52 protein-coding genes (1 of these 52 running past the window's edge) are annotated in these 56,714 nt (G+C 69.9%); 39 read left to right on the top strand and 13 right to left on the bottom strand.

Going from position 1 to position 56,714, the window contains the following annotated elements:
• From WH85_RS29625 to WH85_RS29610, 4 genes are all read left to right on the top strand, one after another.
• Positions 1-1,008: the 3' portion of an extracellular solute-binding protein gene (locus WH85_RS29625; protein WP_211275483.1), read on the top strand. It extends 57 nt beyond the left edge of the window; only the last 1,008 of its 1,065 coding nucleotides appear in the window; its start codon lies beyond the left edge, outside the window; the stop codon is at positions 1,006-1,008.
• Positions 1,009-1,067: 59 nt separating this feature from the next.
• Positions 1,068-2,141, top strand: coding sequence for an adenosine deaminase family protein (locus WH85_RS29620; RefSeq protein ID WP_211275482.1), 1,074 nt, complete (start codon positions 1,068-1,070; stop codon positions 2,139-2,141).
• A gap of 166 nt (positions 2,142-2,307) precedes the next feature.
• Entirely contained in the window at positions 2,308-3,480 is a 1,173-nt protein-coding gene (locus WH85_RS29615; protein ID WP_045745314.1) for an extracellular solute-binding protein, read from the top strand.
• A gap of 2 nt (positions 3,481-3,482) precedes the next feature.
• Positions 3,483-4,655, top strand: a complete 1,173-nt coding sequence (locus tag WH85_RS29610) for a TRAFAC clade GTPase domain-containing protein (protein ID WP_045745313.1) — start codon at positions 3,483-3,485, stop codon at positions 4,653-4,655.
• A 1,111-nt stretch (positions 4,656-5,766) separates the two neighbouring features.
• On the opposite strand, the gene WH85_RS29605 is transcribed toward WH85_RS29610, so the two are convergent.
• The 3 genes from WH85_RS29605 to WH85_RS29595 all read right to left on the bottom strand — a co-directional run bounded on the left by WH85_RS29605 (position 5,767) and on the right by WH85_RS29595 (position 7,976).
• On the bottom strand, positions 5,767-6,147 hold the full coding sequence (locus WH85_RS29605) for a nuclear transport factor 2 family protein (RefSeq protein ID WP_045745312.1): 381 nt from the start codon (positions 6,145-6,147) through the stop codon (positions 5,767-5,769).
• A gap of 153 nt (positions 6,148-6,300) precedes the next feature.
• The gene (locus tag WH85_RS29600) at positions 6,301-7,299 is read right to left on the bottom strand and encodes a metallophosphoesterase (RefSeq protein WP_052720888.1); all 999 of its coding nucleotides are present in this window, start codon (positions 7,297-7,299) and stop codon (positions 6,301-6,303) included.
• A 245-nt stretch (positions 7,300-7,544) separates the two neighbouring features.
• On the bottom strand, positions 7,545-7,976 hold the full coding sequence (locus WH85_RS29595; RefSeq protein WP_045745311.1) for a hypothetical protein: 432 nt from the start codon (positions 7,974-7,976) through the stop codon (positions 7,545-7,547).
• Between the two features lie 87 nt (positions 7,977-8,063).
• On the opposite strand from WH85_RS29595, the gene WH85_RS29590 reads away from it, so the two are divergent.
• The 3 genes from WH85_RS29590 (at position 8,064) to WH85_RS29580 (ending at position 10,052) form a co-directional block, all read left to right on the top strand.
• Positions 8,064-8,897 carry an alpha/beta fold hydrolase gene (locus WH85_RS29590; RefSeq protein WP_045745310.1) on the top strand — a complete coding sequence of 278 codons (834 nt, stop codon included), beginning with the start codon at positions 8,064-8,066 and terminating at the stop codon, positions 8,895-8,897.
• A complete protein-coding gene (locus WH85_RS51760; protein WP_045745309.1) occupies positions 8,890-9,624 on the top strand; it encodes a TetR/AcrR family transcriptional regulator in 735 nt (244 codons plus the stop codon). Before WH85_RS29590 ends, WH85_RS51760 begins: the two co-directional genes overlap by 8 nt.
• A gap of 62 nt (positions 9,625-9,686) precedes the next feature.
• Complete coding sequence (locus WH85_RS29580) at positions 9,687-10,052, top strand: hypothetical protein (protein ID WP_157411284.1); 366 nt, start codon at positions 9,687-9,689, stop codon at positions 10,050-10,052.
• 466 nt (positions 10,053-10,518) lie between these two features.
• Here the strand turns inward: WH85_RS29580 and WH85_RS29575 are convergent, their stop codons facing one another.
• Positions 10,519-11,886 carry a sulfatase family protein gene (locus tag WH85_RS29575; RefSeq protein WP_245674144.1) on the bottom strand — a complete coding sequence of 456 codons (1,368 nt, stop codon included), beginning with the start codon at positions 11,884-11,886 and terminating at the stop codon, positions 10,519-10,521.
• A 407-nt stretch (positions 11,887-12,293) separates the two neighbouring features.
• Here WH85_RS29575 and WH85_RS29570 point away from each other — a divergent pair, with 407 nt between their 5' ends.
• The 10 genes from WH85_RS29570 (at position 12,294) to WH85_RS29525 (ending at position 20,641) form a co-directional block, all read left to right on the top strand.
• Entirely contained in the window at positions 12,294-13,106 is an 813-nt protein-coding gene (locus WH85_RS29570) for an ABC transporter ATP-binding protein (protein ID WP_045745307.1), read from the top strand.
• A complete protein-coding gene (locus WH85_RS29565; RefSeq protein WP_045745306.1) occupies positions 13,103-13,885 on the top strand; it encodes an ABC transporter permease in 783 nt (260 codons plus the stop codon). Before WH85_RS29570 ends, WH85_RS29565 begins: the two co-directional genes overlap by 4 nt.
• Before the next feature lie 47 nt (positions 13,886-13,932).
• Positions 13,933-15,006 carry an ABC transporter substrate-binding protein gene (locus WH85_RS29560; protein WP_045745305.1) on the top strand — a complete coding sequence of 358 codons (1,074 nt, stop codon included), beginning with the start codon at positions 13,933-13,935 and terminating at the stop codon, positions 15,004-15,006.
• A gap of 29 nt (positions 15,007-15,035) precedes the next feature.
• A complete protein-coding gene (locus tag WH85_RS29555) occupies positions 15,036-16,085 on the top strand; it encodes an LLM class flavin-dependent oxidoreductase (RefSeq protein ID WP_045745304.1) in 1,050 nt (349 codons plus the stop codon).
• Entirely contained in the window at positions 16,082-16,714 is a 633-nt protein-coding gene (locus WH85_RS29550; protein ID WP_045745303.1) for a cysteine hydrolase family protein, read from the top strand. Before WH85_RS29555 ends, WH85_RS29550 begins: the two co-directional genes overlap by 4 nt.
• Entirely contained in the window at positions 16,711-18,045 is a 1,335-nt protein-coding gene (locus tag WH85_RS29545; protein WP_045745302.1) for an NtaA/DmoA family FMN-dependent monooxygenase, read from the top strand. The genes WH85_RS29550 and WH85_RS29545 overlap by 4 nt, the downstream gene beginning before the upstream one ends.
• Positions 18,045-19,223, top strand: a complete 1,179-nt coding sequence (locus WH85_RS29540) for an MFS transporter (RefSeq protein WP_045745301.1) — start codon at positions 18,045-18,047, stop codon at positions 19,221-19,223. Before WH85_RS29545 ends, WH85_RS29540 begins: the two co-directional genes overlap by 1 nt.
• Positions 19,220-19,615, top strand: a complete 396-nt coding sequence (locus WH85_RS29535) for a riboflavin kinase (protein ID WP_052720887.1) — start codon at positions 19,220-19,222, stop codon at positions 19,613-19,615. Before WH85_RS29540 ends, WH85_RS29535 begins: the two co-directional genes overlap by 4 nt.
• The gene (locus WH85_RS29530) at positions 19,612-20,034 is read left to right on the top strand and encodes a hypothetical protein (RefSeq protein WP_045745335.1); all 423 of its coding nucleotides are present in this window, start codon (positions 19,612-19,614) and stop codon (positions 20,032-20,034) included. Before WH85_RS29535 ends, WH85_RS29530 begins: the two co-directional genes overlap by 4 nt.
• Before the next feature lie 106 nt (positions 20,035-20,140).
• Positions 20,141-20,641: a flavin reductase family protein gene (locus tag WH85_RS29525; RefSeq protein WP_045745300.1), complete on the top strand. Its 501-nt coding sequence runs from the start codon at positions 20,141-20,143 to the stop codon at positions 20,639-20,641.
• A gap of 97 nt (positions 20,642-20,738) precedes the next feature.
• Here WH85_RS29525 and WH85_RS52410 read toward each other — a convergent pair whose 3' ends face one another.
• Positions 20,739-22,739 (bottom strand): serine/threonine protein kinase, encoded by a 2,001-nt coding sequence (locus tag WH85_RS52410; protein ID WP_052720886.1) that lies wholly within the window; start codon positions 22,737-22,739, stop codon positions 20,739-20,741.
• 131 nt (positions 22,740-22,870) lie between these two features.
• On the opposite strand from WH85_RS52410, the gene WH85_RS29515 reads away from it, so the two are divergent.
• Together WH85_RS29515 and WH85_RS29510 are read left to right on the top strand one after the other, a co-directional pair.
• Positions 22,871-23,077, top strand: coding sequence for a hypothetical protein (locus WH85_RS29515; protein ID WP_157411283.1), 207 nt, complete (start codon positions 22,871-22,873; stop codon positions 23,075-23,077).
• A 96-nt stretch (positions 23,078-23,173) separates the two neighbouring features.
• Complete coding sequence (locus tag WH85_RS29510; RefSeq protein WP_045745298.1) at positions 23,174-24,148, top strand: glycerophosphodiester phosphodiesterase family protein; 975 nt, start codon at positions 23,174-23,176, stop codon at positions 24,146-24,148.
• Positions 24,149-24,193: 45 nt separating this feature from the next.
• Here the strand turns inward: WH85_RS29510 and WH85_RS29505 are convergent, their stop codons facing one another.
• Positions 24,194-24,415: a hypothetical protein gene (locus WH85_RS29505; protein ID WP_045745297.1), complete on the bottom strand. Its 222-nt coding sequence runs from the start codon at positions 24,413-24,415 to the stop codon at positions 24,194-24,196.
• 125 nt (positions 24,416-24,540) lie between these two features.
• Complete coding sequence (locus WH85_RS29500; protein WP_045745296.1) at positions 24,541-25,758, bottom strand: RNA-guided endonuclease InsQ/TnpB family protein; 1,218 nt, start codon at positions 25,756-25,758, stop codon at positions 24,541-24,543.
• Between the two features lie 210 nt (positions 25,759-25,968).
• Here WH85_RS29500 and WH85_RS29495 point away from each other — a divergent pair, with 210 nt between their 5' ends.
• The 5 genes from WH85_RS29495 to WH85_RS29475 all read left to right on the top strand — a co-directional run bounded on the left by WH85_RS29495 (position 25,969) and on the right by WH85_RS29475 (position 31,082).
• The gene (locus tag WH85_RS29495) at positions 25,969-27,006 is read left to right on the top strand and encodes an NAD(P)-dependent alcohol dehydrogenase (protein WP_045745295.1); all 1,038 of its coding nucleotides are present in this window, start codon (positions 25,969-25,971) and stop codon (positions 27,004-27,006) included.
• 163 nt (positions 27,007-27,169) lie between these two features.
• The gene (locus WH85_RS29490) at positions 27,170-27,442 is read left to right on the top strand and encodes a hypothetical protein (protein ID WP_157411282.1); all 273 of its coding nucleotides are present in this window, start codon (positions 27,170-27,172) and stop codon (positions 27,440-27,442) included.
• The gene (locus tag WH85_RS29485) at positions 27,439-29,097 is read left to right on the top strand and encodes an alpha/beta hydrolase (RefSeq protein ID WP_045745293.1); all 1,659 of its coding nucleotides are present in this window, start codon (positions 27,439-27,441) and stop codon (positions 29,095-29,097) included. Before WH85_RS29490 ends, WH85_RS29485 begins: the two co-directional genes overlap by 4 nt.
• Positions 29,094-29,573, top strand: coding sequence for a hypothetical protein (locus WH85_RS29480; protein ID WP_083449347.1), 480 nt, complete (start codon positions 29,094-29,096; stop codon positions 29,571-29,573). Before WH85_RS29485 ends, WH85_RS29480 begins: the two co-directional genes overlap by 4 nt.
• 63 nt (positions 29,574-29,636) lie before the next feature.
• Positions 29,637-31,082: an ATP-binding protein gene (locus WH85_RS29475; RefSeq protein ID WP_045745291.1), complete on the top strand. Its 1,446-nt coding sequence runs from the start codon at positions 29,637-29,639 to the stop codon at positions 31,080-31,082.
• A gap of 3 nt (positions 31,083-31,085) precedes the next feature.
• On the opposite strand, the gene WH85_RS29470 is transcribed toward WH85_RS29475, so the two are convergent.
• Complete coding sequence (locus WH85_RS29470; RefSeq protein ID WP_157411281.1) at positions 31,086-32,891, bottom strand: glycoside hydrolase family 35 protein; 1,806 nt, start codon at positions 32,889-32,891, stop codon at positions 31,086-31,088.
• Positions 32,892-32,972: 81 nt separating this feature from the next.
• Here WH85_RS29470 and WH85_RS29465 point away from each other — a divergent pair, with 81 nt between their 5' ends.
• From WH85_RS29465 to WH85_RS29435, 8 genes are all read left to right on the top strand, one after another.
• Positions 32,973-33,992, top strand: coding sequence for a LacI family DNA-binding transcriptional regulator (locus WH85_RS29465; protein WP_045745290.1), 1,020 nt, complete (start codon positions 32,973-32,975; stop codon positions 33,990-33,992).
• A 158-nt stretch (positions 33,993-34,150) separates the two neighbouring features.
• Positions 34,151-35,470 carry a carbohydrate ABC transporter substrate-binding protein gene (locus WH85_RS29460; protein ID WP_045745289.1) on the top strand — a complete coding sequence of 440 codons (1,320 nt, stop codon included), beginning with the start codon at positions 34,151-34,153 and terminating at the stop codon, positions 35,468-35,470.
• Between the two features lie 85 nt (positions 35,471-35,555).
• The gene (locus WH85_RS29455; RefSeq protein ID WP_245674143.1) at positions 35,556-36,518 is read left to right on the top strand and encodes a carbohydrate ABC transporter permease; all 963 of its coding nucleotides are present in this window, start codon (positions 35,556-35,558) and stop codon (positions 36,516-36,518) included.
• Between the two features lie 11 nt (positions 36,519-36,529).
• Positions 36,530-37,390: a carbohydrate ABC transporter permease gene (locus WH85_RS29450; RefSeq protein ID WP_045745288.1), complete on the top strand. Its 861-nt coding sequence runs from the start codon at positions 36,530-36,532 to the stop codon at positions 37,388-37,390.
• Position 37,391: 1 nt separating this feature from the next.
• Complete coding sequence (locus tag WH85_RS50795) at positions 37,392-37,556, top strand: DUF6903 family protein (protein ID WP_157411280.1); 165 nt, start codon at positions 37,392-37,394, stop codon at positions 37,554-37,556.
• Positions 37,553-38,854: an alpha-L-fucosidase gene (locus tag WH85_RS29445; RefSeq protein ID WP_045745287.1), complete on the top strand. Its 1,302-nt coding sequence runs from the start codon at positions 37,553-37,555 to the stop codon at positions 38,852-38,854. The genes WH85_RS50795 and WH85_RS29445 overlap by 4 nt, the downstream gene beginning before the upstream one ends.
• Positions 38,851-39,804: a peptidyl-prolyl cis-trans isomerase gene (locus WH85_RS29440; RefSeq protein WP_045745286.1), complete on the top strand. Its 954-nt coding sequence runs from the start codon at positions 38,851-38,853 to the stop codon at positions 39,802-39,804. Before WH85_RS29445 ends, WH85_RS29440 begins: the two co-directional genes overlap by 4 nt.
• Positions 39,801-42,026, top strand: coding sequence for a discoidin domain-containing protein (locus WH85_RS29435; protein ID WP_052720885.1), 2,226 nt, complete (start codon positions 39,801-39,803; stop codon positions 42,024-42,026). The genes WH85_RS29440 and WH85_RS29435 overlap by 4 nt, the downstream gene beginning before the upstream one ends.
• 245 nt (positions 42,027-42,271) lie before the next feature.
• Here WH85_RS29435 and WH85_RS53830 read toward each other — a convergent pair whose 3' ends face one another.
• Both WH85_RS53830 and WH85_RS29425 read right to left on the bottom strand, forming a co-directional pair.
• Complete coding sequence (locus WH85_RS53830; protein ID WP_157411279.1) at positions 42,272-45,361, bottom strand: S8 family serine peptidase; 3,090 nt, start codon at positions 45,359-45,361, stop codon at positions 42,272-42,274.
• A 48-nt stretch (positions 45,362-45,409) separates the two neighbouring features.
• The gene (locus WH85_RS29425) at positions 45,410-46,162 is read right to left on the bottom strand and encodes a FadR/GntR family transcriptional regulator (protein WP_045745329.1); all 753 of its coding nucleotides are present in this window, start codon (positions 46,160-46,162) and stop codon (positions 45,410-45,412) included.
• Positions 46,163-46,285: 123 nt separating this feature from the next.
• On the opposite strand from WH85_RS29425, the gene WH85_RS29420 reads away from it, so the two are divergent.
• From WH85_RS29420 to WH85_RS29390, 7 genes are all read left to right on the top strand, one after another.
• A complete protein-coding gene (locus WH85_RS29420) occupies positions 46,286-47,665 on the top strand; it encodes an MFS transporter (RefSeq protein ID WP_245674142.1) in 1,380 nt (459 codons plus the stop codon).
• A gap of 29 nt (positions 47,666-47,694) precedes the next feature.
• A complete protein-coding gene (locus WH85_RS29415) occupies positions 47,695-49,434 on the top strand; it encodes a dihydroxyacetone kinase family protein (RefSeq protein WP_045745285.1) in 1,740 nt (579 codons plus the stop codon).
• An 8-nt stretch (positions 49,435-49,442) separates the two neighbouring features.
• Entirely contained in the window at positions 49,443-49,898 is a 456-nt protein-coding gene (locus WH85_RS29410) for a ribose-5-phosphate isomerase (RefSeq protein ID WP_045745284.1), read from the top strand.
• Positions 49,895-50,650, top strand: coding sequence for a triose-phosphate isomerase family protein (locus WH85_RS29405; RefSeq protein WP_045745283.1), 756 nt, complete (start codon positions 49,895-49,897; stop codon positions 50,648-50,650). Before WH85_RS29410 ends, WH85_RS29405 begins: the two co-directional genes overlap by 4 nt.
• Positions 50,647-51,441 carry a TIM barrel protein gene (locus WH85_RS29400; protein WP_045745282.1) on the top strand — a complete coding sequence of 265 codons (795 nt, stop codon included), beginning with the start codon at positions 50,647-50,649 and terminating at the stop codon, positions 51,439-51,441. Before WH85_RS29405 ends, WH85_RS29400 begins: the two co-directional genes overlap by 4 nt.
• Positions 51,438-52,286: a phosphogluconate dehydrogenase C-terminal domain-containing protein gene (locus WH85_RS29395; RefSeq protein WP_045745281.1), complete on the top strand. Its 849-nt coding sequence runs from the start codon at positions 51,438-51,440 to the stop codon at positions 52,284-52,286. Before WH85_RS29400 ends, WH85_RS29395 begins: the two co-directional genes overlap by 4 nt.
• Positions 52,287-52,534: 248 nt before the next feature.
• On the top strand, positions 52,535-53,053 hold the full coding sequence (locus WH85_RS29390) for a hypothetical protein (RefSeq protein ID WP_045745280.1): 519 nt from the start codon (positions 52,535-52,537) through the stop codon (positions 53,051-53,053).
• Positions 53,054-53,204: 151 nt separating this feature from the next.
• Here WH85_RS29390 and WH85_RS29385 read toward each other — a convergent pair whose 3' ends face one another.
• The 3 genes from WH85_RS29385 to WH85_RS29375 form a co-directional block, all read right to left on the bottom strand.
• Entirely contained in the window at positions 53,205-53,927 is a 723-nt protein-coding gene (locus tag WH85_RS29385; RefSeq protein WP_045745279.1) for an SDR family NAD(P)-dependent oxidoreductase, read from the bottom strand.
• A gap of 210 nt (positions 53,928-54,137) precedes the next feature.
• Complete coding sequence (locus WH85_RS47500; protein ID WP_052720883.1) at positions 54,138-54,977, bottom strand: helix-turn-helix domain-containing protein; 840 nt, start codon at positions 54,975-54,977, stop codon at positions 54,138-54,140.
• Positions 54,978-55,609: 632 nt separating this feature from the next.
• Positions 55,610-56,491 carry an ROK family protein gene (locus WH85_RS29375; RefSeq protein WP_052720882.1) on the bottom strand — a complete coding sequence of 294 codons (882 nt, stop codon included), beginning with the start codon at positions 56,489-56,491 and terminating at the stop codon, positions 55,610-55,612.
• Positions 56,492-56,714: the final 223 nt, after the last annotated feature.

Raw genomic sequence — 56,714 nt, 5'->3', positions numbered from 1 at the left:
GGGTGCTCCGGCTCGTCCTCCTCGTCCGACGAGGCCGGCAGCGCCGGCAAGATCGTCCTGAGCACCTTCCCGTTCGGCGTGGAGGAGTTCACCGAGGCGGTCATCGACCCGTTCACCAAGGCCACCGGCATCGAGGTCGAGGTCGAGACCGGCTCCAACTCCGACCGGCTCTCCCAACTGCAGGTCGCCGGGGACAAGGCCGGCGCCGACGTCGTACTGATCTCCGACTACTACGCCGCCCTCGGCCAGCAGGACGAACTGTTCCAGCAGATCCCCGCGGACAAGGTGCCCAACCTCGCCACCATCGCCGAGTTCGCGAAGGAGGAGGCGTACCAGGGTCCGGCGTACAGCTACCAGCTCAACGGCACGATCTACAACACCGAGAAGCTGACCGCCGACCAGGCCGCGAAGTGGGACGTCTACGCGGGCGCGTACAGCAAGAAGGTCGCGCTGCCCGACATCTCCGTCACCGCCGGCCAGCTGATGATCTCCGGGGTGGCCGCCTCCTACGGCTCCGGCCCGTACGACATCGACGCCGCCCTGAAGACCCTGGCCGGCTGGAAGCCCGGCGTGCTGCAGTTCTACAGCTCGTCCACCGAGGTCACCAACCTGATCACCCAGGGTGAGATCGTCGCCGCCGACACCCTGAACGGGTTCGCCACCACGCTGGTCGCCGACGGCGAGAAGGTCGCCTGGACCCCGCCGGCCACCGGCAAGTACATGGCCACCAACCGGGCCATGATCCCGGCGACCTCGAAGAACACCGAGAACGCCTACAAGTTCATCGACTACCTGCTCTCCGCCGACGCGCAGTCCAAGTCCGCCGAACTCGTCGGCGACCTGCCGGTCAACCCGGGCGCGTCGGTCCCGCAGAACATCACCGCGGTCGTCGGCGAGATCGCCAAGGACCCGGTCGTCGCCGGATACGCGACTCTCGACCCGGCGCAGCTGGTCCCCACCCGCAAGGACTGGGTCGACCGCTTCGCCCGCGAAGTCACCGGCAGCTGATCCACCCTCACGGCCGGGACCTCCTCCGCCAGGGAGGTCCCGGCCACCTAAGGAACCCCATGTCTGACTTTCTCCGTGACCTGCCCAAGGTGGAACTGCACTGCCACCTGATCGGTACGGTCCGCGCCACCACCTTCGCCGAACTGGCCCGCCGGGCCCGGCTCGACCTGCCGGCCGACCCCGAGCGGATCTTCGCCGACATCAACTCGCTGCCGCCGGACCCGGCGCTCTACCGGAACACCCGGATCCCGGTCCCGCAGGGACGCTCCGCCGGCGAGCCCGAAGTCTCCTACTCGCTCTTCCAGGCCTCCGCCTGGGTGATCGCCGCGCTGCGAGACGCCGACGACCTGACCCGGATCGTCTACGAGGCCTTCGAGGACGCGCACCGCAACAACGTGCGCCACCTGGAGATGTCGTTCGACGAGGTGCCCGAGCACCTGAGTTCCCTCGGCTACACCGGATCGGTGAACGCCTACGTCGAAGGCATCAGGATGGCCGAGCGGGACTTCGGCATGACCGGCCGGCTCCTCGCCGCCGTCGACCGCAGCCACTCCGGCGAGCAGGCCGTCGAGCGGGTCCGCACGGTCGTCGACAACCCGAACGACTACGTGGCCGGCATCGGGCTGGACAACCTGGAGACCGCCGGACCTCCGGAACGGTTCGTGGACGCGTACCGTCTCGCCGGCGACGCGGGCCTCAAGCGCACCGCGCACTCCTCCGAACACGCCCCGCTCGCCGAGAACACCATCACCTGCCTCGACGACCTCGGCTGCGACCGGATCGACCACGGGTACTTCGTACTCGAGGACGACGAGGTGGTGGCCCGCCTGCGCGACGAGCAGGTCGCGTTCCTGACCGCCTCCACCACGTCACGCCGCTCCTGGCGCCCGTGGCGTCGCGCCTCCATCGCCGCGATGATCGAAGCCGGACTCAACGTGATCCCCTGCTCGGACGATCCCGGCATGTTCCCGACCAGCCTCACCGAGGAATACCGCATCCTCGCCGAAGAACTCGCCGTCCCGCGCGAGCGGCTGACCGCGATGGCACTCGCCGGCGTCGAGGCCTGCTGGCTCCCCGAGACCGAGAAAGCTCAGCTCCGCGAGCGATTCCAGACCGAGATCAAAGCCCTTTAGGGGTACGCGTCAGCCGCCTCCCGGACAGCCACACCTCCCGCCCGTGCCGTGATCGGCGGGCGGTGCTGCCGGGAGGCGGCTGGGCCGTGGCCGATGTGGTTGCGATCACACTCATGATTGGGATAGACAGGGCCGTCCTACTCCTCCACTGAGGACGTCGCCCGTCATGACCAGCGATCCCGCCACGATCCGGAAATACTCCCGGCGATGGTTCCTGGCCGGAGCCGCCGGCACCGGGCTGCTCGCCGCGGCAGGTGTCGCCGCAGCCACGCCGAGCCGTGGGCAACTCGTGGTGAGCAGCGGCAACGCGTCCGCCGGAGTGCTGCGCAAACTCTCCGGCGAGTGGCGCCCCGGCGAACTGCCGGTCGTCGAGGACCTCGGCGAGGACACCGGCGACCAATACCGCGAGATGAAACGCCGGGCCACCGGCGGCTGGGGCGACGTCCTCCTGCTCGACACGATCTACGTCGCCGAGTTCGCCCAGGCCGGCCTGCTCGCCGAACTCCCCGGCGACCTGGTCCGCACCGACCTGCTGCCCGGCCCGCTGGCCACCTGCCGCCAGCCCGGCGACGACCGGCTCTTCGCCGTCCCGTTCAACACCGACGTCGGCGTGATCCTGTCCAAGAAACCGATCGCCGACGACATCGTCGACCTCGCCAAACTGGTCGCCGGCCTGCCCGATGACAGCCGCCAGTTCGTCGGCCAGCTGATCGGTGGCAACGAGGCGTTCCTCGTCAACGTGCTCGAACACGCACTCGCCGCCGACGAACGGTTCCTCGGCATGGACGGCCGGCTCAACAACCAGGTCGACATCTGGACCAGCGCGCTGCAACCACTGGCCGACGCGATCCGGGACGGCAAGATCTTCCGGGCCACCACCGAGGCCGCCACCGTCGCCGAGTTCACCCGGCCCGGCCGCGAGTTCATGCGCAACTGGCCGTACCGGCGGGACAACCGCAGCCAGGTCCAGGACCTCGCCGCCCTCAGCCGCGGCGTCCTCGGCGGACAGAACCTCGCCGTGGTGGCCGGATCGTCCCGCCACGACGAGTCGACCGACCTGATCCGGCACCTGACCAACGCCCAGAGCCAGCGGGAACTCGTCGGATCCCGGCTGCTCCCCGTCGACCGGGCCGCCTACCGCGACCCCACCCTCGTCGACGCCCACCCCGACCTGCCGGTCCTGCTGATGGGCGTGGAAAAAGCGCGGCCGCGGCCGATCGACGCCGGTTACGTGGCCCTGTCGACCCGATTCCAGGAACGGGTGGGGGCGTACCTCGACGACGCCCCGGCCAACCCGTTCAACCAGGACACCGTCAACTACGTGCTGAACGGGGGCTGACGATGGACATCCCGCTGTACCTGGTGCCCCTGGCAGCGGCCGCCGCAGTCGCCGCCGCCGGCCTGCCCGCCGCCGCCCGGCTGCACCGCGACGCCGACACCACCGACACCCCGGCCACCGAAAAGGAATCCGAAGTCGGCGTCGCCGTCCTCGGCTTCCCGAAATCCGGCAAGACCGCCCTGCTCGCCGCGATGTACCAGACCATGTCCCGGGCCGGCGGCGACGGCGTCACCGTCCGGGCCAGCCACCCCGACCACACCGACCAGCTCAACGACCTCGCCCAGCGGTTCGAGGAACTCAACGGCGTCCTGCCGTTCCCGAACACCGGCACCCAACTGCATCCCTACCCCCTGGCGTTCGACATGCCCGGCGCCCCGCTGCGCTTCACCTACCCCGACTACTCCGGTGAACTGCTGCGCGAGAGCCAGCGCGGCAGCGGCCTGCCCGAACCGCTCGCCGAATCCCTGGACAAGGCCGACATCGTGCTCGGCATCCTCGACGGCGCCAAACTCGCGGCGATGATGCGCGACGGCCCCGACGACACGGCCCTCGGCGAGATCCGGCACCTGATCGGCATCCTCGACGGCCGCGACCAGGTGATCCAACTGTGCGTCACCAAATGGGACCTGCTCGACGCCGACGGCCACACCCTCGAAGAGGTCATCACCTGGCTGCGCAAACGCACCAACCGTTTCCACAACCTGCGCCGCACCGACCGGGACAGCCCGGTCCGCGTCATCCCGGTGAGCGCCTTCGGCCTGAACAGCTTCATGGCCACCGAGGACGGCGGCAGCCGCGTCCGCCGCGACCCGGGCCTGACCTGGCAGCCGTTCCAGGCCGCCCACCCGATCAGCTGCGGCATCAACGACATCCTCACCCACAACATCAACCGTTTCCAGCGCCAACCCCAGTCGATCATCCCCGCCTCGGCGTCCCCGTTCCTGAGCCGCGCGATGAAACTCCTCGGCCTGGTGACGGTCTCCACCGACGTGGCGGGCAACGTCCAGTTCTCCCTGAACATGGACGCGCTGGCGCGCCTCCAGACGGCGGTGTCGGCGCCGCTCTCGCCGTCGAACAGTTCGGAGGAGGCCCGGGCCCTGCGCCTGATCCTGCGCCACTGCCGCGACTTGGCCGACGACCTGGATCGCACGTTCCCGCATGCCCGTCCCCGCTGAGGGGTGATCGCGGCACCCGCTGTGGTGATCGGGTGCGCTCGCCGTCCCGTTCGGGGTGGCCCCGGTCCCCGTTGTCGTGATCGGGTGCGCTCGCTGCCGGGGCCGGGGCGGTGACCGCACCCATAGCGCCCGTCGGGTGCGGTCACCGTCCGGCTGGGCGGTCGTGGTCCCCGTTGTGGTGATTGGGTGGGTTGACCGTCCGGCTGGGCGGTCGTGGCCCCCGATGTGGTGATCGGGTGCTGTCACCATCCTGGTTGGGGTGGCCCCGGTTCCCTTTGTCGTGATCGGGTGCGCTTGCCGTCTGGGTGGGCGGTGGCTGCACGCGTAGTGCCTGTTGGGTGCGGTCACCGCCCCGCTGAGCGGTCGTGGTCCCCGGTGTGGTGATCGGGTGCGGTCGCCGTCTCGGTTGGGCGGTTGCTGTCCCCGTTGTCTGGATTGGGTGCGGTCGGTGCCTTGGATGGGGTGGCGGTTGCACCCGATACCTGATCGGGTGCGCTGGCCGCCTGGGTGGGCGGTGGCCGCACCCGTAGTGCCTGTTGGGTGCGGTCACCGCCCCGCTGGGCGGTCGTGGTCCCCGCTGTGGTGATCGGGTGCGGGCGCCGTCTTGTTTGGGGTCGCCGCGGTTCCCAGTGTCGTGATCGGGTGCGTTGGCCGCCGGGGTGGGCGGTGGCCGCACCCGTAGTGCCTGTTGGGTGCGGACGCCGTTGCGGTTGGGTGGCCGCGGTTCCCGGTGTCGTGATCGGGTGCGGTTGCCTTCTCGGTTGGGGTGGTCGTCGTCCCCAGTGGCGCGATGGGGTGCGTTGGCCGTCTGGGCGGGTGGTTGCTGTACCCGTTGTCTGGATTGGGTGTGGTCGGTGCCCTGGGTGGGGTGGTGGTTGCACCCGATACCGGATCGGGTGCGGCGCGAGGGCGGTGGGTCCGGCGGGGCGCTGAGGGTGGCCGGGGATTACGCCAGGGCGCGGGGCGCTGAGGGTGGGCGGGGCGCTGAAGGCGGCGGTGATACGGCGGCGCTGATGCGGCGGCGCTGATGCGGCGGCATGCCTTCGGAGGCGGGGAAGTGGCGGGGACTACGCGAGAGCGGTGGGAGCGGTCACGGCAGCGGGGTGGAAGGTTACGGGGTTTGGAAGTAGTCGCGTAGCAGCGTTATGTGGCTTTTGTGGACGCGGAAGATCTGGGTCAGGGCGACTGTGGTGCTTGGACCGTCGGGGTGGGTCAGGACGGTGTCGATCTCGGCTATGAAGACGTCGGGGGTGAGCGTTTCGTGCAGGATGTAGCCGGAGCGTTCGGCGTCGAGGATTCCCGCGGTGGTGAGTCGGCGGTGCAGGGCTGCCACGCCGTCGCGGATCGCGGGCCGGCCGGTGAAGCGTAGGGACTGCAGCGGCGCCTCGTAGACGCCGTCCTCGGTGAACAGGGCCGCCACCGCGTCCGGATCCCTGCTGATCGCTCCGGCGTGCAGGTAGCGCAGGAAGAGTTCCTCGTGGGAAAGGGTCACTCTCTTCAGCCTACGAGACAGCGGTGACCGGTACGGGGCGTGATTCCGGCGGACCGGGTCAGCGGTGACCGGTACAGGGCGTGTATCCGGCGGACGGGATCAGCGGCAACCCGTATGGGGCGCGGAATTCGGCGAACCGCCGTGTGCCGAGGGTCAGCGGGGAGCGGGCTTGGGCGTGAATCCGGCGAACCGTTCCTCGAAGTCGATTGTCAGGGTGAAGCGGTCGGCGTCGCCGGTCAGCTCGCTGTGTTCGGTCTCCAGTGGGGTTCGGTCGGCGGCGGGGCGGGTCAGGAACCACGGGGCGAAGGTTTCCACGTCGATCCGGCCGCGGGCCAGGTCGAAGTGGTAGAGGCGGATCATCGCCGCACCGCCCTGGTAGCGGTCCTGGTAGTTGGTGACGTGGACGTGCACGTCGTGTCCGGCGGTGTTGCGCAGCACGGTGCGGCCGGGCGGCACGTGGTGCCCGTTCACGGTCAGGAAGATCTGGTCGTTCTTGGTGATCAGTTTCTGCCAGAGTCGCCGGCCGTGGTCGGAGAGCGTGGTGGTGCCCTGCTTGTCGGCGGTGGCCAGGTCGTGGGTGGTGACGATCGCGGGCAGCGTGGGGTTGGCGGCGAGGACACCCTGTGCCCAGGCCAGCCCGCCGTCGGAGATCCGCCAGTCGAGGGCCAGGACGAGCCACGCCCGTCCGCCGCCGTGGAACCGGTGGGCGCTGTTGTAGCCGTCGGGGGAGGCGCCGAGGAATCCGGTTGCGCGCCGGAACCGGTGCGGGCCGAAGACGTCGAGGTACGCCGTTCTCCCGCGCTGATCATCGCCGGTGACGTCGTGGTTGCCGGCCAGGACGCTGTACGGCAGCTTCCCGTCGACGGTTGCGAACGCCCGCCCGGCGAGCTCCAGTTCGGTGGTGGTCCCGTGTTCGGTGATGTCGCCGAGGTGGGCGAGGAAGGCGACGCGCCGGTCCAGCAGGTATCGGAGGGTGGCGTGCAACGGTTCCGGGCCCGCGCCGCCGGTGCTGAAGAGGATCTGGGTGTCCGGCAGCACGGCCACCGCGAACCGCTGGTTCACGCCGGCGGGTTCGGTCCTGGCGGCCGGCGCGGTGCCGAGAGCGGCGAACGCCGTTGCGGCGCCCGTGCGAAGAATGATCCTACGTTTCACGGTGGAACATTCTCGCGCGGGCGCCGTCGGAAGCGGCAGGGCGAGGGCCCAGCTGAGGCGGCAGGGTGAGGACCCAGCGGAAGCGGCAGGGTGAGGGCTCAGCAAAAGCAGCAGGCTGAGGACCCAGCGGAAGCGGGAGGGCGAGTCCAGCGGAAGCGGGCGAGCCGGCCGAAGTGGGAGGGAACAGCTCAACGGAACGGTTCCTTCGTTCCACGCTGGACCACCCTCGGCTGCCGAGGACGACGTCAGGCGTCCATCTGTTGACCGCCGGGGCGTTCGAGGATGGAGATCTCCTGCTGTTGACCGCTGGTGCGTTCGAGGATGGAGATCTCCTCACCGTTGCCGAGGGCGGAGGTGTACGAGTGACGGGAGGTGCCGGGGAGCGGGATCTCGGTGAGCTTGCCGCCGACGATCATCCAGAGGCCGAACAGGTCGTCCTCCTCGTCGTGGATGAGTACCTGCAGCGACTCGGGGCGTGGCCACGGCAGGGTCTCCAGGTGTTCGAGGAGGCCGGCCCAGTGCCGGAGCTGGGTGAACTCGGCGACCCAGCCGTGGGTGGTGGGGATGTGCCCGAATACCGCGTTCCACGGGCGGCTGCCGTCGTTCGGCCTGGTCAGGGGTTCCATGACGTCGTGGCCGTCGACGGCCAGCACGATGATCTCCGCGATTCTGCTCACCGCGACATTTGATCAAGATCGGAGGTTGACGCGCGCGGCTAATTCTATTAGCTTAAAGCTAACGCAATTAGCCAACTGGAGGACGACATGACCGAGTTCCTGACCGTCGACGGCGGCACCCTGGCCTACGAGGTGACCGGCGCGAGCGGGCCGCTGGTGGTCCTCGCGCACGGGATGGGGGACAGTCGCGAGGCGTACCGGTTCGTGGTGCCGCTGCTCGTCGAGGCGGGCTACCGGGTGGCCGCCGTCGACCTGCGCGGCTGCGGGGAGTCCAGCGTGGACTGGCCGGACTGGTCGCGGACCGCCATCGCCGGCGACCTGATCGCGATCATCCGGCATCTGGGTGGCCCGGCCGTACTGGTCGGACACTCGATCTCCGGCGGTGCGGCGACCATCGTGGCGGCGCAGGCCCCCGAGCTGGTCAGCGCGGTCGTCGAGTTGGCGCCGTTCACCCGCAAGCAGTCCTACGCCCTCGGCGACCTGGGTGTGGCCCGGTTCCGCAAGGGCCTGATCAGCCTGCTCGGCGCGACCGTGTTCGGCAGCGTCGCGCAGTGGCGGAGATACCTCGAGGTGGCGACCCCTGGCGTGCGCCCCGCGGACTGGGCCAGCCGGCTCGGCGAGATCGAGGCGATGCTGCGGGAGCCGGGTCGGCTGAAGGCCCTGCAGAAGATGGGCCAGGCCGCGCCGGTCGACGCGGGTGCGGCGCTTCCGCGCGTACAGTCGCCGGTTTTGATCATTGAGGGCGACCAGGATCCGGACTGGGCGTCGCCGCAGGCCGAGGGGGAGGCGATCGTGGCCGCGCTGCCGTCCGGCCGTGGGCGCCTTGAGATGATCGCCGGTGCGGGACACTATCCGCACGCCCAGTTCCCCGAGCAGGTGGTCGCCCTGATGCTGTCGTTCCTGGAAACCGCTCGTGCCTAGGGCCGGCCTCGACCCGGTCGCGGTGGTCACGGCCGGTGCCGATCTCGCCGACGAGGTGGGCCTGTCCGGGCTGACCATGGGCCTGCTCGCCGAGCGTCTCGGGGTGCGCACGCCCTCGCTCTACAAGCATGTGGTGTCGCTGGACGCACTTCATCGCGGCATCGCCCTACTGGCCGCCCGGGACGTCGGCCTGGTGCTGGCCCGGGCCGCGGTCGGCAAGGCCGGTCCGGAGGCGGTCCGCGCGCTCGCGCACGCCTACCGCCACTGGGCTCTGGAGCATCCCGGCCGCTGTGCCGCGACGGTCCGCCCGCCGGCTGCCGCTGCTGAGAAAGCTGCGGCTGCTGAGAAGGCCGCCGCTGCTGAGAAGGCCGCCGCTGCGGAGAAAACCGTGACTGCTGGGAAGGCCGCCGCTGCCGCGAAGACCGCCGCCGGTGAGAAGGCTGCCGCCGCTGAGAAGGCCGCCGGCGACGGGAAGGCCGCCGGTGATGAGGAGATCCGCACGGTCAGCGAGGAGGCACTGCAGGTGCTGCTGGACGTGCTGGCCGGCCTGGGCCTGCCGCCGGAGCGGATCATCGACGCGGCCCGCGCGCTGCGGGCGGCGATGCACGGGTTCGCCGGTCTGGAGGCGGCCGGCGGGTTCGGCTACCCGGAGGACGTGGACCGCAGCTACGACTTCCTGATCGACAGCCTGATCGCCGGGTTCACCGCGCGCCCCGCCGATCAGTGACAGGATGAGGAAAAGGCTGTACCCCCGGGCAGCACCGGAAACGATCGATCGGGGGAACGATGATGTTGAGCACTGTGCTGGCCGCGTCCAGCCTGATGATGCTGGGTGCGGCGCCCGTCCCGGCGGACACCGCGTTCGGGTGTGAGTACCCGAAGGTCTGTCTGTATCTGCACACCGCGGACTGGACCGCCCGGCAGGCGACCACCAGCTACTCCCAGGTGACCTCGCACTGGCAGAAGCTCGACGAGCAGGGCCGGCACGCGTACGCGATCTACAACACCCGCAACGACGACGTGGCCTGGCTGAAGAACGACGACGGTGTGGTCGCCTGTGTGGGGCCGCACGAGAAGTGGTTCTGGGACGAGTCCGACTACCCGTTCCGGGTGGTCAGCATCAAGATCTCGGACGGCCCCACCTGCAACGACTAGACACCTGATGAGTCAGTCAGGGTCTGCCTCTGTGGTGATTTCGGGCGCTCAGCACGCCCGTATTCACCACACCCACAACAGCGTGGTGATTTCGGGCGCTCAGCACGCCCGAATTCACCACACCCACAACAGCGTGGTGATTTCGGGCGCTCAGCACGCCCGAATTCACCACACCCACAACAGCGTGGTGATTTCGGGCGTCCAGTGCGCCCGTATTCACCACACCACCAGGGGTGTGGTGAATTGGGGCGTCCAGCGCGCCCGAAATCACCACGCGGACGGGCTTCGCACCCTGACCACGAAACGTGCCTAGACACACGCCTCGTGGTCGGCACCCGCGTGGTGATTGGGGGTGCCGAGTGCGGCCGTAGTCACCACGCCCCACGGCGGGTGTGGTGATTCGGGGTGCCCAGCGCGGCTGTAGTCACCACGCGGACGGGCTTCGCGTCCTGGCCACGAAACGTGTCTATAGGACGGCGGCCCCCGCGGCGTGACATCGCACCGCACCTTCGCACCGGGCCAGGGCCGCCAGCGCCGCACTCAGCGCGGCGACCCGCTCCGGCGGCAGCGTCCCGGCGAGGTTGTCCAGTTGCCGGGGGTCGGTGCGCCGGTCGTAGTACTCGCGGGTGCCGTCCACGTACTCGACCCAGGTGATCGCCGCGGTGCGCAGCGCCACGTAGGACGGTGGCGTGTTCTCCGACTGCCGCTGATGGTCCGGGTCGGCGGGGTCGGTGGCCGGATCGCTGTGCTCGATCAGGGCGGCCGTCCGCCATGGCCCCGGGTCGCGTCCGGCGAGCAGCGCGCGGAGGCTGCGGCCGTCCACCTCGGAGGGTGCCGGTGTGCCGGCCAGGTCGGCGAAGGTCGGGCGCAGGTCGATGTTCTCCACGGGGGCGTCGATGACCTGCCCGGCGGCGACGCCCGCACCGGCGACGACCAGCGGCACCACGACGTCGGTGTCGAAAGCGGTCTGCTTGCCGGGGTTCAGGCGGTACTCACCCATGTGGTAGCCGTTGTCCGAACTGAAGATCAGCACGGTCTCCCGCTCGACACCCGCCGCGGCCAGGGTGGTCCGCAGGTCGCCGATCATCCGGTCGATGGCCTGCACGGTCTGCACGCGTTGACGGAATCCGCTGTCCATGTGCTTGATCTGCGCCGCCGTCAGCGGGGAGTGCGGTGCCAGCCAGGCGGGGGCGTTGCGGGGGATTCTTCCGTACGCCTCCGTGCGCGGCGCCGTCAGTCCCGCGAAGGACGACGCGTCGCGCCGTGCCGGAACGTAGGGCAGATGCGGCGTGTAGACCGAGATCTCCGCCGCGAACGGCTCACCGGTGGCCGCGCTCGTGGTGATGAACGCCCGGGCCTTCGCGGACAGCACGTCGGTCAGATAGTCCTGGTCGCGGTCGCCGTAGTGGACGACGGTGCCGTTCTCGTCGAGGTCGTAGTCGAATCCGGCGTACGCGTCCCCGCCGGCCACCCATGTGTCCCAGCCCGGCGGGACGTGCCGCATCCGCGGCTGGTACTCGTTGAGGTACTTCCCGAAGAATCCGGTCCGGTATCCGGCGTGCTGCAGATCCGTGCCGAATGTCGACTTCTCCTCGCCGCGGCTGCGGAAGAGCAGAAACCCGCCGTCCGACCCGTGATTCTTCACAATGCCGGTGTTGTGCGGATAACGACCGGTGAGGATCGACGCCCGTGATGGACAGCACAGCGAGTCGGTGACTGTGTAGTTCGTGAACGTGGTGCCCTGTCTGCCCAGCTCAGCGACGTTCGGCAGGTACGGCACGAGGTTCTGGGACAGATCATCGGCCAGGACGAAGACTATGTTGGGCCGGTTCACTTCTGTCACCACGGGGCTCGTGGCCGGCGCGGTGGCGCTCGCCGACGACGACGGGGCGGGTGCCGGGCGGCCGGGTGTGCCGCATCCGGCGGTGACCGGGAGGAGAACGAGCAGGAGAAGGGTGAGAGGGACGACGAGGGGGCGAGGGGCCATGGGGGTGCGGCTGCTCCGTCTTCGGTGGGATGGGCACGACAGGCTAAGCGGCTTCGGCCACAACGGGGACGGTTTTGAGTTAACGGTGCGGAAACCTCGGCTACTTCCGGCGGACTCATGGCATCCTTAACTTCGTCTCAGCTTGAGTCTCGCGATGCATATCCTCGTATTCGCCTCGCACGCTCTCCGGCTCCATTGACGATTTCCATCTGTCTGGAGGCCGTTTTGTTCGACGTATTCCGCGAGCAAATATCATGAGCGCCGAGGCGATCCGGGTGGACCGGGTCCGGCGCGTCTACCCGGTGGGCGCCCGGGGCTCGCTCGTCGCTCTCGACGACGTCGATCTCACCGTCGCCGCCGGCACCTTCGTCAGCGTGATCGGCCCCAGCGGTTGTGGCAAGTCCACGTTGCTGCGGGTGATCGCGGGGCTGGAGGATCCGGACGCCGGTGCGGTGTCGGTCTGCGGGAACACCCCCGCGCAGGCCGCCGCCGCCAAGATGCTCGGCCTGGTCCCGCAGACCCCGGCGCTGCTGCCGTGGCTGTCGGTCCTCAAGAACGTGTCGCTGCCCGCCAAGGTCAACCGGGCCGCCGGCCGTCGCCGCCGGGAACGGTCCGGCAACGGCGGTCCCGACATGGTGGAGCTGCTGCGCAAGGCCGGTCTGCAGGACGTGATGCACAAACTCCCGTCGCAGATCTCCGGCGGCATGCAGCAGCGGGCCGCGATCGTGCGGGCCTTCGGGCTGCACCCCGACGTGCTGCTGATGGACGAGCCGTTCTCCGCCCTCGACGAGTTCACCCGCGAGGCGCTGCAGGAGCAGCTGCTCGACCTCTGGGACGAGCTGAAGGCCACCGTGCTGTTCGTGACCCACTCGGTCAGCGAGGCGGTCCGCCTCTCCGACAAGGTGGTGGTGATGGCGCCGCGGCCCGGCCGGATCACCGACGTGCTCGACATCGACCTGCCCCGCCCGCGCGGGCCGGAGCTGCTCGCGTCGGCGGAGTTCCACGCGTACGAGGACCTGGTCCGGGACCGGCTCCGGGGCGCCTTCCAGTCGACGGCGGCGTCATGACGCTGCGGGGCCGGTTGTCGTTCCTGCACCCGGCGGTGTGGTTGCCGTTGGTCCTGATGGTGATCGTGCTCGGACTGCTCTGGCAGTGGGGTGCGGACCGGATGCCCTACCTGCTCCCGCCGCTCGGCGACGTCGGCGCGACCCTGGTCGAGGACGCCGACTACTACCTGACGAACGCCCTGGTCACCCTGCAGGAGGCGGTCGGCGGGCTGGTTCTCGGCGGCCTCACCGCGTTCGTGCTGGCGGTGATCGTCAGCGAGTTCACCCTGGCCCGCCGGGCGATCATGCCGGTCGCGGTGGTCCTCAACGTCACCCCGCTGGTGGCGATCGCGCCGGCGCTGGTGGTGGCCTTCGGGTTCGGCGCCGCGCCGAAGCTGATCGTCACCGGGCTGATCTGTTTCTTCCCCATCCTGATCAACACCTCGGTGGGGCTGCGGGCGGTGCCGCTGCCGGTGCTGCAGGTCTACCGGACGGTCCACGCCTCGCGCCTGGAGACCCTCTGGTACCTGCGGGTTCCGATCGCGCTGCCGTACCTGTTCGCGGCGCTGCGGATCGTCTTCCCGCTGTCGGTGGTGGGCGCCGTGGTCGCCGAGCTGTCCGCGGCCGGCTCGTCCGAGGGCCTGGGCACCGCGATCAGCCGGGCGTCGTCGATGAACCAGCTCGCGGCGGTGTACGCCTCGATTGCGATCCTGGCCCTGCTCGGTTCGCTGCTGCTTCTGGCGGTGACCGTTCTGGAACGGCGCCTGTTGCACTGGCACGAGACCCAGACCGCCCGGTAGATAAAGACGGTCGTCTTTTGTTCGCAGGAATTCTGAGGAGCACACCCATGAGGAACCTCGCCCGTATAACCGTCGCTGCCCTCCTGCTCACCGGAGCGGCCGCGTGCTCCTCCGACGAGGGGGAGAAGTCAGCCGACACGGCCACCGCGATCTCCGCCGAGCGCTGCGAGCAGAACAAGGCGGCCGGCAAGATCACCTACCTGTCCGGCTACCAGTACCAGGCGTCCGCCTCGATCCTGGAGTACGTCGCCGCCGACAAGCTGGGTTACTTCGACGCCCTCTGCCTGGACGTCACCATGCAGCCCGGCACCGGTGACACCAGCCAGAACACCAAACTGCTCGCCAGCGGCCAGGTCACCTTCAGCCCGGTCAGCCAGCAGGACGTGCTCTCCGCGAACGCCAACGGCATCAAGGTCGAGGGCATCTCCACGTACTCCAATGTGGGTCTGGAGGTTCTGATGACGATGCCGGACGTCACCGACCTCAAGCAGCTCGACGGCACCACCCTCGGCCAGAAGGGCGCCATGCCGGTCGGCGTGCAGGCCATGCTGGTGCAGGCCGGCGCGAACTACGACTCGATCAAGCAGGTGGTGGTCGGCTACGACCCGTCGATCCTGCCGCGCGGCCAGGTCAAGTCGCTGACCGGGTTCATCTCCAACGAGCCCAACCAGCTCAAGGCGGCCGGTACCCCGGCGACGGTCTGGCGCCCGTACGACTACGAGGTGCCCGGCTCGCTCGGCGCGATGGCGGTCAACCCGGACTTCGCCGCCGAGCACCCGACCGCGGTCGAGGACTTCCTGCGGGCCGGCCTGCACGCCTTCGAGTACTGCGAGGCCAACGGCGCCGAATGTGTGAAGGCCGCGGCCGACCTGACCGGCGCGGGCTACGACGAGGCACAGAACCTGACGATCTGGCAGACCGAGGTCGGGGTGATCCGGGAGAGTCTGAAGGCCGGGACCGCGCTGGGCACGATCGACACCGGCAACGTGACCGCTCTGGTGACCCTGCTCAACACGTACGCCGGAACGAAGATCACGCCCGCCGACGCCACCGCCGCATTCGACGGTGCCTTCGTCGAATCCGTCTATTCCGGCGGAACGCTGGTCTGGCCGGCCCCGTAAACGATTTTCCCGCACTGGAAAGAGTATCGATGAGCGACAAAGAATATGGGGTCTTCCTGCCGATCGGGAACGGCGGCTGGATGCTCTCCGAAACGGCGCCGCACCCGGAGGCCACCTACGCCTACAACCGTAAGGTCGCGGTGGACGCCGAGGCGATCGGGCTCGACTTCATCATGTCGATGGCCAAGTGGAAGGGCTTCGGCGGCAGCACCGACCACTGGGGCAAGACCCTCGAGTCGATGACCATGATGTCCGCGCTGGCCGAGGCGACCTCCACGGTCAAGATCTGGGCCACCATGCACGCCAACATCCACCACCCGGCGATCGCCGCGAAGATGTTCACCACCCTGCAGGACGTCTCCGGCGGCCGGGCCGGCATGAACATCGTGAACGGCTCGTACGCCGACGAGTTCCGTCAGATGGGCCTCTGGGACGAGCAACTGTCGCACAGCGACCGGTACCGGATGACCGAGGAGTGGACCGAGGCGGTGACCCGCCTCTGGACCGAGGACAGCGTGACCGTCAAGAGCGACTTCTTCACGCTGCAGGACTGCGAGTCGCGACCACATCCGGCGGTCCGACCAACGATCATCAGTGCCGGCCGGTCCGAGCGGGGCCGTGACTTCCAGGCCCGGTACGCCGACGGCGCCTTCCTCAGCGCCGACAACCTGGACCAGATGCGCGACTTCTCCCGGTACGTGCACGACAAGTCCGCCGACCTGGGGCGCAGCTGCAAGACGTACTCGATGCTGACCGTCGTCCTGGACGAGACCGACGCGGCGGCCGAGGCGAAGGCCAAGCGCTACTCGGCCGGGCTGGACAAGCAGGCCCTGATCGGCATGCGTACGTCCTGGGGCATCCCGGCCGACGTGGCCCGTGCCTGGGCCGACGGCGTCACCGGCGCCGAGGCGTTCCAGACCCCGTACGTCACCGGCGGTCCGGAGAAGGTCCTCGAGCACATCCGGCAGATCGTCGACTCCGCCGAACTCGACGGCCTGATGCTGATCTTCCCGGACTACCACGCCGACCTGGCGCCCTTCGGCGAGACCGTCCTGCCGCAGCTGCGGGCGCTGGGATGAGGCAGGCCCAGCTCGCGGCCCTGAGCGGCGCGCCCGCGCTGGTCGTGGTGGACGTCCAGCGCTCGTTCGCCGACCCGGAGTACATCCAGGGGTACGGCGCGGACCTGCCGGCCGTCGCCGCGGCGGTCGACACGATCGCCGGGCTCGTCACCGCGGCCCGTGCCGCCGGCGTCGCGGTGGTCTGGGTCGAACTCGGCAGCGACCCCGACCGCCCCTGGCGGGCCAGCGCCTGGCTGCGCTCCGGCGACCCGGACGCGCCGTTCGGACCGGACGAGCCGTGCGTGCTCGGCACCCCCGGCGCCGACTGGTTCGGCGTCACCCCGCTGCCCGGCGAGATCCGGGTGGTCAAACGCGGATACAGCGGATTCCTCGGAACCGGCCTGCGGGAACTCCTGACCGAGGCGAGGATCGGCTGGCTGGCGGTCTGCGGCCTCACCACCGAGTGCTGTGTCGCCGCCACCGCCACCGACGCCTGCCAGCTGGACTGGCCGGTGCTCGTCCCGCGCGACGCCACCGCCGCCTACGACACCGACCTGCACCAGGCCGCGCTCCACCAGCTCGAACTCAACGTCGGCGTGCTCACCGACGCCGCCGAACTCACCCGACTCTGGAAGGAGGCCGCCGCATGACCGGCATGCACCTCGCCTTCGACCTGTCCTTCACGCACACCGAGGGACGCTGGGCCCGCCGCGGCTCCTGGGTCGGCCGGGACTTCCCCGACCCCCGGATGTACATGGAACTCGCCCAGACCGCCGAACGCGCCGGCATCGGCATGCTGTTCTTCGGTGACGGCACCGGCATCCCGGACACCTGGCGCGGCTCGATCGACGCCGCCGTCGAATGGGGCGTGCAGTGGCCCCGCCACGACATGAGCCCGATCATCGCGGCCATGTCCACGGTCACCGACCACATCGGGTTCGGCCTGACCTACTCGTCGACGTTCATGCACCCGTTCTACACGGCCCGGCTGCTCAACTCCCTCGACCACGTGACCGGCGGCCGGATCGCCTTCAACGTGGTCGCCTCCACCCGGGGCGCCGACGCCGCCAACTACGGCTTCGACAAGCTGATGGCCCACGACCAGCGCTACGAGCGGATGGAGGAGTTCATCGACGTCTGTCAGGCGCTGTGGCACTCGGTGGCGCCGGACGCGATCGTGCGCGACCGCGCTACCGGGCGCTTCGCGGACCCGGCCAAGGTGGGCCGCATCGATCATCACGGCAAGCATTTCAGCGTACGCGGACCGCTGCCGTGCGTGCCCAGCCCGCAGGTCGCCCCGATGCTGGTGCAGGCGGGCAACTCGCCGCGCGGGATCGCCGCCTCGGCCCGTTTCGCCGATCTGGTCTTCGGGTTCGGCGGCAGCGTCGCCTCCCAGCAGCGGCACCGCAGCCTTCTTGACACGGCCCTCACCGCCGAGGGACGCGATCCCGCCGCGGTGGGCATCCTCTGGGCCACCCAGGTCATCGTCGGCCGCACCGCCGACGAGGCGCGGGCCCGCCGCGACGAGGTGCTCGGCTTCTGGAGCGAGGAGGCGGTCGGCGCGTTCCTGTCGCACAACTCCGGCGTCGACTTCTCCCGGCTGCCCGCCTCGTTCCCCCTCGGCGAATTGCGCAAGCAGGCCGAACAGGCGCAGGCGTCCCCGTCCGGGCTGATCGGCACCCTGCTCGCCGAGCACGGCGAAGACTACGAGATGAGCCGTACCGAGTTCTTCGAGCACGGCTGGACCAGCGCCACCGGCCTGGACCACACCGTGATCGGCGACCCGGCCACGGTGGCCGACCACCTGGAGGAGAACTTCGCGCAGACCGGGCAGCGCGGCGGCTACATGCTGTCCAGCCCGCTCGCCATGCCGTCCGGACTCGCCGACGTCGCCGAACTGCTCGCCCCCGAGCTGCGCCGCCGCGGGGCCCTCGCCCCGCGCTACCCCGGCACCACCCTGCGCGAGAACCTCGCGATCTGATGAAGTTCACCGGCCAGACCGTCCTGATCTGCGCGTTCGTCGGCACCGCCCAGATGACCTGGGGCGTCACCGTCCCGGTCCTGCCGGTCCTGCTGGACGACTACGGGATCGCGATCGGACTGCTCGGCCCGATCGTCACCGCGTTCGCCGTCGGGCGGGTGATCGCCAACGTGCCGGCCGGGCTGGCGCTGCGACGGTTCCCGCCCCGGGCGTACCTGTGGTCGATGATGCTCGGCCTGGCCGCGGTGACCGCACTGACCGGACTGGTCTCGTCGCCCGCCGCGCTGATCGGGCTCCGGCTGGTGGCCGGGGTGTTCGGCGGCGCGGCGGTGACCATCGGGTTCGCGCTGCTGGTCGCCGGGGCGCCGGCCGGCCGGCGCGGTTCGGCGATGGCCACCGCGACGGTGGTGCAGATGAGCGCCGGCGCGGCCGGGGCGCTGCTCGGCGGCTCGGTCGTCGGGCTGGTCGGCCCGGCCTGGACGTTCCCGGTCGCGGCCGTGCCCGCGCTGGTCTGCCTGCTCGTCGACGCGGTTCGCCCGGCCGCGTTGTACTGGTCGGCGCCGGTGGCTCGTCCCGCGGCTGTGCCCGGGCCGCGCCGGTACGGCCGGCCCGGACTGCTCGTCGCGCTCTGCGCCCTGTCGTTCGCGACGTTCCTGGTCCGGTTCGCGGGGGAGCAGAGCCTGGTGCCGGTGCTCGCCTACGACAGCGGCGGCCTGACCCCGTTCACCCTCGGCGTCGCCACCGCGGCCGGCACGATGGCGAGCCTGGCCGCGATGCCGCTGATCGGCCGCTGGGTGGACCGGGGCGCCCGCAACACCCTGCTGATCCCGGCCGGGATTCTCGGGGCGCTCGCCCTGGCGGCCCTGCCGCTGCTGCACGTGCCGGCCGGTTTCACCGCGGCGATCGTCGGCTACTCGCTGGCCACCAGCGTGATCGGGGTGCTTCCGGGAGTGGTCACCGGGGACGCCTACCCGGCGGACGCGGCGGGCGGCGTGATCGGCCTCACTCGGACCGCGGGTGACATCGGAGCCGCTGTCGGGCCGATCATGGTGTTTGCGGTCGCCGACGTGGCCGGCGCCGAGGCGGCCTGTGCCGTGCTCGGCGGACTGTTCCTGGCCGCGGCGGCCGCCCTCGCCGTGGCCCTGATACCCCGACCTGTGACGGTGGAGGCGATATGACGATCAGTGGCGAGATCATCCGGGGTGCCGGACGGGGACGCCCGATGGGGTTCCCCACCGCGAACGTGGACGTCACCGACCCGGCGGCGGTTCCGGCGGACGGCGTCTGGTTCGGCAACTTCACCCTCGGCGACTGGACCGCCCCGGCCCTGGTGTCGGTCGGCACCAACCCGACCTTCGGACCGGGCGCGCGGACCGTCGAGGCGTACGTGCTCGACCGCGACGAGGACATGTACGGACAGATCGCCCAGGTGGAGATCCTCACCCTGATCCGCCTCCAGGTGCGGTTCGACGGCGTACCGGCCCTGATCGAGGCGATGCGCGCCGACGAGCGGATCGCCCGGCGGCTGGCCGACGGCGAGACCGTCCCGGACCTGCCGTGGTCGCCATGATCGAGCTGGCGGAGCGGGGATGGCGGCGCTTCGGGCCGGACAGCATCGAACGCGCGATGCTGCTGGCCCTCACCGACACCTTCGGGGTGACGCTGCGCCCCCGTTCGCTCGACCTGGGCGACGGCACCCGCCTGGAGATCGAGGGCGCCGACGAGGACTTCGGCCTGCTCGTCCAGATGGTCGGCAACCAGGGCGCCTTCCGGTCCCCGCACCGCAACAAGGTGATGGCCGACATGTTCAAACTGACCTGGCTGCGCACCACACGGTTCCCGGAGTCCCGGATCGTGCTGTGCGTCAGCGAAACCGTCGCCCAGGTCTTCACACCGTCCGGGTGGACCACCCGGGCGGCCCGCGACCTGGGTATCGAGGTGTGGATCCACGGTGCCGACGGCAAGCCGGCACCACTGAGCCACCCGTAGCATCACCCCGCAGGACTCCGGTCTCATCCCTGGATGTGCACTGGCGACCATTCCGGACAGCTCCGCGGTAACCGATGTCCCCGCCACCCTGTGAAGGAAGTGCCCCATGGCTGACATCTCGGAGTTCCGTCGCGTACTCGGCGGCTTCGCGTCCGGCGTCACCATCATCACCGCCGTCCTCGACGGCACCCCGGTCGGCATGACATGCCAGTCGTTCTTCAGCCTGTCGCTGGAGCCGCCGCTGATCGCCTTCTCCCCGGCGCGGACCTCGACGTCGTACCCGCTGATCCGCAAGGCCGGGCGGTTCTGCGTGAACATCCTGGAAGCCGGCCAGGAGGACCTGTGCCGGCAGTTCGCCCGCTCCGGCACCGACAAGTGGCGCGGCGTGGCCTGGCAGCCCGGCGTCACCGGCAGCCCGATCCTGGACGGCGTGCTGGCCAGCATCGAATGCGACCTGGAGCGTGACGTGGAGGCCGGCGACCACTACCTGACGATCGGCCGGGTGGTCGACCTGGCGAGCACCCCGGGGAAGCAGCCGCTGCTGTTCTTCAACGGCACGTTCCAGCGCCTCGAGGACGGCAGCCGGTCCCGTCTCGAAGCGGCCTGACCCCGGCCCGTCCCGCAGCGGCCCGACCCCGGCCGGTCCCGTCCCGCAGCGGCCCGACCCCGGCCGGTCCCGTCCCGCAGCGGCCCGGCCCCGGTGGTCATGCCATGTCCAGGGCCGCCATCCGGACGACCTTGCCGTTGCGGATGCGGACCTGGACCGGCGCCGGGCCGCTCTGCCGGTTCAGCCAGCCCTCGAACGACTCCTCCTGGACCGGGCAGGTCGCGACGTCCGTCTTCGCGTCGAAGCAGCCCTTCCCGTCCTTCTCGGGCGCGAAGAACTTCGCGCTCTCCGGAAGTTCGAGGGTGACCATCGTCCGGCTGCCCTCCACGGTCCGTTTCGCGCCCGACCCGCGGACGATCACGCTCTCCAACGTCACCGAGTGCACGGTGTCGTAGATGTTGCGGATGAGCGCGGTCGCCTCGACGTCCGGTTCGGTCAGGTCCGGGAACCCGGCCGCCGAACTGTCCGCCGACACCGACCGGAGTTCCGCGTCGGCGAACGTCACCGTCGCGGCGGCCTTCGCGGACGAGGCCACACCCAGCATCACCCGGCCGGCCGCGAACGCCGGCTCGGTCATCGGGCCGGTCAGCACCGGGGTGCCGTCGACGGTCACCGTGGCGGTCGAGCCCTCGACCACCACGGCGACCGGCATCCGCTCGCCGGTGACCAGCACGTCCGACTTCTCCGACGCCAGCGTGGTCACGGTGCCCTCGAAGTCGATGCCGAACGACGCCGTCCCCGGGCACAGCTCCAGGCGGTAGCCGTTCGGCTCGTCGTAGCGCAGCCAGATCAGCGCGCACGACCCGGCTCTCGTCAGGGTCACGTCCACCGCGACGGTCTGGTCACCGCCGAAGGCCGTCTGCGGCCCGGGGCACCAGATCCGCCCGGACTTGACAGTGGCGGTCAGTCTCCCCTCCACCTCGCAGGCGCCGTTGTCGAAGGCGCCGTCGTACCACTGACCCTGCCGGGCGAGTGAGTCGATCACCGCGGGGCCGCGGATCACCGGCGTGGCGGCCGACGGCACGGGGACGGCCGGGGCCGCCGACTCCATCGACACGGGTGTGGCGTCGTCGCGCCCGGTCAGTGCCAGACCGGCCCCGGCCGCGGCGGCGAGCACGGTGGCCACCGCCGTACCGATGATCAGTTTCGGCCAGCGACGTTTCGGGGCGCCGGGCACGCCCGGGTCGGTGCGGTACCGGCCGGTGTGCTGCGCCGCCTCGGCCGCCCGCCGCAGCCCCGGGGCCAGATCCGTCGGCGGCGCGCCCTCGAACACGTCCCCGGTCCGGGTGGCCAGCAGCAGGTCCAGCAACTCGTGCGCGGTCGGACGGTCCGCCGGGTCCTTGGCCAGGGTCAGCGCCACCAGATCCGCCAGCGCCGGCGGCAGACCGGTCAGGTTCGGCGGCTGCGTCAGGATCCGCGCCGCCGTCATCGTGGGGGAGTCCCCGGCGAACGGGGTCCGGCCCGTCCCGGCGTAGGTGACCACGGCGCCCCACGCGAACACGTCCGACGGCGGGCCCACCAGATGGTCGGTCTCCGGATCGAACCGCTCCGGCGCCATGTACGCCAGCGTCCCCACCATCATGTCGGTCCGGGTGTGCCGGCTGGTCGCCTCGACCGCCTGCGCGATCCCGAAGTCGATCACCTTCGGGCTGCCGAGCGCGAACAGCACGTTGCGTGGCTTGAGATCACGGTGCACCACCCCGGCGCCGTGGATCGCGGCGAGCGCGGTGGCCACCCCGACCGCCACACTGTGCAGCGCGCCGCCGGCCAGCGGGCCGTTGCCCTTGACCACGTCGGCCAGGTCCGGCCCGTCCACGTACTCCACCACCAGGTACGGCGTGGCATGCTCCGGATCGGCGTCGAGCACCTCCGCGGTGCAGAACGGCGGCACCTGCCGGGCCCGCGCCACCTCGCTGCGGAACCGTCCGCGGAACTCGTCCTCGCCGGCGAACTCGGGCCGGATCACCTTGATGGCGACCTGCCGCCCACCCGGGGCGCGACCGAGGAACACCGAGCCCATCCCGCCCGCCCCGATCCGGGCGACGATCTCGTAGCGGCCGAGCCGCCGCGGGTCACCCGGTTGCAGCGCAGTCGTCACGAAGTCCTCTCCCGGTAGATCGATGAGTGATCCACCCTAGCCCCCTCCGGGGGGACCTTGGACTCTGCTCCACCGGGCCCCGCCGCGAGAAGCTGGAGCAGAGCCGTCAAGGGGCGAGGGAGGGCACGACGATGAATGCCGAGGACCGCTGCGTCGTCGATCCGGGCCGGCCGTGCGGCGCCTGCAGTGCCCCGGGACCGGCGCTCTGCCCGTACCGCTACCTGCTCGACGACGACGAGCGCGCCCAGCTCGCCCAGCCCACCCACGACGTGGTCGCGGTCACCCCACCGGCGCGACCCCAGGGTCACTGCCGATCGCTACAGCCGACTTCGATGTAGCCCACGTCCGCTTCGACGAGGGGTGCCTTCCCGGCTCACGCCGGCCTCGTGTGCGTCGGGACGCCGGGGATTGATCGGTGTTGACAGACTGCCGGGATGGGCTGGAGGAGACGGCTGGGCGTCGCGGGTCTGGTGATCGGGGTGGTGGCCGGTGGACTGTGGGTGCGCAACAGTTCGGCGCTCTGGGGTGACCAGGGCGGCGTGCCACAGCTGCTGGCGCACCGCGGGGTCGCGCAGACCTTCCCGCTCGACGGTGTGGACGGTGACACCTGCACGGCGGGCCTGATCCACCCGCCGGACCACGGTTACATCGAGAACACGCTGCCGTCGATGCGGGCCGCCCTGGATGCCGGGGCCGACATGATCGAGTTCGATGTGCAGGCCACCGCGGACGGCAAGCTGGTGGTGTTCCACGACGCGACGCTCGAGTGCCGGACCGACGGGACCGGGCGGGTGGGCGAGCACACGCTGGAGGATTTGCGGGCTCTCGACCTCGGCTACGGCTACACGGCGGACGGCGGCGTGACCTATCCGCTGCGTGGCAGGGGTACCGGTCTGATGATGACGGTCGGTGAGGTGGTCGCCGCGTTCCCCGGCCGGGAGCTGCTGATCGATCTCAAGAACGACGAGGCCGCCGAGGGTGAGCGGTTGGCCGCCTACCTGGCGACGCTGCCGGCCGAGCGGTTGGCGACGATGAGTGTCTACGGTGGGGACATCGGGGTGGATGTGGTGCGGCAGCGATTGCCCACGCTCCGGGTGACCTCACGAAAAATCATGAAAAACTGCCTGCTCGGGTACGTGGGAGCAGGCTGGACCGGCTATGTGCCCGACGTCTGCCGGCACACCGAGCTGCATCTGCCGCACCGGTACGGGCGGGCGCTCTGGGGCTGGCCGAACCTGTTCGTCGACCGGATGCGGTCGGTGGACACCCGGGTGGTGCTGGTCGCCGGGGACGGCCCGTGGTCGGAGGGATTCGACCGTCCCGCTGATCTGGCGGCGGTCCCGGCGGGCTGGACCGGCTGGCTGTGGACCAACCGCGTCAACGTGATCGCGCCGCTGGCCGGACCATGAGGGGCGGGGCGGCCGCCGCATAACGAACCGCCCCGCCCCCTCAGGTCAGTTGGCGTCCTTCAGGGCCGCGAGGGCCTGAGCGGCGCGGAAGTACTTGTTGCGGCCCAGCTCGCCGATGGTCTTGATGCCGAGCGCGTCACGGATCAGCTTGCCGCCGTTCTCGCTGACGCCGGCCAGGGCCTCCACCGGGGCGTCGAGGATCTCCTCGAGGCTCTTGTCCTGCCAGGCCTTGTCCACGATCTTCGTCAGGTCAGCGGTGACTGCCATGGTTTCTCCCGTCCAGAATGGATCTTCGATTCCGGCGGAGCTTACTTGATCAAAAAGGGCGCTCCGGCCCTCGGGGGACGCCGCTCACGAAACGCCTGCTGAGACCGTTGACATCCTCCCCATGCCTAAGGGCGGCGGGGGATTCCAGCGGTCGTCCGCTGGGTTTCCTGCTTCGTGGACGACTGCCTCGTCCGGGAGTTCTCCCGTTGAGGTCTGACACCGCCTCCACAGGCAATCACCGAGAGCCCCTCGGCGAGTACATTGCGTGCCGCATTGATGTCGCGGTCGTGGACGGTGCCGCACCGGCACGTCCACGACCGCACGTTCAGCGGCATCTTCTCGGCCGGCGCACCGCAGATCGAGCACAGCTTGGAGGAGGGGAACCAGCGGTCGACCGCGACGACGGTGCGGCCGTGCCATTCTGCTTTGTACTCCAGCATCGTGCGGAACTGTCGCCATGCCGCGTCGGAGATGGCGCGGGCGAGGCTGTGGTTCTTGACCATGTTCCGCACGGTCAAGTCCTCGATCACGATCGTTTGGTTTTCACGAACGAGACGAGTCGTCAGTTTGTGCAGGTGGTCCCTGCGCCGGTCGGTGATCTCGGCGTGGATCCGGGCGACCGCGGCGCGGGCTTTGGCGCGGTTCTTCGCGTCATCGCCTTTCGCCTTGCGTGCCAGCCTGCGCTGCGCGCGGGCGAGGCGGGCGCGGTCGGCCCGCTCGTGACGCGGATTGGTGACCTTCTCGCCGGTCGACAGGATGAGCAGGCTGTCGAGCCCGGCATCGACGCCGACAGCGGCGTTCGGTGCGGGCGCAGCCTCGATCACGTCGTCGCAGAGCAGCGATACGTGCCATCGGCCCGCCGTGTCCAGCGACACCGTGACCGTCGATGGCGCCACGCCCTCCGGCAGGGGCCGCGACCATACGATGTCGAGCGGTTCGGCCATCTTCGCCAGGGTGAGGCGGCCGTCGCGGTACCGGAACCCGCTGGTGGTGTACTCAGCCGACTTCCGGGACTGCTTCTTGGACTTGAAGCGCGGGTACTTGGCGCGCTTGGCGAAGAAGTTCGTGTACGCCGTTTGCAGGTGCCGCAGGCACTGCTGGAGCGGAACCGACGACACCTCGTTGAGGAACGCCAGGTCTTCGGTCCTCTTCCAGACGGTGAGCATGGCGCTGGTCGCGTTGTAGTTGACCCGCTCCTGCCGCAGCGTCCACGCCTGCGACCGCGTAGCCAGCGCGAGGTTGTAGACCTTACGGACGCAGCCAAACGTCCGCGCAAGCTCAGCAGCCTGCGCATCGGTCGGATGGAAGCGGAACTTGAAAGCCCGCTTCACCTGCTTCTTCACGCCTCACAAACCATGGCTTTCACTGGTGAGCCTGCCGGACTCGGTGTCCGCTGTACGGCTTTTGTTTCCTCCCTGCGGCCGAAGCCGGGGGTCTCCACGAAAGAAACCCGTTGAATGAAGTGATCTGGTCCGCAGTTTTGTTGAAGGCGCAACTTTCTAACCGTACGGGAGTACGGTGATCTTGATTATGAGACGGAAGGGACAGTAATCATGCGCGCGGTACGGCTGATGAAATGGCAGAGCGAACCCGTCGTCACCGAGGTCGAGGTGCCCGAACCCGGCCCCGGCCAGGTCCTCGTCAAGGTCGGCGGGGCCGGCGCCTGCCACTCCGACCTGCACGTCTCCCACGCCGAGTCGATGCCCGGCTGGAGCACCCCGTTCACCCTCGGACACGAGACCGCGGGCTGGGTGCACGCCCTCGGCGACGGCGTCGACAGCCTGACCGTGGGCCAGGCGGTCGCCGTCTACGGTCCGTGGGGCTGCGGCAACTGCGCCCGCTGCCGGACCGGCGCGGAGAACTACTGCGAAGGCAACGCCCCGGTCAAGGGCGGCGGCGCCGGACTGGGCGTGGACGGCGGCATCGCCGAATACATGCTGGTCCCGCACGCCCGCCTGCTGGTGCCGCTTCCGGACGGACTGGACCCGGTGGCCGCCGCCCCGCTCGCGGACGCCGGGCTCACCCCGTACCACGTGATCCGCCGCTCCCGCGACAAGCTGCTGCCCGGCAGCGTGGCCGTGGTGATCGGCGCCGGGGGTCTCGGCCACATCGCGGTGCAGATCCTGAAAGCGATCACCGCCGCCACGGTGATCGCCATCGACAGCAAGCCGGCCGCCCTGAAACTGGCCGAGGAATGCGGCGCCGACCTGGTCGTCCCGGCCGGCGACGACGCCGCCGCGGCGGTCCGGGCGGCCACCGCGGGCGGCCGGGGCGCCGACCTGATCGTCGACTTCGTCGGCGCGGCCGGCACGATCGACCTGGCGATGAAGGTGGCCCGCCCGCTCGCCGACGTGACGATCGTGGGCGCCGCGGCGGGCACGCTGCCGTGGAACTTCTTCGGTGTCCCCTATGAGGTCAGCCTCCAGTCGACCTACTGGGGCAGCCTGCCGGAGCTGGCCGAGGTGCTCGAACTGGGCGCGGCCGGCCTGGTCAAGCCGAAGGTCACCACGTATCCGCTGGAGGAGGCGCCGGAGGTCTACCGCCGCCTGGACGCCGGCGAGATCGAGGGACGCGCGGTCTTCGTGCCCTGACATCCCCTTCCTCCAGGGCCCTCGCCGGTGCGCTCGGCGGGGGCTCTGTGGCATCAGCCACTTGCGGCTGTAAAAAGTGAATCAGCACTCGTAACCTCTCACGTCTGTTGATCACGGGGAGTTAGACGTGCTGGATACCGGCGTACAGGTAGATCCCGACGGCTTGCGGAAAACGGGCTCGGCAGTTCAGGAATCGGTCATTCCGGTCCGGGACGCGGTCGGCAAGGAGGACGGCCGGCTGTTCGTCACCGGCCCCGCCTCGGAGTGGGACACCGGCCGGAAACTCACCCGCACCGCGCTGCGATGGATCGACTACCTGACCGACCTCTCCCAGCGGGTGGAACAGTTCGGCACCGACCTGGTCCGGGACGCCGACGACTACCAAGCCGCCGACGAGCAGTCGGCGGCCGAGATCTACCGCGGGACGGGCCGATGACGCTGACCCTGCGGGCACTCGCCGAAACCAGCACCGCCGACTTCACCTCGGCCGCCGAAGCATGGGCCCGGCTCGCCGTCGGCCTCGACAACGGCTTCGAGAAGTACGTCGCCGCCGCGGGGGAACTGCCCTATGTCTGGCCGACCGGCACCGAGGCTGAGGAACGCAGTGGCCGACTGCGGGCCGAGGCCTCCAACGCCCACGAACCGTGCCAGCGGATCAGCCGCGCTCTGCGGACCCACGCCGACACGGTGCGCAGCCTGCAGAACATGCTCGCCGACATCCGGGCCGACGCGGCCCGCGAAGGACTCGACATCGACATGAGCACCGGCGTGGTGTCGGCCGCCGCCGGCACCGTCGACGACGCCTCGGACGTTCGCCGGGTCGAGGCGCGGATCCGCAACTACGCCGGCCAGCTCACCGAGGTCCTCGAACGGGCCTACGCCCTGGACCGCGAGACCAGCGCCGAACTGGACGCCAGTGTGCCCGCCCTCGGCTCGGGCTTCGGCGGCACCACAGGTCCGGCGATCACCGAGGCCGACCTTGCGACGCAGTCCGGGCGTACGCCGGCCCAGGTGCACGATTGGTGGGAGAGCCTCACCCGCGACCAGCAGGACCAGGCGATGCGGGACTTCCCGCAGACAGTCGGCTGGCTCGACGGCGTACCCGCCATCGACCGCGACAAGGCCAACCGGACCGCCCTCCAGCACGAGAAGGAAGACCTCATCGAGCGCCTCAATGCCGGCGGCTCCTGGGACGCCAACTCCGATCTGAACGAGCAGTTGCAGCGGGTCTACAAGATCGAGGACACGCTGAAGGGCCTGGGGGAGTCGGGTTTCCTGCTCGGCTTCGACACCACCGCCTACGACGGCCACGGCAAGGTCGTCATTGCCATCAACAACCCGGACACCGCCCGCCACACCGGCGTCTGGGTGCCGGGATTGAGCACGACGCTGTGGGGCAGCATGGACGACAACATGCTGCGCATGAAGAGCCTCAACGAGTCCGCCGACGCTCTCACCCGCGACCGTCAGGGTGACGTCTCCACCGTGTACTGGCTGGGTTACGACGCTCCCGACCTGGACAACGTATCCGTGCTCCAGGAGGACCGCTCGAAGGCGGGACGCGATCCGTACCTGGGCTTCGTGCAGGGGTTGCGGGCTACTCATGAGGGCGAGCCCGGGCACCTCGTAGCGATGGGGCACTCCTACGGAACCACGGTGGTGGGCGAAGCGGCCAAGACGGGAGGTCTGCCCGTCGACGACATCGTGGTGGCGGGCAGTCCGGGAATGCACGTTGCCGGCGCCGGTGATCTCATGGCTGATCCGCGCCATGTCTGGGCCGGGGCGTCCGGTACTGATCCGGTGGCCGAAGCCGGGAACGCACGTCCGTGGAGCGGCATTGCGGCGGGGATCGCCTTCGGGGCGGCCGGGCCGATCGTTCTTGCCGGAGCCGAATACGGTCTCGACGAGTTGCACGGGATCGCACCGACCGACGCATCCTTCGGCGGCAACAACTGGGTGGCGGACACCGATGGCCACACCAGTTACTGGGATGCGGGCAGTGAGAGTCTCAGTAACCAGGCCCGCATCCTGGCCGGACAGTACGACCTCGTCACGCTGAACAGCGGCGAACGTCCGGAGAATGTGCGATGACCGTGAGAGCGCGGGTGGCGGCCGTCGCCGCTGTCGCTGTGGTCGTCGTCGTCCTGACATCGATCGTTCTTTTGAGAGGAAGTGCCGTGGAGACCAAGAGCGAATCGGAGGCGACGCGGCTGGTGCAGGAGCATGCCGAAGCGATCGCCACGCTGGTGGGAATGCCGCTGCGAGACCCGTCGATCGGTCCGTATCCGTGCACGGGCCGTTTTGGCGAGACCGGCGACGACGTGGTCAGCTATCGCGGGGTCTACAACATCGATCCGCCTACCAGTGGGACGCATCTGCAGATGTTGGAGCGGCTGCGTGCCGACTGGGTGGCCAAGGGATACACCCTCACCGACGATCGCACCGTCGGGGCCGACCGCGGAGTCCTTACCGCCACGTCCACGGATGGCTTCAACCTCGACATGGAAACGGCCAGTCCGGATGGGTTCGCGGTGTTCGTCCACTCGCCGTGCTTCGAGCGTCCCTGAGCAGGCGCGCCTCTGAAGGTAGACTCGGCCGAAGTAAGATGTGATCTGACTTCGGAGTGGCCGATGTTCGTGGGGCGACGCAGGGAACTCGATCTGTTCGCGGATCGGCTCGAGCGGATTCGGGTGACCGGCGAGGGACAGTCCGTTGCGATCCGCGGTCGGCGTCAGGTGGGCAAGTCACGTCTGGTGCAGGAGTTCTGCGACCGTTCCGAGGTGCCGTATTGCTTCTACGAGGCGGTGAAGGGCATGTCGCCGACCGATGCGATCGGCGATCTGCTCCAGGCCCTGCGGGAGTCGTCGCTGGCCGCCGGCCGGGCCGGTGACACGCTGCCGAGCGTCGCCCCGGCCAACTGGGGCGACATGTTCAAGCTGCTCGCGCAGGTTCTCCCGGACAGTCCGAGTGTCGTGGTTCTGGACGAGATGCCCTGGCTGTCGGAGCAGGAGACGACCTTCGACGGTCATCTGCAGGTGGCCTGGGACCGCCTGCTGTCGCGCAAGCCGGTGCTGTTGCTGCTGCTCGGCAGTGACCTGCACATGATGCAGCGGTTCACCGAGTACGACAGGCCGTTCTACGGTCGCGCGGACAACCTCGTCCTGCATGCGCTCAACCCGGCGGAGACCGCGCGGCAGACCGGGCTGACGGGGGCCGACGCCATCGACGCGCACCTGATCACCGGCGGGCTGCCCGGGATCGTCCGGCGGTGGGGGAGCGGCATGCCGGCCGCGGACTTCCTCGAGCGGCAGCTCACCGATCAGACGTCGCCGCTGTTCAGCGTGCCCGAGGCGGCGCTGGCGGCCGAGTTTCCGCTGGCTGACATGTCGAGCCGGGTCTTCGAGGCGATCGGCGGGCAGGGCGGCCGCACGTTCACGAACATCGCCAGGGACGCCGGGGCCCAGGGGAACCCGGTCAGTTCCGGGACGCTGTCGCCCGTGCTGAGCCGGCTTGCCGACGACAAGCAGATCGTGGCGGTGGACCGGCCGCTGTCCACCCGGCCCAGCAAACTCGCCGTGTACCGGATCGCCGATACCAACCTGAGTCTCTACGTCGCGATGCTCCGCGAGGTCCACCACCTGGTCCGGCGCGACCGGGAGGCCGCCGCCCGCACGATCATCGCGAGACGGTGGTCGACCTGGCGCGGGCTTGCTGTCGAGCCGCTGGTCCGGGAGGCGCTCGCCCGGGCCGGCGGCGATGGCGGCCTGCCGTGGGACGACGTGCTGGAGGTTGGCGGCTGGTGGAACCGCCAGGCCAACCCGGAGATCGACCTGGTCGGCGCCGACCGGATGCCGGTCGCGTCGCGGGTGCCGTTCGCCGGGTCGATCAAGTGGCAGGACGGGGCGTTCGACCGGCATCACCTGGCCGGTCTGGTGCGCGACGCCCCGCTGATCCCGGGTTTCGAGCCGGGCGCCGGCGGTCTGGTCGTGGTGAGCCGGTCGGGAGTGGATCTGCCGGACGACGCGGTGGACCTGGTGTGGGGGCCGGACGACGTGCTGGGGGCGTGGACGGCCTGACCGTCAGTCGAATTCCTCGATGTATTCCTCGGTGGGGCCCAACTCCGGCTCGGTGCGCAGTTCCAGCGGGCCGCCGGCGTGCTCGAACTCGCACACGGTGATCTGATTCGGTCCTGGGTGGAGCAGGGGTGCGGGGCAGTACAGGGTCACCTGCGGGCCGATCTCCCAGTAGCGGCCGAGCAGGAAGCCGTTGATCCAGAGCAGGCCCCGGCCCCAGCCCGGCAGGGCCAGGAAGGTGTCCGCCGGCGAGGTCACCTCCAGGTCGGCGTGGAAGAAGCCGGTGGGGGAGGCGCCGGCAGGTAGGGAGGCCAGGTCGGCGGCGGTCCAGGCGGGCACGTCCAGCGGCGCGCTCTGCCAGCCCTGCACCAGGCGCCGGTCGAGCAGGACCGGGCCGGTCAGGCCCTTGTGGGCGCCGACCCCGGGACCGTAATTGATCCGGCCCAGGCTTTCCACGACGATCTCCAGGCGGGTGCGGGCGCCGGAGCCCCGCACGGGCAGGGAGGCGTCTCCCGGGCCCACGGCACCGGCGAATGCGCCGTCGAGGAAGACGAGTGCTCTGTCGCGTACCCCCTGGAGGTTGATCGTGTGATCGCCGGGTGGGATGCGCGGCAGGGCGGTGTGCAGCACCAGGCCCGCGTCCAGCCCGAGCTGTTCGAAGGTTGCCGGGCGCGGTGCCGGTGAAGCCTGCGGGGCGAGGTGCCGCAGGCCGGCGAGCAGGCCCGAGCGGTGGTCCAGGTTCAGGGTCTGCGGCGGCAGGGTGGGCATTCCTTCGGGTACGCGCAAAGCCCCGCCCCCACCCAACGCCTCCCGGATGGCCCAGAACTTGGCCGTCAGCGTCCCGTCCTCGGCGACCGGCGCGTCCGAGTCGTAGCTGGTGATGGTCGGCTGGAGGGTGCCGTTGTCGGAGTTGGCGCCGGCCCACAGTCCGAAATTGGTCCCCCCGTGGGCCATGTAGATGCTGACGCTGCCGCCGTCGGCGACGATGCCGCGCAGGGTGCTGACGGCGCTGTCGACGCCGCGGACGTGGTGGCGTTCTCCCCAGTGGTCGAACCAGCCGTTCCAGAATTCGGCGACGATGAACGGTTCGTCGGGGCGCCGGGAGTGCAGCAGGTCGCGGGCGGCTTCGGGTTTGGAGCCGAGGGTGGCGGCGGCGAGGGTGCCGGGCAGGGTGCCGCCGTCGAGCATCAGGTCGGTCGGGCCGTCGGCGGTGAAGAGCAGTTCGGTGATGCCACGATCGGTCAGCGCGTCCCGGTTCCAGCGCACGTAGTCGTGGTCGTCGCCGTAGCTGCCGAACTCGTTCTCCACCTGGACGGCGACGACCGGCCCGCCGTGGGCGGCCTGCAGTGCGGCGATCCGGGGGATCAGGTCGTCGAACCAGAGGCCGACCGGTCCGGTGAAGCCGGGGTCGGAGCTGCGGATGGCGATGTCGCGGGCGGTGAGCCAGCTGGGCAGGCCGCCGTTGGACCATTCCGCGCAGATGTACGGCCCGGGCCGCACGATCGCGTCGAGTCCCTCGTCGGCGACCAGGGACAGGAACGCGGACAGGTCGCGCCAGCCGGTGAAGTCCGGCGCCGACGCGGGCCGCGGCTGGTGGAAGTTCCACGGCACGTACGTGTCGACGGTGTTCAGTCCCAGGTCGGCGAGCCGCCGGATCCGGTCGCGCCAGAGCTGCGGATGCACCCGGAAGTAGTGCAGCGCCCCGGAGAGGATCTGATGCGGCTCGCCGCGGCGGAACAGGCGGCGGCCGCCCCAGCTGAGGGCCGTGGTCGTCGGGGCCGGGATGACTTCCGGCGCGGGGAGCTCGATCACGGCGCGAGCCTATGTTATCGATGCCATTTCTAACAACGGCTGTACTATCAGGCGTCCCGAGCGCCCAGAGAGGACCCGCGCATGACCGATGCCACCACGCGTGCCATGAGGCAGCCGAGCATGGCCGACGTGGCCCGGGCCGCGGGCGTGTCCGCGCAGACGGTCTCCCGGACCCTGCGTGACTCGCCGAACGTCAACCCGGAGACCCGCCAGCGGGTGCTCGCCGCCGTCGAGCAGCTCGGATACCGCTTCAACAGCGCGGCCAAGATGCTCTCCTCGGGGCGCAGTCACACCATCGGCCTGGTCCTGCTGCAGTCCGGCGGCTACTACTCCCGTTCCGCGGTCACCGCGGGCGTCGAGGCCGCCGCCGGCGAGGCCGGTTACGCCGTCAGCATCGCCACCATCGCCGGCCTCGACACCGGGCTGATGGAGCGTTCCCTGGGCAAACTCGCTGATCAGGGCGTCGACGGCATCGTCATCGCGGTGCCGCTGATCTCGGTGACCCAGAAGATGGAGGACATCACCCGCGACATCCCGACGGTCACCGTGGACGGCTCGCGGACCGCCGGCGCCCGGGTGCTCGGCATCGACCAGCGTGAGGCCGGCCGGGTCGCCACGCAGCACCTTCTCGACCTCGGCCACCGCCAGGTGTGGCACGTCGCCGGCCCGGACGAGTGGATCGAGGCCCGGCAGCGGCGGCAGGGCTGGCAGGAGTGCCTGGCCGTGGCCGGTGTCGAGGCGCCGCCAGTGCTGGAGGGGGACTGGTCGCCCGACTCGGGCTTCCGGCAGGGGCAGATCCTGGCGATGATCCCCGAGGTCACGGCCATCTTCGCGGCCAGTGACGAGATGGCGTTCGGTGTCATCCGGGCGCTGCGCGAGCGCGGGCGGACGGTGCCCGACGACGTGTCGATCGTGAGCGTGGACGACATCGCCCTGGCCGCGTACTGCGCGCCGCCGCTGACCACGGTCCGGCAGGACTTCTACGCGTCGGGGGCCGCGGCGGTGAGCCTGCTGCTGCAGGCGCCGGATCCGGTCGATGACGCTGTGATCGAACCGCCGTTACTCTCGGTGCGATCGTCGACCGCGGTACCGAGGTTGTAACAGGGCTGCGGCCGCTGATCGGTAAATGGGTCTTGCGCGTTCATGTTATCGATGCCACGGTAACAACGTCCGGCGCGGCCGTGTATTTCTCCTGGCCGCCAGCGGACCGGTTCTCGCTCGCATTCGTGGCATGCGGCCACGGGAAGGACCACATAACCATGAAGAGGACCCTTGCCATGGCGGGCGCCGCGCTGACCGCGCTCGGCCTGCTGGTCGGTTGCTCCGGCTCGGACGACGCGGGCGCGGGCTCCACCACGCTCAGCGTCGCCGCCCTCGAGGGAGGCTACGGGCGTGAGATGTACACGCAGGTCATCGACGCCTACAAGGCCAAGCACCCGGACCTCGACGTCACGCTGCAGATCTCGAAGAGCATCGAGGACGAGATCAGCCCGAACATGAAGGCCGGCAGGTTCCCCGACGTGGTGGTGCTCGGGCAGGGCCGCAAGGCCGCGCTCACCGAGACCCTGATCAAGGACAAGGCCATCGAGGACCTCACCCCGGTCCTGCAGACCACCGTCCCCGGGGAGAGCACGACGGTCGCCGACAAGCTGACCGCCGGGATCGTCGGCAACCTCAACACCGACCCGTACGGCGACGGCAAGACCTTCCTGCTGCCGATGTACTACGCGCCGACCGGGCTGTTCTACAACAAGGGCCTGTTCGAGCAGAACGGCTGGGCGGTGCCGGCGACGTGGGACGAGATGTGGGCGCTCGGCGACACCGCCAAGGCCAAGGGCATCTCGCTCTTCACCTACCCGACCGCGGGCTACCTGGACTCGTACTTCTTCGCGCTGCTCGCCGGCGTGGGCGGCGAGGAGTTCTACACCCAGGTGATGACGTACCAGCAGGACGTGTGGAAGACCCCGCAGGCCCGGCAGGTCCTGGACATCACCACCAAGCTGCTGAGCTACGCCGCCCCGACGACCGTCGGCTACGCCAACGAGCAGGACTTCACCAAGAACCAGCAGAGCATCCTCGACAACAAGGCGCTGTTCATGCCGAACGGCACCTGGATCGTCGGTGAGATGAAGGACGCCCCGCGCGCCGACGGCTTCGCCTGGGGTCTCACCCCGCTGCCCGCCGTCACCGCCGGCAGCAAGCGGTACCTGACCACCTCGGTCGAGTCGGTGTGGATCCCGTCGGGCGCCAAGAACAAGGACGCCGCCAAGGACTTCGTCGCCTACCTCTACTCCGACGAGGCCGCGAAGATCTTCGCCGCGTCCAACGCGATCCAGCCGGTGAAGGGCATCGCCACCAGCGTCCCGGCCGAGAACGCCGACTTCTACGAGCTCTACGAGGACGCCGACGTCTCCGCGCTGGTCGGCGGCTTCGCCAGCACCGCACCGGTCGAGGGCGTCGACATCAAGGGCACCCTCTTCGACACCGCCAACAGCATCATCAGCGGCGACAAGACCGAGGACCAGTGGCAGGCCGCCCTGCAGGACGCCAGCGAGAAGCTGCGCCAGGCCGGCAAGTAGTACCGGACCGGCGGCGGTCCCGGCCCCCCGGGGACCGCCGCCGGCCCACTTCCCGCACCCTCCAGCGATCCGAGGACCCGGCACGGTGACGACCCTTTCCCCACCCCCGGCAGCGCCCGCAACGGCGCCGTCCGCGGGGCGTACCCCTGAAAAACGTCCGAAGCGGAAGCCGGGAGACGGCCTCTTCGTCGCGCTCTGCCTGGTCCCGGCCCTGGTGCTGTTCGCACTGTTCATGATCTGGCCGACCGTGAACGTGTTCCGGATGTCGCTCTTCACCTGGAGCGGCTTCTCCCCGAACATGCGATTCGTCGGCCTGGACAACTTCACCAAGCTCTTCGACGACCCGCAGTTCATCCGGGCCTTCCAGAACACGATCGCGCTGCTGGTGGTGGTCACCATCGTGACCATGGGCGCCGGCCTGTTCCTCGCGGCGATCATGACCCGGCAGAACCTGCGTGGCCGCAACGTCTACCGGTTCGTGCTCTACATCCCCAACGTGCTCTCCGTCGTCGTCATCGCGGCCATCTTCTCCGCCCTCTACGACCAGGAGAACGGCCTGATCAACGGCACGCTGCGGGCGATGTCGCTGGACGGTCTGCAGGTGGTCTGGCTCGGCGACCAGAAGGTCGTGCTCTGGTCGGTGGCGATCGCGATGGTCTGGCAGTCGCTGGGCTACTACATGGTCCTCTACATGTCGAGCATGGCGAGCATCCCCGAGGAGCTGTACGAGGCGTCCTCTCTCGACGGTGCCTCCGCGTCCCGCCAGTTCTTCGACATCACCATGCCGCTGATCTGGCAGAACCTGCGCACCACCCTGACCTTCTTCGTGATGAGCGCGGTCAACCTGAGCTTCGTGCTGGTCCGCGCCATGACCGGCGGCGGACCGGACGGCTCCAGCGAGGTGCTGCTCAGCTACATGTACAAGCAGGCCTACACCAACTCGTCGTACGGCTACGGCATGGCGATCGGCGTCGTCATCTTCGCGTTCTCGTTCCTGGTGTCGCTGCTGGTCAGCCGCGCGACCCGGCGTGAACCACTCCAGTTCTGAAAGGCGCTGACATGTCAATCAAACTGGGCCGGGGCCTGACCTACGCCCTGGTCGGCGTGATGGCGCTGCTCATCGCGGTGCCCGTCGCCTGGGTGCTGTTCGCCTCGCTGAAGACCAAGGGCGAGTTCTACGGCAGCCCGTGGGCACTGCCCGAGGGGCTGCACCTGCGGAACTACGTCGACGCGTTCGTCACCGCCCGGATGGGGCGGTACTTCCTCACCTCGGTGGTCGTCACCCTGTTCGGCCTGCTCCTGGTGCTGGCCGTCGCGGTGCCCGCGGCGTACGTCGTCGCCCGCTACGAGTTCCGCGGCAAGGCCGTCGTCGAGACGCTGCTGATGGCCGGGCTGTTCATCAACGTGAACTACATCGTCGTACCGATCTTCCTGATGCTGGTCGACTGGGACCGGGCACTGGTCGGCGTCCTGCCCGACGGGTTCTTCATCGACAACCCGGGCGTGCTGTCGCTGGTCTACGCGGCCACCTCGATCCCGTTCACGATCTACCTGCTGACCGCGTACTTCCGGACGATCCCGAAGGACTACGAGGAGGCGGCGTCGCTGGACGGTGCCTCCCGGTTCCGGGTGATGACGAAGGTGATGCTGCCGATGGCCCGCCCGGCGGTGACCACGGTGATCCTCTTCAACTTCCTCGCGTACTGGAACGACTTCATCATCGCGCTGACCCTGCTGCCGGGTGACGGCAAGACCCTGCAGGTGGGGCTGCTCAACCTGATGACCGCGCAGAAGGCCGCCGCCGACTACGGCCGCCTCTACGCCGGCATGGTCATCGTGATCGTCCCCGTCCTGATCGTCTACGCGCTCATCCAGCGCCGCCTGATCGAGGGCATGGCCGCCGGCGGGGTGAAGGGCTGACATGTCATACCTGATCATCGCGGCACGGACCGTCGTCGTCGCGCTCTGTCTCACCCTGGTGATCGTCTTCCGCGACGAGGTGGGCTGGACCGGCCTCGCCGTCATGCTGGCCGCCCTGACCGGGTTGCTCGCCGTGCTCGCGTCCTACAACCGGAGGTACCGGTGAACAAGCTTCTCCACGTGCGGCCCAGCGCCCGGCAACTCGCCTGGCAGGCCATGGAGTTCTACGGTTTCCTGCACTTCGGCATGAACACCATGACCGGCCGGGAATGGGGGCTGGGCGACGACCCGGTCAGCCGCTTCGACCCGCGGACCGTGGACGCCGACCAGTGGGTCACCGCACTGAAGAGCGCCGGGATGACCGGGGTGATCATCACAGCGAAGCATCACGACGGCTTCTGCCTCTGGCCGACCGCGACGACCGGCTACTCCGTGGCGTCCTCGCCGTTCGGCGCCGACGTCGTCGGGCTCGTCGCCGAGGCGGCCCGCCGGCACGGCCTGCGGTTCGGCGTCTACCTGTCGCCCTGGGACCGCAACCACCCGTCCTACGGCACCGGCAAGGGCTACGACGACGTCTACATCGCCCAGCTCACCGAGCTGCTCACCGGCTACGGGCCGGTCTTCACCGTCTGGCTCGACGGAGCGAACGGCGAGGGACCCAACGGCAAGACCCAGGAGTACGACTGGGAGCGCTACTACGCCCTCGTCCGTGAACTGCAACCGGACGCCGTGATCAGCGTCTGCGGTCCGGACGTGCGGTGGTGCGGCAACGAGGCCGGCGAGACCCGCCCCGACGAGTGGAGTGTGGTCCCGCGCGCGTTGCGCAACGTCGAACGGATCGCCGCGAAGTCGCAGAAGGTGGACGACGGCGAGTTCTCCCGTCTCATCCGCAGCGACGACGTCGACCTCGGCAGCCGGGACGCGATCGCCGGGTGCGAGGACGACCTGGTGTGGTACCCGGCAGAGGTCAACACGTCGATCCGGCCCGGCTGGTTCTACCACCCGGCCGAGGACGGGTCGGTTCGCAGCGCCGAGGACCTCTTCGAGATCTACCTGAAGTCGGTGGGCGGCAACTCGACGTTCCTGCTCAACGTGCCGCCGGCCCCGTCCGGCCGGCTGCACCACACCGACGTGGCGGTACTCGCCGCCCTGGGCGATCTGATCAGTGACCTCCGGGGGCGCGTGATCTCCGGGCATCGCGATGACCTGCTCCTGGACCTCGACGAGGTGCACGTCGTCGAGGCGGTCGTGCTGGGGGAGGACATCAGCCGAGGACAGCGGATCGAGGAGCTGACCGTTCTCGGCCGCCGCGCCGGGGAATGGACAGCCCTCGGCACCGTGCGGTCGGTCGGTTACCAGCGGATCCTGCGGTTCCCGCCGGTCGAGGTGGACGCGATCCGGGTGGACGTCGGCGCAACCCGGGGAGAACCACTGCTGATCCGGCTGGAGGCGATCCGGTCATGAAACGCGTCGCCGTGGTCGCCGGTGCGGCGGCGGTCCTCGCCGCGATCACCGGCGGCGTGCTCATGCTCAACCGCCCGTCCGAGGTGGCCTCCCTGGACGGGCACCCGGTCACCCGGGACGAACTGGTCTTCCAGATGGACCGGCTGGAACGCACCACCACCGGCACCGAACCACTGTCCGACCGGGCGCTCGCCACGATCAAACGGGACAAGACGCTGCTGATCCTGGCCCAGGAGCAGGGACTGATCCGGTCCGTCGACCACGCGGACCTGATGGCCGACCTCGAGGACGAGAACGCGGAGCGGGCCGCCGCGGTGAAAGCCGGGCAGGTGGTGCACGGGGTCACCGCGTTCGAGCCGGAGGAGTACTACACACACCGGATCACCGAGCTGACCACGGCCCTGGAGAACAGACTCAGCGCGGCGGCCGGGGATCCACTCGGGGTCACCGACGAGGAGGTACGCGCGGCGTTCGCGGCCGACCGGGACGCGTGGAGTCAGAACGCCAGCGTTTACGCGTACACCATCATGGTCGTGCCGGTGAAGGACCAGGCCGCGGCAGCGAGCCTGACCTCCCGGGTGGCCGCGGCGCCGACGCTGAAGCAGGCCGCCGCTGGGCTGGCCGGGGCGCGGCTGAGCAGCGCGACCTACGACGGGCGCGCGACCACCGGGGTCAACCCGCACGACCAGGAAGTCATGGCGGTGCTCGGCACGCTCGCACCGGGGCAGATCTCCGCCCCGGTCGCCGGCACCGGCCAGCTGACCTTCTACGAGCTCACCGGCCGGCAGGTGGACGAGCAGGCGGCGCTGACCGCCTACGCGAGCCGGATCCGGCAGTCCCTCGTGGAGGAGAAGTTCGAGCGGTTCCTTCAGCGCCGGGTGGACGGGGGCGATCTACGGGTCGACACCGCGGCGGTCGATGCCATCAACGCAGAGGATGGACGCGCATGAGAAGAACGCTGATCGCGCTGCTCGCGGCGATCGTCGCGGTGCCGCTGGTGCCGGGGTCACCGGCGGCGGCTGCTGCTCTCGGCCCCTCGTGGCCGGGCAATACCGCCAATACCGTGGGTAAGGACTACTACCTGGACGCCTCGGGCGGGCGGGACACGGCGGCCGGGACGTCACCGGCTTCCGCGTGGAAGACCCTGGCCAGGGCCAACACCGTCACCTTCGCCCCCGGCGACCGGATTCTGCTCAAGGCCGGGCAGACCTGGCAGAACGAGCAGTTGTGGCCGAAGGGGTCGGGCGCGGCGGGCAAGCCGATCACGATCTCGGCCTACGGTTCGTCGTCCAAGCGGCCGTACATCGCGACGAACGGCCGTGTGCCGTCGCCGTTCAAGGCGGACGGCACCAAGAACCCGGACACCGTCGGGCTGACCGGCGCGATCGTCCTGCGCAACCAGCAGTACTTCGCGATCAACAACGTCGAGCTCTCCAACGACGACGACTTCGCCACGAACATCACCACCGGCTCGTACGTCCGTGACGGCATCATGATCTCGATCAACGCCGACCTGTTCCCGGCCGGCGCCGACACGATCATGGACAACTTCCGGATCAACGACGTCTATGTGCACAACCTCGACGGGCCCAGCACCTGGCAGAAGATCCACTACGGGGCGGTCGACTTCCAGGTCTTCGGCGCCAAATCGTTCAAGGAGTACGCCACCGGCGGCTACTACTTCAAGGACGTCCGCGTCGAGAACAACACATTCGTCAATGTGGAACTGCACGCGGTCCAGATGGCCTTCAACTGGTTCGACGCCTCCGGTACCGCGGCCGGGCAGTACGACGAGGCCGGCAAGTTCCACGAGGGCTGGGAACAGCTGTGGGTGCGGACCCGTGACCTGTACTCCCGGGACGTCTACGTCGGGCACAACTATTCCGAGAGCGTCGGGCAGGGCGCCGTCCAGTTGGCCAACCTGCTCCGGGCGACCGTCGAATACAACGAGGTCAACGGGTTCCTCGAACGGTACGACGCGGTGTCCTGCGGACTGTACCTGTGGGCCGGCGCCGACTCGGTGATGCAGTTCAACGAGGTGTACGGCGGGCCCGCCAACGAATACGACGGCACCCCCTGGGACCTGGAGTACACCAATTTCAACGTGACCTACCAGTACAACTACTCACACGACAACGCGGCCGGCTGGATGGCCTACATGGGCAACAGTTCCAACTCGGTGGCCCGGTACAACCTGAGCGTCAACGACAACGGCGTACTGGTGAAGAACATGCTGTCGACGAACTACTCGCCGACGTACTTCGCCAACAACACGTTCGTGTACGACGGGGCGAAGATGGACTATGTGCACGACGAGACGTTCCTGAGCCGCGTCTACTTCCTCAACAACATCTTCTACAACACGTCGGCCACTCCCACGCCGTGGTACCGGCGGACCGGCGCGCTGCGGCAGGCCGTGTTCGCCAACAACGCGGTCCACGAGACCGGTGGCGTGCACTCCACCCAGGAACCGGCCGGTCAACTGGCGGCCGATCCGCGCTTCGTGGGTGACCCCACCGCCCCGGCGATCAAGGGGGTACGCGCGGCGGCCCAACGCTACGCGCTGCGTGACGACTCGCCGCTGATCGACGCGGGACGCTACAACGCGCACCTCGGGACGGCCGACATCCTCGGCACGCAGATCTACTACGGTGCCGCCCCGGACGTCGGCACCGTCGAATCCCGCGCAGGCGTCCTCAACCCGAACCCGGTCGACACCGACCCGATCGAGGACGAGGTCGACAACCGGGTCGACCTGGCCCTCGGCAAACCGGTCACCGCCAGCTCCACCCACCCCGGCGGCGGTGGCACGCTCGGCGCGGTCAACCTGACCGACGGCGATCTCACCACCCGCTGGGCGGCAGCCGACGACGCCACCTACCCGATCACGCTGGACGTCGACTTCGGCTCGGCGGCCACCTTCGACCAGGTCTACCTGGACGAATACACCGACTCCGGCACCAACCCGCGGGTGTCGACGTTCCAGCTGCAGCGCTGGACCGGCACCGCCTGGGAGACCTTCGCGTCGGTGACCGGCGGCATCGGCCACGACAAGACCGTCACCGGCTTCGGCACGGTGACCACGTCCAAGCTGCGGGTCGCGCTGACCGGCCAGCTCCCGACCGAGCAGTACACCCCGACGATGACCGAGATCGCCGTCTACCGCTCCTGACCGCGCGGGGCCGTCCCGATGGGGAACGGCCCCGCCCCTCCAGGCGCAGTGACGCGGCGGCTGTGGGGCAATCACCGATACGGTCAAGCACCTAGCCTCCTAGGATGACGAAGCGTGAGTTGACCGGCTCACTGAGGGCCTGGCCTGGGTGAATCGAGTTGACGCTCTGCGACGCCTGCGACTCACGGGTCGGCTGACAGCGGAAGGCCCCGGGCAGAACACCCGGGGCCAGGACAAACCTTTGTCTACTGTACGGGCGGAAGCGCCCGAACGATCGTCTCGGTGACTGTGGAGGCCGCGCCCTTGGCGGTCACGCGCAGCGACGCGTACCCGGTCCGGGTCACGCCGGCGCGCCAGGTGCCGTCGGCGTGCAGACGGGCCACGCTGGTGCGCCAGGTGGCGCCGTCGTCGTAGGAGACCTGGAGCGTCACGGCCTTGGTGCCGGCCGGCGCCGTCATGGCGATGCCGGCGCCGGCGGGGCTGATCCGGACGGTGCCGAGGGTGGCCACCGCGGCCGGCTTGGTGAACGTCCAGTCGACCGTGGTGCTGGTCGACGTCGGGAATGCGGCCGGGCGGCTGTCCCGCACGGTGAGGCGGTAGTCGCCGGTGGCCGCGGGGACGCGGAAGTTCGCCGTGCCGGGCAGGTCGGAGGTGGCGACCTGCTTGCCGTCGGCGTACAGGGTGGTGCCGCCGGTCCGGGCGCCGGAGACGAGGGTGCCGGGGTTGCCGGCGCCGTCGCAGGCCATCGCGATGGTCAGGCGCAGGTTGTCGCCGGTCCAGCTGCCGGGGGTGCCGGGGACGCAGGGCGCGATGACGGGGGTGTTGAAGGTGGCGGTGTACGTCTTGCCGGGCTGGTAGCGGCGGGACGGTCCGGTGGTGGTGATGACCTCGTAGGCGCCGTCCTCGCGCCATTCGTACATGCGGTTGGTCCAGCTGACGCCGTCGGCGGTGCTCCAGCGGCGGGTGCCGGCCGAGGTGGTGCTGAGTGCGGCGAGGTCGGCGGGGTATCCGGCGACCTGCACGGACGCGAGCATGTAGTCGGAGCTGTCGGTGGCCTGCCGGTTCATCGCGCCGGTCTCGGTGGCGAGGGTGGCGGCGGTGACGGTCTGGGTGAGGCCGGTCGGGACGGTGCCGGGGAAGGCGCGGGCCACGTTGTAGACGCCGTCGTCGGCGGTGAGGGCGGCGCGGGTGACCGTCACGAGTTCGGTGGCGTTGCCGTCGGGGCCGAGTTGGGCGCTGCGCAGGGCGCCGCCGTACGTGTTGGCGCCGTAGGTGTACCAGCCGTGGGGGCCGTGGACGGCGATGTCGACGGCGCCGGCTTCACGCTGGGCGGTGGTGTCGGGGACGGTGAGGGTGACCGGCTGGGCGGTGCGGGTGTCGACGGTGATGTCGGTGGCGGTGCCGGCCTGCACGTTGGGCTGGGCGACGACGGCGCTGGTCCATTCGCCGTTCTCGGTCTCCCAGAAGTAGGAGGTGATGATCGCGTACCGGCCGCGGGGGACGGTGAGGCTGACGTCCGCGGTCCACGGGTAGTGGGCGAGCGAGTCGTACAGGTAGGGCGTGTCGAGGCCGATGACCTGGGTGTAGTGGTCGTCGGTGGGTTGTCCGTCGTGGCCGAGGACGTGCAGGTCGAGGTCGACGGTCGGGGCTTTGCGGACGACGCCGACGGGGGTGGTGGTGGTCTGGGTGCCGGTGGTGGCGGTTAGTCGCCCGGAGTGGGCGCCGGCGTTGAGGGTGGCGGGTGCGGTGACCGTGGCGGACGCGGTGCCGCCGGCCGGGACGGTCAGGGTGGGGGTGCTGACCGTGAAGGGTGCGGTCACCGTGAGGGTGACGGTCAGCGGGGTGGTGCCGTGGTTGCGGTAGGTGACGGCTTCGGCGCCGGTGTCGTTGGTGAGGTTGAGGGCGGGCGGGTCGGCCAGCAGGGTGGTGGTGAGGGCGCGGGCGATGTCGGCGCGGCCGGCGCCTTGGGCGTAGACGCCGAGGCCGTCGGTGGGCCGGGCGCTGCCCATCAGGGCGGATTTGAGCTGGGCGGGTGTCCAGTCGGGGTGTTTCTGGGCGAGGATGGCGGCGGCGCCGGCGACGTGCGGGGAGGCGAACGAGGTGCCGTATCCGGTTTCGTAGGGGCCTTCGCCGGCGTCGCTGCTCAGGGCGTGGACGATGTCGACGCCGGGGGCGGTGATCTCCGGTTTGATCGATTCGCCGTCGAGGCCGGGGCCGCGGCTGGAGAAGTCGGCGAGGCGGTCCTGGTAGTCGACGGCGCCGACGGTGAGGGCGGAGGGCGCGTCGCCGGGGGAGCCGATGTCGTAGTCGTCGCCGTTGGCGGGGTCGTTGCCGTTGATGCCGTCGTTGCCGGAGGCGACGACGAAGAGGGTGCCGTATTTTCCGGTCATCTCTTCGACGGCGGCTTCGAGGGGGTCGGTGCCGGGGCTGTTGGGGAAGCCGAGGCTCATGTTGACGATCGTGGCGTGCTGGGTGCCGGCGGTCCATTCCATGGCGGCGATGACCGACGATTCGGTGACGTCCCAGTCGCCGATCTTGGCGGAGACCAGGTCGACGCCGGGGGCGACGCCGCGGTAGCGGCCGTCCGAGGCGGCGCCGGTGCCGGCCAGGATGGAGGCGACGGCGGTGCCGTGGCCGACGTTGTCGTGGATGTCGCCGGTGACGGCGGTGCCGGTGCTGAAGTCGGCCTGGGCGGTGACGACCGGGGCGAGGTCGGGGTGGGTGACGTCGACGCCGGAGTCGACGACGCCGACGGTGACGCCCGCGCCGTCGAGGCCCTGTTGCCAGGCGATGGTGGCGCCGATCTGCTGGGCGCCGTCGGCGGCGGTGTATTCGCCCTTGGCGTCGAGCCAGACCTTGCCGGTGGCGGTCCGGTTCTTCCAGAGCTTGGCGAGGTCTTTTTTGGGGGTACGCACGGCGGTGGCGCCCAGGCTGCGGAGTTTGCGGCGGCCGTCGCCGGTGGCGGTGATGGTCCCGCTGGTGATCAGGGGGAGTTCGGTGCGCTGGTCGTCGTATCCGGCTTCGATGAGTCCGGTGACGTCGAAGAGCCGGGGGTCGAGTCTGTCGGCGCGCAGCAGGGGCAGCGCGTCGGCGGGGACGACCCGGGTGCGGCCGCCGCTGGTGCTGGTGGCCATCGGGATGCCGTCGCGGCCGGGTCCGGGGTGGACGCTGACGGCGTCGCCGCTGAGTACGACGCGGTCGCCGGTGATCAGGGTGACGGTGGTGCCGGTCTCGCCGTCGGGGGTGCCGGTGGTGGCGGTGGCGGGGGAGCCGGCCGTCAATCCGCTGAGGACCAGCGCGGCTGAGAGCGCCAGTCCTGTCGATTTCCTTCGCATTGCTCGCCTTCCGCATGAAGTCGTTACATGCGGATAGACGAAAGAAGATCAGCTTTCGTGCACTGTGGAAGGCAGGGAAGGTTTGAGGCGGCTGCCGGCGCTGTCCATGTGCCTGCTCATGGCGGCTGCGGCGGCTTCCGGGTCGCGGGCGCGGAGTCCGTCGAGGATGGCGCGGTGCTCGGCGATGGTGATCTTGGCGTGGTCGCCGTCGTTGAGGGCGCGTTCGACCCAGACCCGGATGAGGGACCGGACGCTCTGCAGGATGCCCTGGAGTAGTTCGTTGCCGGCGATGACGGCGAGTTCCTGGTGGAAGAGCATGTCTGCGGTGACGAAGTGGTGGAAGTCGCCGAGGCTGTCCTCCATCGTCTCGAGGTGTTCGGTGAGGCGGGCGAGGGAGGCGTCGGTGGCCTGGGCGGCTGCGAGGCGGGCGGCCTGGGTCTCGAGGCCGTGGCGGACCTCGATGAGTTCGCGGGTCTTGTCGGCGTGCAGCAGGATGCCCCAGCTCAGTGTCTGGGGGAGCAGTTCGGAGGTGCTGCCGCGCAGGTAGGTGCCGGAGCCGGGGCGGACCTCGACGATGCCGAGGATCTCCAGGGCGGCGAGGGCTTCGCGGACGGCGGAGCGGCCGACGCCCATCAGGTTGGCGAGCTGACGCTCGGCGGGGAGCCGGTCGCCGCTCGCGACGGCGCCGCTGCGCATGTAGTCGAGCAGGCGCCGGGTCACCTCGGCCATCGCGGTGGGGCTTTTGATCGTGCCGCCGAGGGCGGCGCTCAGCTCGGCGTCTGAGGCCGAAGGGGTCGCCATGCCGCACAGCATAGCAACCGGTTAACCAAAAAATTGGTCAACCGGTTGACAGGTGCCGTGCGGATCATGACGATGGCGTTACCGCTTCGTTCCACCAGGAGTCACTCATGTGAGGAGTTCCTCTTGACCAGCACGTCGATCGCCTCGTCGGCGCCATCACCAGTCGAGAAATCGGCGATCCGCAAGGTCGCCGTCCGTTTGGTGCCGTTCGTGGCACTCATGTTCTTCATCAACTACCTCGACCGCACCGCGATCGGGTTTGCAGCACCCAATGGCATGAACGACGACCTGGCCCTCACGGCAGCTCAGTACGGTTTCGCCTCGGGTGTCTTCTTCATCGGCTACATCCTTCTCGAGGTTCCGAGCAACCTCGCACTCCATAAGTTCGGGGCCCGCCGCTGGCTGGCCCGCATCATGGTCACCTGGGGCATCGTCGCCGTGCTCTTCACCTGGGTGGACTCGTTCACCCAGCTGTCCTGGCTGCGCTTCCTGCTCGGTGTCACCGAGGCCGGCTTCTTCCCCGGCGCGATCCTGTTCCTCAGCCTGTGGGTGCCCGCCCGCTACCGCAGCCGGGTGCTCGGCCTGTTCTACATCGCCCAGCCGCTGACCAGCGTCATCGGCGCCCCGCTCGCCGGCTGGCTGATGACCCACGACGGCCTCTTCTTCGGCCTCGACGGCTGGCGCTTCATGTTCCTCGGCGTCGGTCTGCCGGCCATCGTCGTCGGCGTCATCGCCTGGTTCTACCTGGCCGACTCGCCCAAGCAGGCCAAGTGGCTCACGCCTGCCGAGCAGGAGTGGCTGACCAAGGAACTGGCCACCGAGGCCAAGGCCAAGGGTGCCGACGACGAGAAGGGCGGCCACGGTCTGGCCGGTCTGAAGGCCGCGTTCAGCAGCGGCCGGGTGTGGACGCTGAGCTTCATCTACTTCGGCTTCATCTACGGCCTGTACACGCTGGCCTTCTTCCTGCCGACGATCATCGCGGACTTCCAGGAGCAGTACGGCGTCACGTTCGGCCTGCTGGAGAAGGGCCTGATCACCGCCATCCCGTACATCCCGGCGGCGATCGCGCTCTACCTGGCCACCAAGCACGCCACCAAGCACGGCGTGAAGCCCGGCCACATCGCGATCCCGGCCCTGGTCGGCGCGGTCAGCATCCCCCTCGCCCTGTTCGCCGGTTCGCCGACGCTCACGGTGGCGATCCTGGCGGTCACCGCGTGTTCCATCTTCGCGGCGCTGCCGAACTTCTGGACCGTACCCACGCAGTTCCTCGCCGGCGCCGCAGCCGCGGCCGGCATCGCCCTGATCAACACGATGGGCAACCTCGCCGGGTTCGCCGCCCCGTACATCACGGGCTGGCTGGCCGACCTCAACAACGGCGACTACAAGGTGGCGTTCTTCGTCGTCGGCGGATTCATGCTCCTCAGCTCGGTGCTGATGGTGGTCCTGAGCCGTCAGCAGCGGGTCGCCGCCGACGAGCAAGCCCCCGTGCCGGCCGGGCACTGAGCCACCTCCCCCTGGAAGGACCCGTACACATGACCCGTTTGTTCAACGATCCCGCCGCGTTCGCCGACGAGATGACCGAAGGCTTCGTGGCCGCCAACGGCCGCTGGGTGCGGCACACACCCGGTGGCGTGGTCCGCAGCACGGCCACCCCGGCAGGCACCGTGGCCGTGGTCGTGGGCGGCGGGTCCGGCCACTACCCGGCGTTCGCCGGCATGGTGGGCCAGGGGCTGGCCAGCGGCGCCGTGATCGGCAACGTGTTCGCCTCGCCGAGCACGCAGCAGATCACGGCCGTCAGCAAGGCCGCCGACCACGGCGGTGGCGTGCTGCTGGCCTACGGCAACTACGCCGGTGACTGCCTCAACTTCGACGCCGCCCAGGAACGTCTGCGCGGTGAAGGACTGCGGGTGGAGACGATCCGCGTCACCGACGACATCTTCAGCGCCCCCGACACCGAACGGCACAAGCGCCGGGGCATCGCCGGTGACCTGGTCGTCTTCAAGGTCGCCGGCGCGGCCGCCGCCGAAGGGCTCCCCCTGGAGGCGGTGTCCGCGCTGGCGACCTGGGCCAACGAGCGCACCCGCAGCATGGGCGTCGCGTTCTCCGGGTGCACACTGCCCGGCGCCGACACCCCCCTGTTCACGGTGCCCGAGGGCAAGATGGCGATCGGCCTGGGCATCCACGGCGAGCCCGGGTTCGCCGAGGCCGACCTGCCGACCGCCGACGAACTGGCCACCCTGCTCGTCGAGCGGCTGCTGACCGAACTGCCGGAAGGAGTCTCGGCCGTGGACGGCGGCCGGGTCGCCGTCCTGCTCAACGGTCTCGGCACGGTCAAGCAGGAAGAACTGTTCGTGGTGTACCGCCGCGTCCAGCAGCTGCTGGACGCGGCCGGCGTCACCGCGGTGCAGGCCGAGGTCGGCGAACTCTGCACCAGCTTCGACATGGCCGGCGTCTCGCTGACGCTGACCTGGCTCGACGAGGACCTCGAACGGCTCTGGACCGCCCCGGCGGACACCCCCGCGTTCCACCGCGGGACGGTCCGCTCCACCGCGGCCGACGCGACCGTCGTCACCGCGTACACCCCCAAGGAAGTGCAGAAAGGCAGCGCCGCGTCGCAGCAGGCCGCCACCCGCGTGGTCGCGGTCCTGGAAGCGGCCCGCGACATCATCGACGCCAACGTCGACGACCTCGGCCGGATCGACGCGGTGGCCGGCGACGGCGACCACGGCATCGGCATGCAGCGCGGCATCAAGGCCGCCGTCGACGCCGCCCGCGAGGCCTGCGAGGCCGGGGCCGGCGCCGGAACGGTCCTGATCGAAGCCGCCGACGCCTGGTCCGACCGGGCCGGCGGCACCTCCGGCGCGCTGTGGGGCATCGCCCTGCGCCGCATCGGCACCACCATCGGCGACGAACAGACCCCGTCGCCCGAGACGATGGCGCTGGCGGTCCGCGCCGCCCGCAACGGCATCTGCGACACCGGCGGCGCCCAGCTCGGCGACAAGACCATGGTCGACGTGCTGATCCCGCTCGACGAGTCCTACGCCGCGGCGGTCGCCGACGGCGCGTCCGTGACCGGCGCGTGGGGCGTCGCCGCGGATGCCGCCGAGAGCGCCGCCGAGGCCACGAAGAACCTGCTTCCGCGGATGGGCCGGGCCCGGCCCCACGCGGAGAAGAGCCTGGGCACCCCGGACGCCGGGGCGGTGTCGATGAGCCTCATCGCCCGCACCGTGCACACCGTGCTCAGCACCCCTGTCACACCGACCGGAAAGTGAACCCCGCCATGAGCAGCAAGTTGCGTATCGTCGTCGGCGCCGACGAGGCAGGCTTCGCCTACAAGGAAGCCCTCAAGAACGACCTCGCCGCCAACGCGCTGGTGGAGACCGTGGTCGACGTGGCGGACACCCCGGACCTCGCGTACCCGAACGTGGCCATCGCCGCCGCCGAGATGGTCGCCGCCGGCAAGGCCGACCGGGCGCTGCTGGTCTGCGGCACCGGCCTGGGCGTGGCCATCGCCGCCAACAAGGTCGCCGGCATCCGGGCGGTCACCGCGCACGACAGCTTCTCCGTCGAGCGTTCCATCCTGTCGAACAACGCGCAGGTCCTCACGTTCGGCCAGCGCGTCATCGGCCTCGAACTGGCCCGCCGCCTCGCCAAGGAATGGCTGACCTACACCTTCGACGAGACGTCGGCGTCGGCCGGGAAGGTCGCGCTCATCGAGAAGTACGAGTGCGCATGACCCGCACCCTCGGTGTCAGCCTGAAGATGTACTTCGGCTACGACCAGACACTGCGCTGGTGCCGGACCGTGGCCACCCGCCTCGGCGACCACCCGGCCCTGACCAGCGGGGACGTGCGGTTGTTCATCCTGCCGTCGTTCCCCGCGGTGCCGGCCGTCTCGGAGATCTTCCGGGGCACGCCGATCACCACCGGCGGGCAGAACCTGGCGTCCGCCGACAGCGGGCCGTGGACCGGCGAGGTCAGCGGCAGCTTCCTGCGCGAGGCCGGCGGGAGGTTCGTCGAGGTGGGACACGCCGAGCGGCGTACCCACTTCGCCGAGACCGAGACGGTGGTGTCCGACAAGACCGCGGCGGCGCTGCGGGCCGGCCTGGTGCCGGTGCTCTGCCTCGGCGAGAAGAACCGGATGCCGGTCGAGCAGGCCGCGGCCGAGGTGCAGCGTCAGCTGGTCAGTGCCCTGCACGGCAGCCACCGGTACGGGCTCGGCGGTTCGCTGGTCGTCGCGTACGAGCCCTTCTGGGCGATCGGCGCGTCCGAACCGGCGTCCGACGAGCACATCGCCGGGGTGTGCGAACACCTGCGCAGGGTCGTCGCGCAGGAGCCCGCCCACCCGGACAGCGCGGTGATCTACGGCGGCAGTGCCGGGCCGGGGCTGCTGACCCGGCTGGGCGCGTCGGTGGACGGGCTGTTTTTGGGCCGGTTCGCGCACGACCCGCAGGCGCTGGAGTCGATCGTTGCGGAGGCGGCGGCATGAGTTCGACCATCGGATTGAGCACGTACTCGTTCTTCTGGCAGTGGCACCCGACGGCGGTCGAGCCGATCAGCCTGGACACGATGCTGGAACGGACCGCGGCCCACGGGGTCACGCTGTTCCAGATCTGCGACTACCCGCTGATCGAGTCGCTGGACCTGGCCGCGGTGAAGGCGACCGCGGATCGGCTCGGGATCACGCTGGAGCTGGGCACTCGGGGAATCTTTGAGGCCCATCTCACGAAATATCTGGACATTGCGGTGGCGTTGGGGGCCTTCGTCGTCCGTAGCATGTTCAACACCGCCACTCACCGGCCGACTCTCGACGAAGCCGTTGAGTCGCTTAAGTCGGGAATATCGGCTTATGAAGCCGCCGGTGTGACGCTCGCGCTGGAGACCTACGAGCAGGTCCCGACCCCGACCGTCGTCGCCGCGGTGGAAGCCGTGAATTCGCCGAACCTGGGCATCTGCCTGGACCCGGCGAACAGCGTCGCCGCCCTGGAACACCCGCGCGACACCGTCGAGCGCTGCGCCCCGTACGTCAAGAACATCCACGTCAAGGACTTCAGCTTCACCCGCAAGGACGGCTGGGTCGGCTTCACGCTGGCCGGCTGCCCGATGGGCGAGGGCCTCCTCGACTACGACCACATGATCGACACCGTGCGCCCGGCGGAGCGCGGCGTCAACCAGATCATCGAGCACTGGGTGCCCTGGCAGGGCGACCCGCAGACCACGCAACAGCTCGAAGACCGCTGGACCGAACACAACCTGAACTACCTGAGGAGCCGGAAATGAGCCTGACCATCGCCGTAGTGGGTGCCGGTGGCAAGATGGGCATGCGCGTGTCGAACAACCTGATGCGCAGCGAGCACACCGTCTTCTACGCGGAGAACTCGCCCGCCGGCCAGCAGCGCACCATCGACGCCGGCCGTGTCGTCACCGACACCGACACCGCGGTCAAGGACGCCGACGTCGTGATCCTCGCCGTCCCGGACATCGCGCTCGGCCCGGTCTCCGCCGCGGTCGTCCCGCAGCTGCGCACCGGCGCCGTCGTGCTGACGCTGGACCCGGCTGCCGCGTACGCCAACCTGCTCTTCCAGCGCGAAGACGTGGAATACGCCGTGGCGCACCCGTGTCACCCGTCGGTGTTCCTGCAGCGCAAGACCAAGGAGGAGCTCGAGGACACCTTCGGTGGCATCGCCGCGCCGCAGGACGTCGTCGCCGCCCTCGAGTCCGGCGACGCTGCCGTCCAGGCCGTCGCGGAGACGGTCATCCGTCTCATGTACGCGCCGGTCCTCGACGTGCACTGGGTGACCGTCAAGCAGCTCGCCTACCTCGAGCCGACCCTGGTCGAGGTCGTCGCCTGCATGATCGGCTCGCTGCTCAACGACGCCCTCCGTGAGACCGTCGACACCGTCGGCGTGCCCGAGCCGGCCGCCCGCGCCATGCTCATGGGCCACGTCCAGGTGGCGCTCGCCAACGGCCTGCGCGGCGACAACCCGTTCTCCGACGCCTGCCTGATCGCCATGGACTACGGCCGCGAGAAGATCATCAAGGAGGACTGGAAGTCCATCTTCAACGACGCGGAGCTGGACAGCGTCCTCAAGCAGATGCTGCACCTCGACCACATCCACCGCTGATCGGCGCGGATCTGACGTAGTTACCGGGGTAAGGGACGCGGCCTCTTCTGGGAAGGGGCCGCGTTTCCCGTTTTTCCACAACCCTTTCTGTGGTACGCCCGGGGCCGTTCCCGCATTCCGCGCGGCCACCTGCCCGATCGTGTCGCACCGGATTGAGCTGGGAATCTGTGGGTAAGGTCGGAGCTACCCCCGGTTCGGAGACAGAGATTTTCCACCTCTGCACCTCTCTACCGAATCGAGTAACGATCATGCGAAGTGCTGCTTCCTCCCACCGGAGTGTTCTGCGCGGGGTTGCCGTTCTCGGCGCCGCTGCCCTGATCGCGACCGGGACGGCCGCCCCGGCGCAGGCCGACCTGCGCGGCTGCGGCGCCGACCAGTCCGACTGGGTCAACCAGGGCGTCAACGAGGGCTTCCGCGGCGAGGTCGACATCACCCACGGCACCACGGTCGTCCAGGGCAGGGTGCCGGCCGAACGGTTCGTCGTCGTCGCGCCGTTCGCCGAGGTCAAGGTGGAGACCACGGAGACCGACGCGTACAGCGGGACCGCCGCCTTCGACGGCTCCTCGGTGAAACTGTACGAGCACGGCTACCGCTGGACCGTGCCGGCGAGCGAGTCCTCCCCGGGCGGCCAGGCCACCTTCGTCGAACCCGAATGCCAGCCCGGCAGCGACGTCGTTCGATCCGCCGTCTACCTGTTCCGCGCCGAGCCGTCCTATACCGGCCCCGGCGCCAAATCCGTCTGGGGCACCCTCACCCGCACCATCTGACGCCCCCGCGGCGGCCATCACGACCGTTGCGCAGGGCGGCAACCCCGCGTCGATCTTGGTGCGGTGGCCACCACCGGTGGTGGCCACCGCACCAAGATCGGGAGTCGGCCGCCGACGTCGGCGGCCGATCACGACGCGGGAGTTCGCGGGGTCAGAGGCTCTGGCCGCCGGAGAGGTCGATGATGCCGCCGGTCGCCCACCCGAAGGCGTCCGAGAGGATCGCCGGGACCGCCGCGGTGATGTCGTCCACGGTGGCGATCCGGCCCTGGGCGATGGTGTGCGCGGCCAGCCCCTGCACCTGCTCGGAGCGCATCATCCCGCCCCCGAAGTCGGTCACCACCGCGCCGCCCATCAGCGTGTTCACCCGGATTGACCGGTCGGCCAGCTCCACCGCCTGATACCGGGTGAGCACCTCGATCGCGCCCTTGGTCGCGGCATAGGCGGACATCCCGGTCACCACACCGCGGGTCAGCGCGGTCGTCACGTTGAGGACCCGGCCGCCGTCGGTGATCAGCGGCAGCAGACTCTGCGTCAGGAAGAACGGCCCCTTGAGATTGGTGTTCACCAGGTCGTCGAACTGTTCCACGGTGGTCTGCGCATAGGGCGCGAAGGTGCCGATACCCGCGTTGTTGACCAGATGGTCGATCCGGTCGGCGCCGAACCGGTCCCGGAGCAGCGCGCCGAGCTCGGTGACGAAACCCGGAAAGGTGTCGGGGCGGGTGACGTCGAGCCGAAGGGAAGCGGCGACGTCGCCGGGCTCGGTCTCGCGGAAGGTGCCGATCACGGTGACACCCGCCGCTGTCAGCGCTCGGGCCATACCCTGGCCCAGCCCCCGTGTGGCGCCGGTGATGAGTGCGATTCTCTGCGTCGTCATGCGCCGATCATGCGAAGCCGTCCGGTCCGGCGCCGGAGGTTGTCCGGTGAACGGACAGGATCTCCGTTCCCCCGGCGGCGTCCGTCAGGGGCACCTGTTCCGCGCGGTGATCGTCGGGTTCTCCTGTTCTCTGGCGTTCGTCAGGTTCGCTCGTTCCCGGGCCGCGACTGTCCGGGGCTGTTGTTCCCGGGCCGCGGTCGTCCGGGGCTGTCATTCCAGGGCGGCCGCTGTCCGGATCTCCCGCTCCAGGGCGACGGCGGCCCGGTGAACGATCGCGCCGGCGTGCTGAGCCGGATGGGCGGCGGTGCGGGCGATCTGCAGCGAGGCCCGCAGTCCGCCGGGCAGCGCGACCCCGACGGCGTAGCAGGTGAGCCCGGCGAAGAGGTCCTGGTCGTCGACGGCGGCCCCGAACGGCCGGCGGCGCGGCGACGGCGCGCCGGTCGGGTCCAGCAGGATCCCGGCGGCTGTGGTCGCGGGCATCGGGGCGCCCGCCTGCGCGACGATCGGCAGCGCTTCCCGCCCGGGAATCATGTCGAGGGCGATGAACGGCGCGCCACCCGGGAGAACGCCGCCCGCCGGTAGAACGTCTGCCGGCGGGCCGCCTGTCAGCGGGCGGCCTGTCAGCGGGCCGTCGGCCAGTGTGCCGCCCGCTGGTATGCGATCTGACCGGTCATCCACGGTGCCGCCTGCTGGTATGCCGACTGACAGGCCGTCCATGGGGCCGCCGGACGGTGTTACGGTCGGCACGACCAGTGACACGGTGGCGCCGGTCTGCTCGCGGACCGTCTGCATGACCGCGGCCGCGATCCGGCGCAGCCCCGGGACCGGCTCGATCTGCCGGGTGATGCCGAGGAGACTCGGTGAGAGCGTCCACCGGCCGTCCACCCAGTCCACCGCACCGGTGTCCCGAAGCTGCCCGAGCAGGCGATGCACGGTGGGCCGGGGCAGGCCGGTGAGTTTCGCCAGCCGGGCGAGCTGATGCTCCGCGCCGGCCTGCGGAAGCGCCCGTAGCAGCCGGAACGCGCCGTCGACGACACTGCGCCCCGTCATGATCGCGACTCGTCCGGGGAAAGGTTCCGCATCCGTGCGACAGTACGTGGCCCCAGCCGGTCCGCCCGGGCCCGGTGCGGAGGCCACCCGACCGGTCCCGCGGGATAGCGGCTGTTCCGTGCCGGGACCGGGCGTCGCCGGTCCCGCGGGATCGCGGCTGTTCCGTCCCGGGATCAGGTGCCGCCGGCCCCGGTCGGGATGTTCGGGCGCCGGGCCGGCCGCAGGGCCCGGCCGGCCACGTCATCGCTGCCAGGTCGGCCAGGAACACGCCGGACGCGGCTGCCAGACGGATCCGGGCCGTGGCACGGCACTTGTTGTCGGTCCACACGAACTCCGGATTCCGGGAGAACTCGTCGTCCGGGCTCCTCTCCAGGAAGGCGACCGCGGCAGCGAGCTCACCGGTGAAGATGGCACGCCGTCCATGCCGCCACAGGAGCACACCGATCAGCGCCGGAACGACGGTCCCCACCGCCCACAGGGCGGCGACGACGCAGAGCAGCGCCGACTGTGCCGGAGAGCCGTCCGGAGAGCCGTTCGGAGAGAGCACCGGACGACCATAGAGTTACCAAACGGGCAATGAGGATTTATCTCAGCTATGCGAGCGGGCGGGCTCTCCGAAGTTCCTGATCCTCCTACCCGAGGGTGTCGCGGGCGGCCAGGGTGGCGCCCCAGGCCCCGGCCCAGACACCCAGGGCGGCGGGGACGATCGGGGGCACGTGGTGGAAGGTGGCGTTGCGGGACACCTTCGCCACCGCCGGGTCGACGATCCAGCGGCGCGCCTCGGACAACCCGCCGCCGACCACGATCAGCCCCGGATCGACCAGGGCGATGACGTTGAGCAGGCCGTGGCTGAGCGCGGTCGTCGCCTCGTCGAGCAGCGTGACAGCCGCCGGATCGCCACGCTCGGCTGCCTCGACGACCGCCCGCGCGCCGCCGCTCGGCGACCCGGCCGGGCTTCCGGCAGGAGAGTCGGTTGCGCCTGGGGGAGGAGATCCGGCCGGGTTGCTGATGCGGGTGCCGTCGGAAGAGCCGGCGGGGGAGCGGGACTCTGACCAGCGGGCGGCCAGCTGAGCGCCGCCGATGCTGGACTCCAGGCAGCCGTGGCGGCCGCAACTGCACAGACGGCCGGTGCCCGGTCCGGTGTGGCCGATCTCGCCGGCCGCACCGTGGGCGCCGCGGCGCAGTTCGCCGCCGACGATGTGGGCGCCCGCGATGCCGGTGCCCAGGGCGAGCACGAACAGGTCGTGGTGGCCGCGGCCCGCGCCCAGGACGGCCTCGGCGGTTGCGGCCGCGTTGCCGTCGTGGACCGCCACCGCGGGGATCCCCAGCGCCGCGGACAGAGCGGCGGCCGGGTTCGTGCCGGTCAGCCAGGGCAGGTTGGCGCTGGTCAGAACTGTCCCGGTGGCCTGGTCGAGGACACCGGCCACGGTCGTGCCCACGGCGTCCGGCCGGTCGTCGCCGAGGAACGCCCGCACCTCGGTCGCCAGGGCAGCGAGCGAACGCGGCGTCGCCACCCGGCCGGACCGGACGACCCGCAGCCCCGCCCCGGCCGGAACACCGTCCGGTTCGGGGGCCTGATCAGCGGCGACGGATGGAACGGGCGCCGGGGATTCCGTGGCGACGGGTGGAGCGGTTGCCGGGGATTCCGTGGCGACGGGTGGAGCGGTTGCTGGGGATTCCGTGGCGACGGGTGGAGCGGTTGCTGGGGATTCCGTGGCGACGGGTGGAGCGGTTGCT

Origin of the sequence: Actinoplanes rectilineatus (assembly GCF_000962825.1) — a bacterium.
GTDB lineage: Bacteria > Actinomycetota > Actinomycetes > Mycobacteriales > Micromonosporaceae > Actinoplanes > Actinoplanes rectilineatus.
Note: the sequence above shows the minus strand (reverse complement) of the source record. Positions and strands in the feature narration are given on the sequence as shown.

Excerpts from the sequence above, each read along its gene's own strand:
- WH85_RS29620 (WP_211275482.1), top strand. The coding sequence starts at position 1,068 with ATGTCTGACTTTCTCCGTGACCTGCCCAAGGTGGAACTGCACTGCCAC.
- WH85_RS29615 (WP_045745314.1), top strand. The coding sequence starts at position 2,308 with ATGACCAGCGATCCCGCCACGATCCGGAAATACTCCCGGCGATGGTTC.
- WH85_RS29610 (WP_045745313.1), top strand. The coding sequence starts at position 3,483 with ATGGACATCCCGCTGTACCTGGTGCCCCTGGCAGCGGCCGCCGCAGTC.
- WH85_RS29590 (WP_045745310.1), top strand. The coding sequence starts at position 8,064 with ATGACCGAGTTCCTGACCGTCGACGGCGGCACCCTGGCCTACGAGGTG.
- WH85_RS29580 (WP_157411284.1), top strand. The coding sequence starts at position 9,687 with ATGTTGAGCACTGTGCTGGCCGCGTCCAGCCTGATGATGCTGGGTGCG.
- WH85_RS29570 (WP_045745307.1), top strand. The coding sequence starts at position 12,294 with ATGAGCGCCGAGGCGATCCGGGTGGACCGGGTCCGGCGCGTCTACCCG.
- WH85_RS29565 (WP_045745306.1), top strand. The coding sequence starts at position 13,103 with ATGACGCTGCGGGGCCGGTTGTCGTTCCTGCACCCGGCGGTGTGGTTG.
- WH85_RS29560 (WP_045745305.1), top strand. The coding sequence starts at position 13,933 with ATGAGGAACCTCGCCCGTATAACCGTCGCTGCCCTCCTGCTCACCGGA.
- WH85_RS29555 (WP_045745304.1), top strand. The coding sequence starts at position 15,036 with ATGAGCGACAAAGAATATGGGGTCTTCCTGCCGATCGGGAACGGCGGC.
- WH85_RS29550 (WP_045745303.1), top strand. The coding sequence starts at position 16,082 with ATGAGGCAGGCCCAGCTCGCGGCCCTGAGCGGCGCGCCCGCGCTGGTC.
- WH85_RS29545 (WP_045745302.1), top strand. The coding sequence starts at position 16,711 with ATGACCGGCATGCACCTCGCCTTCGACCTGTCCTTCACGCACACCGAG.
- WH85_RS29540 (WP_045745301.1), top strand. The coding sequence starts at position 18,045 with ATGAAGTTCACCGGCCAGACCGTCCTGATCTGCGCGTTCGTCGGCACC.
- WH85_RS29535 (WP_052720887.1), top strand. The coding sequence starts at position 19,220 with ATGACGATCAGTGGCGAGATCATCCGGGGTGCCGGACGGGGACGCCCG.
- WH85_RS29530 (WP_045745335.1), top strand. The coding sequence starts at position 19,612 with ATGATCGAGCTGGCGGAGCGGGGATGGCGGCGCTTCGGGCCGGACAGC.
- WH85_RS29525 (WP_045745300.1), top strand. The coding sequence starts at position 20,141 with ATGGCTGACATCTCGGAGTTCCGTCGCGTACTCGGCGGCTTCGCGTCC.
- WH85_RS29515 (WP_157411283.1), top strand. The coding sequence starts at position 22,871 with ATGAATGCCGAGGACCGCTGCGTCGTCGATCCGGGCCGGCCGTGCGGC.
- WH85_RS29510 (WP_045745298.1), top strand. The coding sequence starts at position 23,174 with ATGGGCTGGAGGAGACGGCTGGGCGTCGCGGGTCTGGTGATCGGGGTG.
- WH85_RS29505 (WP_045745297.1), bottom strand. The coding sequence starts at position 24,415 with ATGGCAGTCACCGCTGACCTGACGAAGATCGTGGACAAGGCCTGGCAG.
- WH85_RS29495 (WP_045745295.1), top strand. The coding sequence starts at position 25,969 with ATGCGCGCGGTACGGCTGATGAAATGGCAGAGCGAACCCGTCGTCACC.
- WH85_RS29485 (WP_045745293.1), top strand. The coding sequence starts at position 27,439 with ATGACGCTGACCCTGCGGGCACTCGCCGAAACCAGCACCGCCGACTTC.
- WH85_RS29480 (WP_083449347.1), top strand. The coding sequence starts at position 29,094 with ATGACCGTGAGAGCGCGGGTGGCGGCCGTCGCCGCTGTCGCTGTGGTC.
- WH85_RS29475 (WP_045745291.1), top strand. The coding sequence starts at position 29,637 with ATGTTCGTGGGGCGACGCAGGGAACTCGATCTGTTCGCGGATCGGCTC.
- WH85_RS29465 (WP_045745290.1), top strand. The coding sequence starts at position 32,973 with ATGACCGATGCCACCACGCGTGCCATGAGGCAGCCGAGCATGGCCGAC.
- WH85_RS29460 (WP_045745289.1), top strand. The coding sequence starts at position 34,151 with ATGAAGAGGACCCTTGCCATGGCGGGCGCCGCGCTGACCGCGCTCGGC.
- WH85_RS29450 (WP_045745288.1), top strand. The coding sequence starts at position 36,530 with ATGTCAATCAAACTGGGCCGGGGCCTGACCTACGCCCTGGTCGGCGTG.
- WH85_RS50795 (WP_157411280.1), top strand. The coding sequence starts at position 37,392 with ATGTCATACCTGATCATCGCGGCACGGACCGTCGTCGTCGCGCTCTGT.
- WH85_RS29440 (WP_045745286.1), top strand. The coding sequence starts at position 38,851 with ATGAAACGCGTCGCCGTGGTCGCCGGTGCGGCGGCGGTCCTCGCCGCG.
- WH85_RS29435 (WP_052720885.1), top strand. The coding sequence starts at position 39,801 with ATGAGAAGAACGCTGATCGCGCTGCTCGCGGCGATCGTCGCGGTGCCG.
- WH85_RS53830 (WP_157411279.1), bottom strand. The coding sequence starts at position 45,361 with ATGCGAAGGAAATCGACAGGACTGGCGCTCTCAGCCGCGCTGGTCCTC.
- WH85_RS29425 (WP_045745329.1), bottom strand. The coding sequence starts at position 46,162 with ATGGCGACCCCTTCGGCCTCAGACGCCGAGCTGAGCGCCGCCCTCGGC.
- WH85_RS29415 (WP_045745285.1), top strand. The coding sequence starts at position 47,695 with ATGACCCGTTTGTTCAACGATCCCGCCGCGTTCGCCGACGAGATGACC.
- WH85_RS29410 (WP_045745284.1), top strand. The coding sequence starts at position 49,443 with ATGAGCAGCAAGTTGCGTATCGTCGTCGGCGCCGACGAGGCAGGCTTC.
- WH85_RS29405 (WP_045745283.1), top strand. The coding sequence starts at position 49,895 with ATGACCCGCACCCTCGGTGTCAGCCTGAAGATGTACTTCGGCTACGAC.
- WH85_RS29400 (WP_045745282.1), top strand. The coding sequence starts at position 50,647 with ATGAGTTCGACCATCGGATTGAGCACGTACTCGTTCTTCTGGCAGTGG.
- WH85_RS29395 (WP_045745281.1), top strand. The coding sequence starts at position 51,438 with ATGAGCCTGACCATCGCCGTAGTGGGTGCCGGTGGCAAGATGGGCATG.
- WH85_RS29390 (WP_045745280.1), top strand. The coding sequence starts at position 52,535 with ATGCGAAGTGCTGCTTCCTCCCACCGGAGTGTTCTGCGCGGGGTTGCC.
- WH85_RS29385 (WP_045745279.1), bottom strand. The coding sequence starts at position 53,927 with ATGACGACGCAGAGAATCGCACTCATCACCGGCGCCACACGGGGGCTG.
- WH85_RS47500 (WP_052720883.1), bottom strand. The coding sequence starts at position 54,977 with ATGACGGGGCGCAGTGTCGTCGACGGCGCGTTCCGGCTGCTACGGGCG.